This window comes from Pseudomonas sp. GW821-FHT07G10 (assembly GCF_059418545.1).
Genome location: NZ_JBWKQB010000017.1, coordinates 1 through 57671 on the forward strand (window position 1 = coordinate 1; position 57671 = coordinate 57671).

46 protein-coding genes and 2 pseudogenes (1 of these 48 running past the window's edge) are annotated in these 57671 nt (G+C 59.8%); 13 read left to right on the forward strand and 35 right to left on the reverse strand.

Annotation, left to right across the window (positions count from 1 at the left end; genetic code table 11):
• Positions 1–241 precede the first annotated feature (241 nt).
• Positions 242–727 (forward strand): adenosine-specific kinase, encoded by a 486-nt coding sequence (locus AC07O1_RS18495; RefSeq protein WP_495089666.1) that lies wholly within the window; start codon positions 242–244, stop codon positions 725–727.
• Between the two features lie 73 nt (positions 728–800).
• Here the strand turns inward: AC07O1_RS18495 and AC07O1_RS18500 are convergent, their stop codons facing one another.
• The 6 genes and pseudogenes from AC07O1_RS18500 to glcD all read right to left on the reverse strand — a co-directional run bounded on the left by AC07O1_RS18500 (position 801) and on the right by glcD (position 6204).
• Complete coding sequence (locus AC07O1_RS18500; RefSeq protein ID WP_495012622.1) at positions 801–1565, reverse strand: alpha/beta hydrolase; 765 nt, start codon at positions 1563–1565, stop codon at positions 801–803.
• A 119-nt stretch (positions 1566–1684) separates the two neighbouring features.
• Positions 1685–1948 (reverse strand): annotated as a pseudogene (locus AC07O1_RS18505) (malate synthase G); the annotation flags it as partial.
• A 39-nt stretch (positions 1949–1987) separates the two neighbouring features.
• Positions 1988–2389 carry a heme-binding protein gene (locus AC07O1_RS18510; protein ID WP_494991187.1) on the reverse strand — a complete coding sequence of 134 codons (402 nt, stop codon included), beginning with the start codon at positions 2387–2389 and terminating at the stop codon, positions 1988–1990.
• A gap of 30 nt (positions 2390–2419) precedes the next feature.
• A complete protein-coding gene (glcF, locus tag AC07O1_RS18515) occupies positions 2420–3637 on the reverse strand; it encodes a glycolate oxidase subunit GlcF (protein ID WP_495024651.1) in 1218 nt (405 codons plus the stop codon).
• Positions 3638–3640: 3 nt separating this feature from the next.
• On the reverse strand, positions 3641–4705 hold the full coding sequence (gene glcE / locus AC07O1_RS18520; RefSeq protein WP_495089667.1) for a glycolate oxidase subunit GlcE: 1065 nt from the start codon (positions 4703–4705) through the stop codon (positions 3641–3643).
• A complete protein-coding gene (gene glcD / locus AC07O1_RS18525; RefSeq protein WP_494991190.1) occupies positions 4705–6204 on the reverse strand; it encodes a glycolate oxidase subunit GlcD in 1500 nt (499 codons plus the stop codon). Before glcD ends, glcE begins: the two co-directional genes overlap by 1 nt.
• Before the next feature lie 234 nt (positions 6205–6438).
• On the opposite strand from glcD, the gene glcC reads away from it, so the two are divergent.
• Both glcC and AC07O1_RS18535 read left to right on the forward strand, forming a co-directional pair.
• A complete protein-coding gene (gene glcC, locus AC07O1_RS18530; RefSeq protein WP_495012625.1) occupies positions 6439–7203 on the forward strand; it encodes a transcriptional regulator GlcC in 765 nt (254 codons plus the stop codon).
• Between the two features lie 48 nt (positions 7204–7251).
• On the forward strand, positions 7252–7419 hold the full coding sequence (locus AC07O1_RS18535) for an OprD family outer membrane porin (RefSeq protein ID WP_495089775.1): 168 nt from the start codon (positions 7252–7254) through the stop codon (positions 7417–7419).
• 52 nt (positions 7420–7471) lie between these two features.
• Here AC07O1_RS18535 and AC07O1_RS18540 read toward each other — a convergent pair whose 3' ends face one another.
• The 14 genes and pseudogenes from AC07O1_RS18540 to AC07O1_RS18605 form a co-directional block, all read right to left on the reverse strand.
• Positions 7472–8119 (reverse strand): hypothetical protein, encoded by a 648-nt coding sequence (locus AC07O1_RS18540; protein WP_495089668.1) that lies wholly within the window; start codon positions 8117–8119, stop codon positions 7472–7474.
• Positions 8116–9312: a methyl-accepting chemotaxis protein gene (locus tag AC07O1_RS18545; RefSeq protein WP_495089669.1), complete on the reverse strand. Its 1197-nt coding sequence runs from the start codon at positions 9310–9312 to the stop codon at positions 8116–8118. The genes AC07O1_RS18540 and AC07O1_RS18545 overlap by 4 nt, the downstream gene beginning before the upstream one ends.
• A 655-nt stretch (positions 9313–9967) precedes the next feature.
• A pseudogene (locus tag AC07O1_RS18550) lies at positions 9968–10402 on the reverse strand (CBS domain-containing protein); the annotation flags it as partial.
• Positions 10403–10448: 46 nt separating this feature from the next.
• Positions 10449–10844, reverse strand: coding sequence for a nitrite reductase small subunit NirD (nirD, locus tag AC07O1_RS18555; protein WP_495012629.1), 396 nt, complete (start codon positions 10842–10844; stop codon positions 10449–10451).
• Positions 10844–13402: a nitrite reductase large subunit NirB gene (nirB, locus tag AC07O1_RS18560; protein WP_495089670.1), complete on the reverse strand. Its 2559-nt coding sequence runs from the start codon at positions 13400–13402 to the stop codon at positions 10844–10846. Before nirB ends, nirD begins: the two co-directional genes overlap by 1 nt.
• 553 nt (positions 13403–13955) lie before the next feature.
• The gene (locus AC07O1_RS18565; protein WP_495089671.1) at positions 13956–14309 is read right to left on the reverse strand and encodes a DUF2784 domain-containing protein; all 354 of its coding nucleotides are present in this window, start codon (positions 14307–14309) and stop codon (positions 13956–13958) included.
• Positions 14310–14417: 108 nt separating this feature from the next.
• Positions 14418–15107, reverse strand: coding sequence for a two-component system response regulator KdpE (kdpE, locus tag AC07O1_RS18570; RefSeq protein ID WP_494991197.1), 690 nt, complete (start codon positions 15105–15107; stop codon positions 14418–14420).
• Positions 15104–17803, reverse strand: a complete 2700-nt coding sequence (kdpD, locus tag AC07O1_RS18575; protein ID WP_495089672.1) for a two-component system sensor histidine kinase KdpD — start codon at positions 17801–17803, stop codon at positions 15104–15106. Before kdpD ends, kdpE begins: the two co-directional genes overlap by 4 nt.
• A 26-nt stretch (positions 17804–17829) precedes the next feature.
• Positions 17830–18402, reverse strand: a complete 573-nt coding sequence (kdpC, locus tag AC07O1_RS18580; RefSeq protein ID WP_495012633.1) for a potassium-transporting ATPase subunit KdpC — start codon at positions 18400–18402, stop codon at positions 17830–17832.
• Positions 18403–18414: 12 nt separating this feature from the next.
• Positions 18415–20493 carry a potassium-transporting ATPase subunit KdpB gene (gene kdpB / locus AC07O1_RS18585; RefSeq protein ID WP_494991200.1) on the reverse strand — a complete coding sequence of 693 codons (2079 nt, stop codon included), beginning with the start codon at positions 20491–20493 and terminating at the stop codon, positions 18415–18417.
• Between the two features lie 10 nt (positions 20494–20503).
• Complete coding sequence (gene kdpA, locus AC07O1_RS18590; protein WP_495089673.1) at positions 20504–22276, reverse strand: potassium-transporting ATPase subunit KdpA; 1773 nt, start codon at positions 22274–22276, stop codon at positions 20504–20506.
• A complete protein-coding gene (kdpF, locus tag AC07O1_RS18595; RefSeq protein ID WP_495089674.1) occupies positions 22273–22365 on the reverse strand; it encodes a K(+)-transporting ATPase subunit F in 93 nt (30 codons plus the stop codon). Before kdpF ends, kdpA begins: the two co-directional genes overlap by 4 nt.
• A 455-nt stretch (positions 22366–22820) precedes the next feature.
• Positions 22821–23198, reverse strand: a complete 378-nt coding sequence (locus AC07O1_RS18600) for a cupin domain-containing protein (protein ID WP_495089675.1) — start codon at positions 23196–23198, stop codon at positions 22821–22823.
• A 29-nt stretch (positions 23199–23227) separates the two neighbouring features.
• Positions 23228–25264, reverse strand: a complete 2037-nt coding sequence (locus AC07O1_RS18605) for an oxidoreductase (RefSeq protein ID WP_495089676.1) — start codon at positions 25262–25264, stop codon at positions 23228–23230.
• A gap of 136 nt (positions 25265–25400) precedes the next feature.
• Here AC07O1_RS18605 and AC07O1_RS18610 point away from each other — a divergent pair, with 136 nt between their 5' ends.
• From AC07O1_RS18610 to AC07O1_RS18630, 5 genes are all read left to right on the forward strand, one after another.
• Entirely contained in the window at positions 25401–26054 is a 654-nt protein-coding gene (locus AC07O1_RS18610) for a TetR/AcrR family transcriptional regulator (protein WP_495089677.1), read from the forward strand.
• Between the two features lie 36 nt (positions 26055–26090).
• Positions 26091–26930, forward strand: a complete 840-nt coding sequence (locus AC07O1_RS18615) for a pyrroline-5-carboxylate reductase family protein (protein WP_495089678.1) — start codon at positions 26091–26093, stop codon at positions 26928–26930.
• 128 nt (positions 26931–27058) lie between these two features.
• Positions 27059–27973, forward strand: a complete 915-nt coding sequence (locus tag AC07O1_RS18620; protein ID WP_494991207.1) for an ABC transporter substrate-binding protein — start codon at positions 27059–27061, stop codon at positions 27971–27973.
• A 174-nt stretch (positions 27974–28147) separates the two neighbouring features.
• Complete coding sequence (locus AC07O1_RS18625) at positions 28148–28987, forward strand: ABC transporter permease (protein WP_495089679.1); 840 nt, start codon at positions 28148–28150, stop codon at positions 28985–28987.
• Entirely contained in the window at positions 28977–30086 is a 1110-nt protein-coding gene (locus tag AC07O1_RS18630; RefSeq protein ID WP_495089680.1) for a quaternary amine ABC transporter ATP-binding protein, read from the forward strand. The genes AC07O1_RS18625 and AC07O1_RS18630 overlap by 11 nt, the downstream gene beginning before the upstream one ends.
• Positions 30087–30298: 212 nt before the next feature.
• Here the strand turns inward: AC07O1_RS18630 and AC07O1_RS18635 are convergent, their stop codons facing one another.
• From AC07O1_RS18635 to bcsQ, 12 genes are all read right to left on the reverse strand, one after another.
• The gene (locus AC07O1_RS18635; protein ID WP_495089681.1) at positions 30299–31417 is read right to left on the reverse strand and encodes an ABC transporter ATP-binding protein; all 1119 of its coding nucleotides are present in this window, start codon (positions 31415–31417) and stop codon (positions 30299–30301) included.
• Positions 31414–33021 carry an ABC transporter permease gene (locus tag AC07O1_RS18640; protein WP_495089682.1) on the reverse strand — a complete coding sequence of 536 codons (1608 nt, stop codon included), beginning with the start codon at positions 33019–33021 and terminating at the stop codon, positions 31414–31416. Before AC07O1_RS18640 ends, AC07O1_RS18635 begins: the two co-directional genes overlap by 4 nt.
• A 4-nt stretch (positions 33022–33025) precedes the next feature.
• Positions 33026–34042 carry an iron ABC transporter substrate-binding protein gene (locus AC07O1_RS18645; RefSeq protein ID WP_495089683.1) on the reverse strand — a complete coding sequence of 339 codons (1017 nt, stop codon included), beginning with the start codon at positions 34040–34042 and terminating at the stop codon, positions 33026–33028.
• Positions 34043–34333: 291 nt separating this feature from the next.
• Positions 34334–35485 carry an alginate O-acetyltransferase AlgX-related protein gene (locus AC07O1_RS18650; protein WP_495089684.1) on the reverse strand — a complete coding sequence of 384 codons (1152 nt, stop codon included), beginning with the start codon at positions 35483–35485 and terminating at the stop codon, positions 34334–34336.
• Positions 35485–36894, reverse strand: coding sequence for an MBOAT family O-acyltransferase (locus AC07O1_RS18655; RefSeq protein WP_495089685.1), 1410 nt, complete (start codon positions 36892–36894; stop codon positions 35485–35487). Before AC07O1_RS18655 ends, AC07O1_RS18650 begins: the two co-directional genes overlap by 1 nt.
• 18 nt (positions 36895–36912) lie before the next feature.
• Positions 36913–37587, reverse strand: coding sequence for an alginate O-acetyltransferase AlgF (locus AC07O1_RS18660; RefSeq protein WP_495089686.1), 675 nt, complete (start codon positions 37585–37587; stop codon positions 36913–36915).
• Positions 37584–38252 carry an SGNH/GDSL hydrolase family protein gene (locus tag AC07O1_RS18665; protein WP_495024666.1) on the reverse strand — a complete coding sequence of 223 codons (669 nt, stop codon included), beginning with the start codon at positions 38250–38252 and terminating at the stop codon, positions 37584–37586. The genes AC07O1_RS18660 and AC07O1_RS18665 overlap by 4 nt, the downstream gene beginning before the upstream one ends.
• 17 nt (positions 38253–38269) lie before the next feature.
• Positions 38270–42133, reverse strand: coding sequence for a cellulose synthase subunit BcsC-related outer membrane protein (locus tag AC07O1_RS18670; RefSeq protein ID WP_495089687.1), 3864 nt, complete (start codon positions 42131–42133; stop codon positions 38270–38272).
• Positions 42109–43338 (reverse strand): cellulose synthase complex periplasmic endoglucanase BcsZ, encoded by a 1230-nt coding sequence (gene bcsZ / locus AC07O1_RS18675; RefSeq protein WP_495089688.1) that lies wholly within the window; start codon positions 43336–43338, stop codon positions 42109–42111. The genes AC07O1_RS18670 and bcsZ overlap by 25 nt, the downstream gene beginning before the upstream one ends.
• Before the next feature lie 7 nt (positions 43339–43345).
• Positions 43346–45643, reverse strand: coding sequence for a cellulose biosynthesis cyclic di-GMP-binding regulatory protein BcsB (bcsB, locus tag AC07O1_RS18680; protein ID WP_495089689.1), 2298 nt, complete (start codon positions 45641–45643; stop codon positions 43346–43348).
• 8 nt (positions 45644–45651) lie between these two features.
• Positions 45652–47871, reverse strand: coding sequence for a UDP-forming cellulose synthase catalytic subunit (gene bcsA / locus AC07O1_RS18685; protein ID WP_495089690.1), 2220 nt, complete (start codon positions 47869–47871; stop codon positions 45652–45654).
• On the reverse strand, positions 47868–49043 hold the full coding sequence (gene bcsQ, locus AC07O1_RS18690; RefSeq protein WP_495089691.1) for a cellulose biosynthesis protein BcsQ: 1176 nt from the start codon (positions 49041–49043) through the stop codon (positions 47868–47870). The genes bcsA and bcsQ overlap by 4 nt, the downstream gene beginning before the upstream one ends.
• Before the next feature lie 1546 nt (positions 49044–50589).
• Between bcsQ and AC07O1_RS18695 the strand changes: the two genes are divergently transcribed.
• The 5 genes from AC07O1_RS18695 to AC07O1_RS18715 all read left to right on the forward strand — a co-directional run bounded on the left by AC07O1_RS18695 (position 50590) and on the right by AC07O1_RS18715 (position 54813).
• Entirely contained in the window at positions 50590–51372 is a 783-nt protein-coding gene (locus tag AC07O1_RS18695) for a transporter substrate-binding domain-containing protein (RefSeq protein WP_495012651.1), read from the forward strand.
• A gap of 57 nt (positions 51373–51429) precedes the next feature.
• Entirely contained in the window at positions 51430–52158 is a 729-nt protein-coding gene (locus AC07O1_RS18700) for an ABC transporter permease (protein ID WP_495089692.1), read from the forward strand.
• Positions 52155–52865, forward strand: a complete 711-nt coding sequence (locus AC07O1_RS18705) for an ABC transporter permease (protein WP_494991224.1) — start codon at positions 52155–52157, stop codon at positions 52863–52865. The genes AC07O1_RS18700 and AC07O1_RS18705 overlap by 4 nt, the downstream gene beginning before the upstream one ends.
• Before the next feature lie 34 nt (positions 52866–52899).
• Positions 52900–53664, forward strand: a complete 765-nt coding sequence (locus AC07O1_RS18710) for an ABC transporter ATP-binding protein (protein ID WP_495089693.1) — start codon at positions 52900–52902, stop codon at positions 53662–53664.
• 249 nt (positions 53665–53913) lie between these two features.
• Positions 53914–54813 (forward strand): polysaccharide deacetylase family protein, encoded by a 900-nt coding sequence (locus AC07O1_RS18715; RefSeq protein ID WP_495089694.1) that lies wholly within the window; start codon positions 53914–53916, stop codon positions 54811–54813.
• Between the two features lie 45 nt (positions 54814–54858).
• On the opposite strand, the gene dsdC is transcribed toward AC07O1_RS18715, so the two are convergent.
• From dsdC to AC07O1_RS18730, 3 genes are all read right to left on the reverse strand, one after another.
• Entirely contained in the window at positions 54859–55788 is a 930-nt protein-coding gene (dsdC, locus tag AC07O1_RS18720) for a DNA-binding transcriptional regulator DsdC (protein WP_495089695.1), read from the reverse strand.
• A gap of 77 nt (positions 55789–55865) precedes the next feature.
• Complete coding sequence (gene dsdA / locus AC07O1_RS18725; protein ID WP_495089696.1) at positions 55866–57218, reverse strand: D-serine ammonia-lyase; 1353 nt, start codon at positions 57216–57218, stop codon at positions 55866–55868.
• 37 nt (positions 57219–57255) lie between these two features.
• Positions 57256–57671 carry the final stretch of a GntT/GntP/DsdX family permease gene (locus AC07O1_RS18730; protein WP_495012654.1) on the reverse strand. Its footprint extends 928 nt past the window's final position, so 416 of the gene's 1344 nt are visible here — the last part of the coding sequence; its start codon lies beyond the right edge, outside the window — the gene reads right to left on this strand; it ends in the stop codon at positions 57256–57258.

The window sequence follows — 57671 nt, forward strand, 5'->3', positions numbered from 1 at the left end:
TCAAGATTAACTTCCGAAACCCCTATCTGCATCTGCAGGTAGGGGTTTTGTTTTGCGCGCGATTTGTCGGCGCGGGCTGGCTCGCGATGGCGATTACGAAGACGCCATGGCGCGCACTCCGGCGTCGGCCGGCTGCTCCTGCAGAGACTCCAGCCTGGCTTGGGCCAGAGACAGCCGATGGACACAGACATGGCAAATGAATAGCTATGCTTAGTCAACATCGGAAAAGGAGTAGATTGAAATGCAACTCATCACTGTGAAAATCGATAAGTCGGAAGCTACGAACTTCATTTTTGGTCAGACGCATTTCATCAAGTCCGTCGAGGATATCCACGAAGCGTTGGTAGGTGCCGTGCCAGGTATCAAGTTTGGCGTGGCCTTTTGTGAAGCCTCTGGCAAATGCCTGGTGCGATGGTCTGGCACCGATACCGCCATGATCGAACTTGCCCAGAAGAATGCGAAAGCCATTGCCGCAGGCCATAGCTTCATCATTTTCCTCGGGGACGGTTTTTATCCGCTGAACGTGTTGAACACAGTCAAAATGGTGCCAGAGGTATGTCGCATTTTTTGCGCGACAGCCAATCCAACTGAGGTGATTCTTGCTGAAACGGAGCAGGGTCGAGCGGTCCTGGGCGTAGTGGATGGTTTCTGTGCCAGTGACATAGAAGGCAACGAAGACATCCTTTGGCGCAAGAGCTTGTTGCGACAGATCGGCTACAAGCTATGAGTGAAGACCAGGCACTGCGTAGCGGCCCAATGAAGCCTGGACAACGTAGCTCCCTGCTCATCAAGCAGGTCGATTACAGCCCGCTGCCGAGCACTTTCAAGTATTGAGGGCTTTGCGATATTGAGTTGTGGCCAGTGCCCGGAATGACCTTGAACGAGGCCACGCCAGTGGGGAAATGTGCGTAGAGTTTCTCGGTATTTGAACGCGGTACGATCTCGTCGTGTTCAGCCGCGATCAACAGCGTAGGGACAGTGATTCCAGCGGCATATTTCCACGATTGAAACTTGTCCTTTAGCAGCCACCTCACTGGAAAAAAGGGCATTTTTATCGCGGCGAGATCTTCCAGGCTGCTGTACGGCGTGATCAGGATCAGGCGCGATGCCGGCCGCTGGCTCGCAAGGTGAATGGCGACACCCGTACCTAAACTACGCCCCACAACCACCGTATTGGGGTGGTCGGCGTGGACCATATCAAACAAGGCCAGGGCATCGCGCTGGAGGGCCTCCTCGGAGGGGGATCCGGAGCTTCCACCGAATCCTCTGTAGTTAAGCAGGTAGATCGCCTGATTCGGGAAGGCTTGCGAAAAGTCGGGCAGGTTCAGCGAGACATCCTCGGCATTGCCTCCGAAGTAGATCAGCGCATCCGGACCGTCGTGGGGTCTGGTTGAGACCAACACTTGGGCGTCGGCTACAGGCAGCTTGAGAATCGTTGCGGGGATACCCATGGTGCGAGGCTGCGGAAAGTAGATGAGGGCACGCTGAAACACGAACAATGCGGCACACAACCCAAGGTACGAGGCTGCAACCAATGCGAGGAGCAATACGACGGTTCGCGGCATGTGGCTGACTTCTTTCAGGGGGCACCCATCCGAGGTGTAACGCAACATGGAAAGCTGGCGCAGGCCGCGAAAGTGTAGTGCAGTCGTTGAGCTGGCAGGTTTTTAGAGTTCACTCGGCGTCAACCTTGTTTGAAGGCGATACGGAACTTATGCAGCAGCGGCTCGGTATAGCCGCTCGGTTGTTCGCATCCGTTGAAAACCAGCGCGCAGGCTGCCTGAAAGGCCTGCGATCGCTCGAAGTCGATTGCCATGGCTTGGTAGTGCGGGTCTGTGGCGTTCTGCTGGTCGACGACCTGAACCATGCGTTGCAGGATCTTCAGGGTCTGCGTTCGGTCGATCACACCATGCCTCAGCCAGTTGGCGATGTGCTGGCTGGAAAGTCGATTCAGCGCAAAGCGCTGTTGGTTTAGTGGAGGGCCGGTTCAATTCAGGCATTGGGCGCCGGCTCTGGCGACTTGGGCATCCTGTTCGGCTTTCACTCCCGACACCCCGACCGCACCGATCACTTGCCCATCGACGATGATCGGCACGCCGCCTTCCAGCGAGGTCAGCAGCGGCGCCGAAAGAAAGGCGCTGCGACCTCCGTTGACCATGTCCTCATAGCCCTTGGATTCACGGCGGCCCAGGGCCGAGGTGCGGGCTTTTTCCGTGGCGATATAGGCGCTGATCGCTGCGCAGCCATCGAGACGCTCAAGGGCCAGTGGGTGACCGCCGTCATCGACGATGGCGATGGTCACCGCCCATTGATTGTTCTGTGCTTCAGTGCGCGCGGCGGCCAGGATCTGACTCACTTCGCTCTGGCTCAATACGGCTTTGGTTCTCATGGGGTTCTCCAATGGACGCTGTTCGTTGGGTTAAGGCAGGGCTTCTTCGACCAGTTCGATCCAGTGCCTGACAGGGGTTCGGCCGGCACCGTCGAGGTGGGTCTGACAGCCGATGTTGGCGGTGGCAATCACCTCGGGTTTTCCGCTTTCCAGTGCATTGAGCTTGTTGTCGCGCAGTTGTCGGGACAGTTCGGGTTGGGTCAGCGAATAGGTGCCCGCCGAGCCGCAGCACAAATGGCTGTCCGGGACTGGCGTGAGGTTGAAGCCCAGGCGAGTCAGCAACTCTTCTACCGCGCCGCCGAGCTTTTGTGCGTGCTGCAAGGTGCAGGGGCAGTGGAAGGCCAGACGCATGGTGGCGCTGATCTTGAGTTGCTCCAGCGGCTCCTCACGCAGCACTTCGACCAGATCCCTGGCCAGGGCGCTGACCCGTTTGGCCTTGGCTGCATAGGCCGGATCGTTTGTGAGCAGATGGCCGTAATCCTTGATGAAGGCTCCGCAACCGCTGGCCGTTTGCACAATGGCTTCGGCACCGTTTTCGATGCTCGGCCACCAGGCGTCGATATTGCGCCGAGCGCGATTGAGGCCGGCCTCCTGGGCGTTCAAGTGATAGTCCACGGCACCGCAGCATCCGGCCTGGCTGATCGGCGTGACGCTGATTCCCAGACGGTCCAGGACTCGCGCAGTGGCGGCATTGGTATTGGGTGACAGGCTCGGTTGCACGCAGCCCTCGAGCATCAGCACATGCCGCGTGTGCTGCGTCGTCGGTCGTGGCTTGGCGGGGTGCACAGTGCGCGGCAACTTGACCTTGAGTACCTCAGGCAACAGCGGGCGAAAGGTTTCGCCAGTATTGATCAGCGTCTTGAACAGCCCCGGGTTAGGTACCACCGCTCGCAGACTCTCGCGTAGCAAGCGCTGGCCGAGAGGACGTGGCACGGCCTCGTCGACCACCGCGCGGCCGATGTCCAGCAGGTTGTGGTAGTCCACACCGGAGGGGCAGGTGGTTTCACAGTTGCGGCACGACAGGCAACGGTCCAGGTGCAGTTGGGTCTTCTCGGTGACCTCGTGGCCTTCCAGCACTTGCTTGATCAGGTAGATACGCCCGCGAGGGCCATCCAGTTCATCGCCGAGCAGTTGATAGGTCGGGCAGGTGGCGTTGCAGAAGCCGCAATGTACGCAGGTGCGCAGAATGCTATCTGCTTCTTCGGCGCGCGGCAGGCGTTTGGCCTGTTCACTTAAGGTGGTCTGCATGGTTCAGAGCTCCGCGTACATTCGACTCGGGTTGAAGATCCCTTGCGGGTCCAGTTGCGCTTTGAGTTGGCGGTGATAGCGCAGCAGCACGGGGGACAGCGGCTGGAAAGGGCTATCGATCAGTCCGTGGCTGTAGCAGGTCGCATGACCGCCGGCCTCATGGGCAATCGAGCGAATAACGGCAGCATCGGCGTCGGATTTCAGCCAGCGTTGGGCGCCGCCCCAATCGATCAACTGCTCGCCGGGCAGATCAAGAATGCCGGTATTATTGGGCACTGACAGGCGCCACAGTGGCTGACCTTCGTCGAAAAAGGCCAGACGCTGTTCATTCAGTTCGCCCCAATAACCGGGGTCGAGCCATTCGCCGCCGAGACGATCATGGGCGGCCGTCACCGACCCTTCGCCCCCTTCCAGGCGCAGATGCAAATGCTGGCCGTCATGGCAGGCGGCGCTGATGGGAAGGGGTTGCTGGCCCCATTCGGCGAGCCTTGCCAAGGCGTGCGCACGGTCCATTTCCAGCGAGATACTGATGCACCGGCGGGGCTTGGGCAGGACCTTTAACGACACTTCTGTGAGCAGGCCAAGACATCCGTAACTGCCCACCAGCAAGCGCGACAGATCGTAACCGGCGACGTTTTTCATGACCTCGCCACCGAAGCGCAGGTGTTTGCCCAAGCCTGTGATCACGCGGGTGCCGAGAACGAAATCACGCACCGAACCGGACCAGGGCCGGCGCGGGCCGGACAAACCGGCGGCGACCATGCCGCCCAGCGTTGCCCCCTCACCAAACGACGGCGGTTCGCAGGGCAGCATCTGGCCGGCCGCTTCCAGGGCTGCGGACAGATCGGCCAAAGGTGTGCCCGCCCGCGCGGTGATTACCAGTTCGGTCGGGTCGTAGCTGACGATGCCGTAATGACCGCGAGTGTCGAGCACTTCGCCTGCGACCGGGCGGCCGAGAAACGCCTTGCTGTTGGAACCCTGGATCAGCAACGGCGTGGCATTGTTCAGCGCCTGGATGACCTGTTCCAGCAGCGCAGCGCTGCCGTCGACATTCTGTTCGACATACATCAAAAACGCTCCAGTTCAGGGAAGGGCAACTGGCCCAGATGCACATGCATGGCGCCGAATTCGGCGCAGCGGTGCAGGGTCGGAATGTTCTTGCCGGGATTGAGCAGACCGCTGGGGTCGAAGGCGGCTTTCACTGCGTGGAACAGGGTCAACTCATCGCTGTTGAACTGGGCGCACATCTGGTTGATTTTCTCGCGGCCGACACCGTGCTCGCCGGTGATGCTGCCGCCGACCTTGACGCACAGTTCGAGGATCTTGCCGCCGAGGGTCTCGGCACGCTCCAGCTCACCGGGCTGATTGGCATCGAACAGAATCAGCGGGTGCATATTGCCGTCACCGGCGTGAAACACGTTGGCGACCCTCAGGTCGTATTCGGCGGCCAGAGTGGAGATGCCTTTGAGCACGCCGGGGAGTTCACGCCGCGGGATTGTCCCGTCCATGCAGTAGTAATCCGGCGAGAGCCGTCCTACCGCCGGAAAGGCATTCTTGCGTCCGGCCCAGAACCGCACCCGCTCGGCTTCGTCGCGGGCCTGACGCACTTCGGTGGCACCCGCGCGCTCAAGTACGGCACGAACCCGGTCACACTCATCGTGGACGTCCGCTTCAACCCCATCGAGTTCGCACAGCAGAATGGCCTCGGCGTCTACCGGGTAGCCGGCATGAATGAAATCTTCGGCCGCGCGAATCGCCAGGTTGTCCATCATCTCCAGGCCGCCGGGAATGATGCCTTTGGCAATGATGTCGCCGACCGCGCGTCCGGCTTTTTCCACGGAGTCGAACGCGGCCAGCAGCACTTTGGCGATTTGCGGTTTGGGCAGCAGTTTGACTGTGACTTCGGTGATGATACCGAGCATGCCTTCGGAGCCGGTGAACAGCGCCAGCAGGTCAAAACCCGGCGAGTCGAGGGCCTCGGAGCCCAGAGTCAGTCGTTCGCCTTCGACCGTGAGGATTTCAACCTTGAGCAGGTTATGCACGGTCAGTCCGTACTTGAGGCAATGCACGCCACCGGCGTTTTCGGCCACATTGCCGCCGATGGAGCAGGCGATCTGCGAGGAAGGATCCGGCGCGTAATACAAGCCGAAGGGGGCGGCGGCCTGGGAGATCGCCAGATTGCGTACGCCAGGTTGAACACGGGCGCTGCGCGCTGCGGGGTCGATGTGCAGGATCGTGTTGAAACGCGCCATCACCAGTAGCACGCCTTTTTCCAACGGCAATGCACCTGCGGAAAGCCCGGTCCCGGCACCGCGTGCGACTACCGGCACCTGGCGCTCATGGCAGAGTTTGAGCACGCCTTGTACCTGCTCGATGTGCCGGGGCAGCACCACCAGCATCGGCGTGGTGCGGTAGGCAGACAGGCCGTCGCACTCGTAAGGCTTGAGATCTTCCTCGCGGTGCAGGATATCCAGATCGGGCAATCGCTCTTGCAGGGCCTGGAGTAGCGAGCCTTTATCGACGGCAGGCAGCGCACCGTCAACGCGTTCGTCGTAGAGAATGTTCATGGGTGGCTAACGACCCTGAGTTGCTTTTATTGGAGGCTTGTTCACGGGAACAGCTGACTTTCATCATTGGCCTAAGGGGCCTTACTGTCCATGTGTTGTGAGGCTGGTCGAACCAGTTTTTTAGCGGATGGACTTCGTTATTTGTGATTAATATCAATATATTCAGTAAGTTAGTTGTGTTGTTTGATTTTATTGGCGTTTTCGCCATAACTGGTCATACCAGTTGGAGGTTGTATGAGCAGCAGTGATTCGGGCCGTGCCCAGGTGGCGGATGTGGTGTGCGAACGCATCGAGCGTCTGATTGTCGATGGCGTACTGAAGACCGGTCAGCTCTTGCCTTCCGAACGACGGCTGACGGAAAAGCTCGGCGTTTCCCGCACCGCGCTGCGAGAAGGGCTTAAATTGCTGCGTGCCAGAGGGATCATCGAGACCGAACAGGGCAAGGGCTCGTTTGTCGCGCAGTTGTCGGGACATACCCCCACGTCGCCGTTGATGCATTTGTTCAGTTCACAGCCCCGCACCCTCTACGATCTGTTCGAGGTGCGTAGCCTCCTGGAAGGCGAGTCCGCCCGACTGGCCGCGTTGCGTGGCACCGATGCGGACTTCGTGCTGATCACCCGCAGCTATCAGGCATTGGTCGAGGCTCACACACAGTCACTCGATGCCTCGGCCCATGCACGGCTCGATCACGCGTTCCATCTGGCGATTTGCGAAGCCTCGCATAATCCGGTTTTGGTGCAGACCTTGCGCTCATTGACCGATTTGCTGCTCAATTCAGTCTTCGCCTCGGTCAACAACCTCTATCACCGCGAACCTCAAAAACGTCAGATCGACCGGCAGCACGCGCGGCTCTATAACGCCGTCACCGGCCGTTTGCCCGAGCAGGCGCGCAAGGCGGCCATCGCGCATATCCAGAGCATCTGCGAGAACCTCAAGGAAATCGAAAATGAAGAACAGCGCCTGGTGCGTTCCACGCTTCGGCTTGAGGGGTGGACGTGAACATGTGGCATATCGATCCGGTGTCTCTGCGGCTGTTCATTGCGGTCTGTGACGTATGACTTCGCTGCACTCGGCATTCCGGGGCTGACGTTCGGTCTGCGTTACGTCAAGGGTGACGATGTCGACGCCAGCCATATCAGTACCTCCCTGGCCGCCGGCCTGCGCGCCAGCGCCGATGAACATCGCATGATTCTGAGCTACGTGTTCAATTTTTAAGCGCCAGGCTCTGCCGTTCACTTTCTCTTCCAGGGAGCCAGCCAATTTAACCTCAGTTCAGATCCCGGCGGATGGCATCGAGGCGTTCGTCGAGCAAGGGGGTGAGCAGGGCGTAGCACTGCGCCGGGTCGATGGACACTGTCGGGGCGTCGATCAGGCAACGCTGCAACCGTTCAAGAGCATTGCGCAGCGAGCCTTGAGCCTGCCTGAGTAAGCGTTCATGCAGGTACTGCAACTGGATCAGCATTTCCAAAGGGCAACTGCGAAAGGCGGCCGCGCGCACGGACAAACCGCGCAGCCGCCCCAGGTCTTCCAGTTCCCAGCAGCGTTCGGCGATGCTGGGTGGGGTCAGATTGAACGCACAACGATGCAGTTCAAGATGCTGGATGGCGCCGAGCAACTCTTGTAACAGCCGGCAGTGACCTTCGAAATCCGCGGGGTCGCGGCGCAACACCTGCCAGGCTTGTCGTTGTGTCGCATACGGCCACGCTCTCCAGCCCTGGTCGAGCGAGTCGCCCAGAACCTGGCAGCGCAGGCGTGCCTCGCGGGTGGTCTGTCCACCGAGGCCGCGATGCTGCTGCAGGCCTTGCAGCAGGTCGAGGCCCAGCAAGAGTGCCTGTCGCAGGCCCGGGTCATCCTGTGGCAAGCGGGTTTGTCGGGATGGCTCGCCGTCGAGTATTCCGATGAGTGTTGAGTTCATGGGCGGCTTCCGACGGTGAGCTGATTGAGATAGCGGGTCAGGTCGTGCAGCGCATGAGTCTGCGAGCTCTGTTCCTGCACCGCGCCATTGACCTGTTGCAACTGTTCGCTGAGGGCATGATTGGCTTGCCGGTGCTCACTGAGCGCCTGTTGCATGGCGCCAAGGTGCTGCAGATTGGTCTGACTGCGTCGTGCCAGATTGTCGAGGTTGGCGGCGAGCTGCTCGCTCTGCTGGCTGCCCGCTTGCAGCAAGTCGCGGTGTTCTTTGACCTCGCCATCCACCAGGTGCACCGCCGTGGCAATCGCTGTTGCGGCCGTGGTGATCTCCTGGGTGGCCCGGTCGGTGGCCTGGGCCAGGCTGCGGACCTCTTCGGCGACCACGGCAAAACCACGACCGTGCTCGCCAGCGCGGGCAGCTTCGATGGAGGCGTTGAGTGCCAGCAACTGGGTCTGCTTGGCCAGTGCCTGGATGCTCTGCACCGTGCTCTCGACTGCGGCAGTGCGCTGCAGCAAGGCTTCCACGGCCTGTGCGGTATTGCCCAGGCTGTGCTGGATGGCGAGCATGCTGCCGCCCACGGCGCGCGCCTCCAGACAACCGGCGTCGCTCTGGGCATGGGCGTCGGCGAAGGCTGCCAGCGCACCTTGGGCCAAGGCGTCGATGCTGTGCAGAGTCTGATCGATCTGCTCGCTGGCGGCAGCGATCATAGCGATCCGTTGGCTCTGTTGCTCACCCTGGTCGCGGGCTTTTTGGGCCATCTGTTCCAGGGCGCGGCTGGCGAATTGCACTTCGCTACGCAAGCGTTCGCTGTTGCGCAATTGCATACTGCCGGCCATCAGTAGCGTCGCCGAATCGGCATCCGGGGGGCTGCGCAGTAGCCGTGCCAGTTCGGTGTTCCAGAACGTCTGCAGTCGGCGTTGGTGGCGCTCGCGCAGGTGCCAGGCGCAGCCCAGGTAGAGTACGCCAGGTATCAGGGTCAGTGCGCTGGCGGGTTGGTCGGCGAGCGCGAAACCGCAGGCGCCGAGGGCCAATCCAAGCGGTAACCAGGCGCCGATTCGACTGCGTTCGAGAAGGGCTCTACCGGGTTCGAACAGTGCCTTGCCGAATGCCGTGTCTGTCGGGCGACGGGGTTTGCCGACCCCCTCGCTCCGGTTCGCTGCGGCGTGAGTCGAATGGAGCATTCCTTGAGCGGACATGGATAATCCTTACATTGCCAGGATGAAAGCAAAAACGGCGCACGCTCACCTTCCGCAATGCGGAGGAGGAGCGGACGCCGTTGCCCATGGTGTTTGCGAAGCCATCGCCGTTGATGGCTCATGCCTGGTTATCCCTTAGCAAATTGTCTGCCAGGCTTTGCTATCGACAGATCGCAGGAGTGTGCCCGGACAGTGAAAAGGGCGAATTCGCCGACAATCCGACGTTCGTCATTGGCAGATTTGCCTTATCAGCAGCTATTCAATGGGGACGGTGCATGCCCAAGCCACACCGAGAGTTCTGCAGCGCACAGCGCACGGGTGACTCCGTCGCGCTGATAAGGGGCAGCAAGTCCGGGTCACCGACCGCGATGCACCTTGGCCGGGCAGTCGCCTTCAGGCTTTCATCAGGGTTTTTCTTCAGCCGATAGGCCAGGGCAGGGCGGGTCATGCTGAGTAAAGGCGATGCGTACTGGATGAAATTGACCGTGCCGTTTGAGCCTGGTCACCGCAGGCTCTGTCTGGTGGTTTCAGAACATGCCCGTATCGCAAGATAGGGGCATTTTTGTATGCGCTGTTCAACTCACGGCAAGTGGCCGACTTCTGCCGCATGCATCTCAGGCGCTCGTGCGATGCCCACGGCCGGGAGGCTCCATAGATCTCCGCGAATGTACTGTTCCAGTTGGCGGATCAGATCGGCCTGCTCGATGATGGCTTCTTTAACCAGGTCGCCAATGGACAGCAGGCCCAGCAGTTGTCCGTTCTCCACCACCGGCAAGTGGCGCAGATGGCTGTCGGTCATGATGCCCATGCAGGTCTCGACGCTTTGACGGGAGTCCACTGTCACCACTGGCGCGCTCATGATGTCTCTGACGGGCGTGCCGACCGAGGAGCGCCCCTGGAGAACAATCTTGCGCGCGTAGTCGCGCTCGCTGATGACACCTACCACCTGGCCCCCCTCCATGACCGGTAGAGCCCCCACATTTTTTTCAGCCATCACTCTCAGCGCTTCCAGCACCATCTGATCCGGGGCGATGGTGTGGACCTGATTTTGCGTGGCTTTCAACTTCAATAGTTGTGCAACGGTCTTCATGGGGAACGCTCCTGTGAATGTCTACCTGCGGGCCGAGTTCTGTCACTCAAGCGCCCGCGCTTACTCCAATCTCCACCACATCACCGTTCAGCCGCACCGGCCAGACGCGCAGGCTTTGTTCCGGATACTCCAGGCAGCTGCCGTCTTCGAGACGGAAGTGCTGTTTGTACAGCGGCGAGGCAATCACCAGGTCGCCCTTGAGGTTGCCGACGATACCTCGGCCAATGACATTGGCGCCTGACTTCGGGTCGCGGTTGTCGATGGCGTAGAGGGTTTTGTCCTGGGCATCGGGCAAGTGAAACAGCGCCACCTGGGCGCCATCGATCCAGGCGACGACACCTGAATTGGCGACCAGGTCGTGACGGCTGCACAGCGCCCGCCAGTGCGCAGGGCTTTCGCTGGCGCGGTGGGGTTCGATTCGGACGACGTTTGACTGGCTCATCAGAGCACCTCCTCGGTAACGGGAATCAGATGGAGTTCGGTGGCGTGCACCGGGCGACGCTGGCCGCGTTCCTTGACGAAATGGATATCCGGATCGCCGCGTTCGTCATTGACGAAGGTGCGGAAACGCTTGAGCTTTTCCGGGTCATTGATGGCGTTGGCCCATTCGCATTCGTAACGGTCGATCACCAGCTGCATCTGCGACTCCAACTCAGCGCCAAGCCCCAGGCTGTCCTCGATGATCACCTCCTTGAGGTAATTCAGACCGCCTTCCAGGCTCTCGCGCCAGACCGAGGTGCGCTGCAGTTTGTCGGCAGTACGGATGTAGAACATCAGGAACCGGTCGATGTAGCGCAGCAGGGTGTTGTCATCCAGGTCGGTGGCCAGCAGCTCGGCGTGACGCGGACGCATGCCGCCATTGCCGCAGACGTAGAGATTCCAGCCTTTCTCGGTGGCGATCACACCGATGTCCTTGCTCTGCGCTTCGGCGCATTCGCGGGTGCAGCCGGACACTGCAAGCTTGAATTTATGCGGCGCGCGCAGGCCCTTGTAGCGGTTCTCCAGGATCAGTGCCATGCCGACGCTGTCCTGCACGCCGTAGCGGCACCAGGTGCTGCCGACACAGGATTTCACCGTGCGCAACGACTTGCCGTAGCCGTGGCCGGTCTCGAAACCGGCCTCGATCAGCTCGCCCCAGATGTCCGGCAGTTGATGCAGTTGGGCGCCGAACAGGTCGATGCGCTGGCCGCCGGTGATCTTGGTGTAGAGGTCATATTTTTTCGCCACGGCGCCGAGGGCGATCAGTTTGTCCGGGGTGATCTCGCCGGCGGCGATGCGCGGGATGATCGAATAGGTGCCGTTCTTCTGCATGTTCGCCATGAAGGTGTCGTTGGTGTCCTGCAAGGGCACCAAGGACGGATCCATGATCGGCTGGTTCCAGCACGAGGCGAGAATCGAGCCCACCGCGGGTTTGCAGATATCGCAACCGGTGTGGCCACGGCCGTGCTTGGCCAGCATCTCGTCGAAGCTGATGATCCCTTCCACCCGCACCAGGGCGTACAGCTCCTGGCGGGTGTGGGCGAAGTGTTCGCACAGGCTTTTGTCGACGGCGACGCCACGGGCGCTGAGTTCATGCTCGAAGACCTGTTTGAGCAGTGCGCTGCAACCGCCGCAACCGGTGCCGGCCTTGGTCTTGCCCTTGAGTTCGCCCAGATCGCTGCAGCCGGCGTCGATCGCACAGCACACCGCGCCCTTGGTGACGTTATGGCAGGAGCAGAGGGTGGCGGTGTCCGGCAGCGCATCTGCGCCGAGTGTCGGAGCGCCGTCCGACAGTGGCAGGATCAGGCTGGACGGGTCCTTGGGCAGCGCGATGCCGTTCTGCGCGTACTGGAGGAGGGTGTCGTAGTAACTGTTGTCGCCGATCAGCACTGCGCCGAGCACGTGCTTGCCGTCGGCGGAGACCACCAGGCGCCGATAGCTGGCGCTGGCTTCGTCGATGAAGCGGTAGCTTTTGGCTCCGGGTGTGGTCGCGTGAGCATCGCCGATCGAACCGACATCGACGCCCAGCAGCTTGAGCTTGGTCGACATGTCTGCGCCGGTAAAAGGCTCGTAGTGCTGACCGGCCAAATTCGCGGCAACGTTACGCGCCATGCTGTAGCCCGGCGCCACCAGGCCAAAGATGCTGCCGTTCCAGGACGCACACTCGCCGATGGCGAAGATGTCGGGGTCGCTGGTGCGGCAATGATTGTCGACCACCAGACCGCCGCGGGTTGCCACCTCCAGTCCGGCGCTGCGACCGACAGCGTCCTGGGGGCGTATGCCGGCGGAGAATACGATCAGGTCGGTTTCAAGGAACTCGCCATCGTTGAAGTTCATGCGGTAGGCATATTCTTCACCAATGACGATCTCCTGGGTCGCTCGCGAAAGGTGCACGCCGACACCCAAGGCCTCGATCCGTGCCCGCAGCGCCTCGCCGCCGCTGGCGTCCAGTTGCACCGGCATCAGTTGTGGGGCGAACTCGACGACATGGGCTTCCAGCCCCAGGGACTTCAAGGCGTTGGCGGCTTCAAGACCAAGCAGACCGCCACCTACCACCACACCACGCCGGGCATGGGTGGCGGCTTCGCGGATCGCGTCGAGGTCGTCCAGGGTGCGGTAGACCAGCCGCGAACGTCCCTCGGCGCCGGGGATCGGCGGCACAAAGGGATAGGAACCGGTGGCCAGCACCAGGCGGTCATAAGCCTGGCGTCCGGCGCTGGTGACCACTTCCTTATGCTCACGGTCGATTTCAAGTACCTGAACCCCGAGGTGCAACTGCACGCCATGGCGGGCATACAGATCGGCATCGCCAAGGGCGAGGGACTCGGCATCACGGCCGCCGAAATACTCTGAGAGGTGTACGCGGTCGTAGGCACGCTGACGCTCCTCACCGAACACATGCACGTGATAGTGGGCGAGTGCACCGCGCTCGATCAGTTGCTCGACACAATGGTGGCCGACCATGCCGTTGCCGATAACGACCAGTGTTTCGCTTTTGATCGGGGTGACGATAGCGTTCATAGCCTTTCCTCTGTCGAAGCCGCTGCCTTGGCATGGCCAGAAAAAAACCAAAAAAAAACGCCTGGAGCCGTCTAGCAGCTCCAGGCGTCTTTGCCTGGTATTCGTTGATGTCTGGTGGGGTGATTAACCGAGGCCGCGCTGCCTGGTTCACCCGTCCCATGCCTGTTGAGGCGGGTGGTCGGCGGTGACCACTTGGGACGCCCGCCGGAGAGTTCGGCGGGTTTGTCAGTAGAAGAGCAGATTTCATGCCAGTTCCGGCGCGAGGTATTTCGATCCCGGGAAACGATTAGCGGCGCAGGGGTTGAAACGCTACAACGCGGGCTTTTCAGGAACTCTTGAAGACACCCATTGGCTTCGCCCGGCCAGTTATCATCCAGGCGCATTGAACCAGAAGGGTGCGAATTACTATTGCGGTTCCTTTTTTGGGGCAAATCTGGTTCGGGATGTGTTTGCGGCTCATCTGTAGCCGTTAGCGAAGGCCCTGTGCAGCGGTATTTTTGTGGCTTGCGACAGCTCCACTGGATCAGAACGCGTATTGCACGCGTGTTTCCTTTCACTGCCTCAGCAGCAACAGGTAGACGAGCGCATTGATCACAAGCACCAGAGCGCCCAGCCATACCTGTATGCCAGGTGTCAGCCCGGCCGGATAAATCAGCGGCCACAGATAATGCTCAACGAAACTGGCACCATGGCCGGCTTCTCCGGCGGCCAGACGCAGGTGGTTTTCCCATCCGGTCAGCGGGCAGGGCCACTGGAAGCCCTCGACCGCCGCCCCCCAAGCCACAGCGGGCAAGTGCCACCAGCACAGGTGGCGCCATTTGAGCACCAGTAGCCCGCCGCACAGCACGAAGAGAATGAACAGCAAATGGAGCAGCACCAGCCCGTCGGCGGCTATGCGATAGAACATGTCGACTCCCTCGTTTCCGGATGCAGAGGCAGGCCATGCCGTTGCACACCCTTGAGGTGTCGAGACAGGTGTCTGGAGCGTAAGGGGCCCACCATATCAAGGCTCCGCTCAAGGAAGAAAACGGTAGCCGACACCGGTCTCGGTGATCAGGTGGCGCGGCTGCGAGGGGTCCACTTCGATCTTCTTGCGCAGACCGCCCATGAATACTCGCAGATATTGCGTATCTGTTTGATGGTTAGGCCCCCAGACCGCCTTGAGCAATTGCAGATGCGTCAGTACACGGTCTGGATGGGCGCACAAATGAGTCAGCAGGCGGTATTCCAGTGGCGTCAGATGCACGGGCACGCCGGAGCGCTCCACGACACGCCGTTCCATATCGATCCGCACGTCACCAAAGGTCACGATCGAGGTGCTTTCAACACCCTTCACGCTCCGGCGCAACTGGGCCCGGACTCGCGCGAGCAGTTCACCGGTGCCAAAGGGTTTGACCAGATAGTCATCGGCACCGGTATCCAGCGCAACGATTTTCGCGGACTCGGCACTACGCGCCGACAAGACAATAATCGGGACCTGCGACCACGTCCGTAGATCCCGGATGAGATCGACCCCATCGCCATCTGGCAGTCCGAGGTCAAGCACAATGAGGTCGGGACGTCGTGTCCCGGCTTCAATGAGACCACGCTCCAGCGACTCTGCCTCATACACCAGCAGACCTTCGGCCTGCAGCGCCATGCGCACGAAGCGCCGGATTTCAATTTCGTCCTCAACGATCAGGACACGTAGCGCCGTTTCGCTCATGGTTGGTCCTCGTCAGTCGGCTCCGCAGGCTGTTCGATAATGGGGGGCTCGCCGCGTGGCAGACTCAGCGTGAAACGCGCACCGCCATCCGGACGCGTGACGCCGTGAACCGTTGCGCCATGGACCTGGGCGATGGCACGGCTGATGGCAAGTCCTAGCCCGACGCCCGGGATTGCGCTTTCCTTTTTACCACGCTCGAACTTGCTGAATATCGCTTCCTCGTGTCCTCGCGGCAATCCAGGACCAAAGTCGTCGACCCATAATTGAATGGTGTCACTGGTCGCTTCAGCGCCAATTCTGATGGGCGTGTCGGGCGGGGTGTACTTGCCGGCGTTCTCAAGCAAGTTGACGAGAATTCGCTCGATCAAAACAGTATCAATCTGGACCAGCGGCAGGTCCTCAGGTAGGGACACCTGCACCGGGCGCGCGCCTAAAGCAGGGCGAACGGCCCTCAGCGAACTGCCCACTACTTCCTCCAGGGGCTGCCACTGGAGATTCAGTGCAACCGCGCCTGATTCAAGTCGTGCCATGTCGAGCAGATTGTTAACCAGAGTGTTCATGCGCAGCGCTGATTCACGTATCGCATGGGCAATCTCAACGGGCTCGCCGGTCAACGGGGGCTTGGTCAGCGTCAGCGTCTCCGCCAATCCGACCATCGCCGCAAGGGGCGTTCGCAGATCGTGCGAGATCGCAGCCAGCAGCGAGTTACGCAGGCGCTCCGATTCCATCTGAACCGTGGTGTCCTGAGCGACATTGACGTAATGGATTCTTTCCAGCGAGATGGCTAACAGCGATGCGCACGTGTCGAGCAGGCGTCGCTGTTCCGGAACGGCCAGCCGAGTTGAGTCGCGCGGTTGTATCGCCAATACACCGCGTACGCGCATTGGCGCTGACAGCGGCAGATAGAGTGTCGGGCTCGCCGGCAGGGTATCGGTTCCGTATCCGGCTGCCTCGGCTTTATCGAAGGACCACTGGGCAATGGCAGAGTCGACCTCAGGAGCATCGCCGGTGGTCATCGGCGCTTGCAGCTTGTCGTTGTCATCGGCAACGAGCAACGCCGATCGTGCGTTGAATTCGTCTGCGAGGAAACGCGTGCCGATCTCGGCCACTTGCTCGGTCATGAGTGCTGCGGACAAATACCGGGACATCTCATACAGCGCTCGTATGCGATCTTCGCGCTTTTGCGCTACCCGTGCCTGGTAGGTCAGGCCGGCAGTCATTTGACCGATCACCAGTGCCACAACGAGCATTACGCCGAAGGTCACCAGGTACTGGGCGTCGTTGATGGTGAATGAAAAACGCGGTGGCACGAAGAAGAAGTCGAACGCACCAACCGAGAGGAATGCTGCGAGAACCGCCGGACCGCGGCCATAGCGAACCGCGATGCCGACGACCGCGAGCAGGAACAGCATCACGATATTGGTCAGTTCGAACACCTGCAACAGGGGCGTGGCGAGCAAGGTGGCCGCCGCACAGATCGCAGCACTCATGGCGTAGGCGGGCCACACCACGCGATTCTCGCTGCCGACGGTGGCCTTCTCCGGTCGAGTACGTTGTTGTGCCGGGAGTGCGATCTGAACCACGTCCAGGTCGCTTCCAAGCTCACCGATCCGATCCGCCAGCATGCGAGTCCAGGGCCATCGGCGCGGCGTGTCGTCACGCCCAAGCACTACCTTGGAGAGGTTGTGCTGTCGTGCATACTTGACCAGGGTCTGGGCAACGTCCTGGCCGGCCAGGGTCGAAATCTGCGCCCCCATCTCTTGGGCGAGTTTCAAGGTGCGCAGGACACGCTGGCGTGCGACATCGGGCAGGCGTTGCAATGCGGGTGTCTCGACGTAGACGGCATGCCAGGGCACATTGAGTTGGGCCGCCAGACGCGCGGTCGAGCGCACGGTTTTCTCTGTGCGTTCACTTGGGCCGACGCAGGCAAGCAAAGAGTCTCGTGTGCCCCAGACGGGTTGTACCGCACCGCTTTGGCGGTATTGCAGCATCTCGTTGTCGACCCGGTCGGCCGTTCGGCGCAGAGCCAATTCTCGCAGCGCTATGAGGTTGCCCTTGCGGAAGAAATTGTGCACCGCGTGTTCGGCTTGATGCGCCAGGTACACTTTGCCTTCCTTCAAACGCTGCAACAGGTCGTCGGGTGGCAAATCGACGATGACCACTTCATCTGCGCTGTCAAACACGTGGTCGGGCACCGTTTCCCACACCCGGATCCCGGTGATGCCGCCGACAATGTCATTCAGGCTCTCAAGATGCTGGACGTTCATCGTCGACCAGACATCAATGCCGGTGCTGAGCAGTTCCTCGACATCCTGCCAGCGTTTCGGGTGCCTGGAGCCGGCGAGATTGGAATGCGCCAGCTCATCGATCAGGATCAGTTCCGGTTTGCGCTCAAGCGCACCGTCGAGATCGAATTCAGTCAGCGTGCGATCCTTGTAGAGGACTTGTTTGAGCGGCAGCTGCTGGAGCCCGCAAACCAGCGCTTGTGTCTCGGCGCGACCGTGGGTTTCGACCACGCCAATCAGCACATCGACATTCAGCTCTTGCGCTGCTCGGGCGGCGACGAGCATCGCGTATGTCTTGCCGACACCGGCGCTGGCACCGAAAAAAATTTTCAGTCGGCCGCGCTTCGCCTGCGACTCCTCCTCGCGAATCTGCGCCAGCAATTGATCCGGGTCAGGGCGTTGTCCGTCCATCAGGACCACCGTGTATGAGTCGGCTCTCAGCGTGCGGCGTCGAGTGCCAGGTTCAGTGCCAGGACGTTGACCCGCGGCTCGCCCAGGAACCCCAGCAGCGGGCCTTCGGAGTGTTCGACAATCAGTGCGCGCACGCGCTCGAGTGGCAGGTTGCGGATCCGCGCGACCCGGGCGGCCTGGTAGTCGGCGGCAACGACACTGATATGTGGGTCAAGTCCACTGGCAGAACTGTAGACCAGGTCAGCCGGTGCCGGCGCACTGTTGCTCGGGTCGGCTGCGCGCAGTGCTGCGATGCGGCTCTTGACGGCGTCGGCCAGGGCCGGGTTCAGCGGGCCCAGATTCGATCCGCTCGAGGCGCTGGCGTTATAAGGCATGGGGCTCGTGGCGGATGGACGGCTCCAGAAGTACCTGGGATCACTGAATGCCTGGCCGATCAACATGGAGCCCACCGGTTTGCCGTCCTTCTCGATCAGGCTGCCCGCAGCCTGCTGCGGGAATATCAGTCTGGCGATGCCGGTCATGGCCAGCGGATAGGCCACGCCGGTCATCAGAGAAAGTACGATGAGCAGTGTCAATGCCGGACGGAGCAAGGATGACATGTGAGCGCTCCTTCAAGTCAGACCGACAACCGACAAGGTCATGTCGATCAGTTTTATACCAATGAACGGCACGATCACGCCGCCCAGACCGTAGATCAACAGGTTCCGGCGCAGCAGCAACGCTGCTCCGACCGGGCGGTACTTGACGCCTTTCAACGCCAGCGGGATCAGGAAGACAATGATCAGTGCATTGAAGATCACCGCGGACAAGACCGCCGAGTTCGGGCTTGCGAGCCCCATGATGTTGAGTGCGGAGAGCTGCGGATAGGTGCTGACGAAAGCGGCCGGGACGATCGCGAAGTATTTCGCGATGTCGTTGGCGATCGAGAAGGTGGTCAATGAGCCTCGGGTCATCAGCATCTGCTTGCCTGTTTCCACCACCTCGATCAACTTGGTCGGGTTGCTATCGAGGTCGACCATGTTGCCGGCCTCTTTGGCAGCCTGGGTACCCGAGTTCATGGCCACCGCAACGTCGGCCTGAGCCAGGGCCGGTGCATCGTTGGTGCCGTCGCCCGTCATCGCGACCAGTCGACCTTCGCTTTGGTGACTGCGGATCAACCGCAGTTTGTCCTCGGGCGTCGCTTCGGCCAGGAAGTCATCGACCCCCGCTTCGGCAGCGATTGCCGCTGCGGTGAGCCGATTGTCACCGGTTACCATCACGGTCTTGATACCCATGCGGCGCAGTTCGGCAAAGCGTTCCTTGATTCCGCCCTTGATGATGTCTTTGAGTTCTATGACACCGAGAACCTTGAGCCCGTCTGTCACCACCAGCGGCGTGCTGCCACGGCGGGCAACGTCGTCGACGATGGCTTGCACTTTCTCCGGAAAGTTGCCGCCCAGGGCGTCAACATGTTTATGGATCGCTTCGGCCGCGCCCTTTCGTATCTGCCGGTTGCCCATGTCGACGCCGCTCATACGTGTCTGCGCCGAGAAGTGAACAAAATGCGCGCCGAGCGTGTGGATGTCGCGCTCACGCAGGTTGAACCGCTGTTTTGCCAGTACCACGATGCTGCGGCCTTCGGGGGTTTCATCGGCAAGCGAGGCGAGTTGCGCCACGTCGGCCAGTTCCGATTCCTTGACTCCCGGTGCCGGCAGAAAGGCTGATGCCTGGCGATTGCCGAGGGTGATGGTGCCGGTCTTGTCGAGCAGCAACACGTCGACGTCACCAGCGGCCTCCACCGCCCGCCCCGAGGTGGCAATCACGTTGGCTTCCATCATGCGGCTCATGCCGGCTACACCCACCGCCGACAACAGGCCGGCAATGGTCGTGGGAATCAGGCAGACGAGCAGGGCGACCAGTACGGTGATCGAGATGGGCGACCCGGACTTCGCCACTTCGACGCCATACAGCGAATACGGCAGCAGGGTGACGGTGACGCCGAGAAACACGATGGTCAGGGCCACCAGCAAGATCGATAACGCGATTTCGTTTGGAGTCTTCTGCCGCTTGGCGTTCTCGACCATCGCGATCATGCGGTCGACGAAGGTTTCACCGGGGTTCGTCGTGACGCGAATGACGATCCAGTCGGAGAGCACCCGTGTCCCGCCGGTCACCGCGGAAAAATCGCCGCCAGCCTCCCGGATCACCGGCGCTGACTCGCCGGTGATGGCTGACTCGTCCACCGACGCTGCGCCCTCGATCACATCGCCATCGGCGGGAATCAGAGAACCTCCGAGATCGCCTGCTTCGACCACCACCACATCACCCTTGCAGAGATCGCTGGACTGAGCCAGTTGCCACTCTGAGCCATAGTGGGGTTCGCGCAGCTTCTTGGCCCAGATCTCCTTTTTGAGGTCGCGCAGAGAAGCCGCCTGAGCCTTGCTGCGACCTTCCGCGAGGGCCTCGGCAAAATTGGCGAACAGCACGGTGAACCACAGCCACAAGGTCACGGCGACGATAAAGCCGCTGCTTGCCTCGCCCTTGCCGCCCAGAGCCTGGATCCACAAACCGGTGGTGAGGATCGCGCCGACATAGACGACGAACATCACCGGGTTGCGCCACTGCACCCTGGGGCTGAGTTTGCGAAACGACTCGACAATGGCGGGTCTGGCCAGGGTTGGATCGAATAAGGTGAATGATTTTCGTGTCATTTTCCTGGACTCACTTGAACAGCACCAGATGTTCGACGACCGGTCCCAGCGCCAGCGCCGGCACGTAGTTCAGCAGGCCGACCAGCAGCACGGTGCCGATTAACAGAACGATGAACAGCATCCCGTGCGTGGGCATCGTGCCTGCCGTCACGGCCAGTCGCTTCTTGGCCGCAAGACTGCCGGCAATTGCCAGTACCGGTACGATGACGCCGAAGCGACCAAACCAGCTCGCGATAGCGAGCATCGTGTTGTAGAACGGTGTATTGGCTGACAGACCGGCGAAAGCGCTGCCGTTATTGTTGGCGGCCGAGGTAAAGGCATAAAGGATTTCGGAGAATCCATGGGCTGCGGGGTTGGCGACGCCGATCCGTCCCGCATCGGCCATTACCGCAATCGCCGTCCCGAAGAGCACCAGCAGTGGTGTCACGAGGATCGCGATGGACACCATCTTCATCTCGTAAGCCTCAATCTTCTTGCCGAGATACTCGGGTGTACGGCCGATCATCAGGCCGGCGATGAAAACCGCGAGAATGGCAAACACCAACATGCCATACAGGCCTGAGCCGACACCGCCGAATACCACTTCGCCCAGCTGCATCAACACCAGCGGAACGGCACCGCCTAGCGGCGTGAACGAGTCGTGCATGCCATTCACCGCCCCGCATGACGCCGAGGTGGTGACGGCGGCGAACAGGCTCGACGCCGGGATGCCAAACCGCACCTCCTTGCCTTCCATGTTGCCCGCGGCAGCGTCGACGCCCAGCGCCGAGAGCTGCGGATTGCCGAGCTGTTCGTAATGGGTGACCGCCACGACAGCGACGACAAAAATGATCGTCATCGCCGCCAATACCGCCCAACCCTGGCGTTGATCACCCACAACGCGGCCGAACACGAAACACAGCGCAGTGGGGATCAGGAAGATGGCGATCAACTGGAAGAAGTTCGCCAGCGCGGTCGGGTTCTCGTAGGGATGCGCCGAGTTGGCGTTGAAGAAACCGCCACCGTTGGTACCGAGCATTTTGATCGCTTCCTGTGACGCCACAGGTCCCATCGCCAGCGTTTGCGTGTTGCTCGTATGGTCCTGCAGGACCGGGTTGCCTTGTGCATCCTTGATTGGCTGACCGGCCGCATCGAGCTGGGGTGATTGGTACTGCGTCACCTCCAGCGTCGTCACGTCCTTGTAGGGATCGAAATTCTGGATCACGCCCTGGCTGACGAAGAACAACCCGAATACCAGCGACAGCGGCAGCAACACCCACAACGTGACGCGAGTGAGGTCGGTCCAGATATTGCCGATGCTGGTTGCGCTGTGGCGCGCGAAGCCGCGGATCAGCGCCATCACCACCACCAGACCGGTGGCCGCCGATAGAAAATTCTGCACCGTCAGCGCGAGCATCTGGGTCAGGTAACTCATCGTCGACTCGCCGCTATAGCCCTGCCAGTCAGTATTGGTGACGAAGCTGGCTGCGGTGTTGAACGACGAGTCGGGGCTGATGGTGCCAAAACCCTGCGGATTGAGTGGAAGAAAACCCTGCAACCGTTGCAGTGCATAGACTGCCAGCAACCCTGAAATGTTGAATATCAGCAGCGCGAGCATGTACTGAAGCCAACCCATCTCGACGTCAGCCTTGACACCCGCGAGGCGATACAACGGTGCCTCGATACGTGAGCCGAGGGTAAATCGGCCCTCCATCACCGTGGCGATCCATCTCGCGAGCGGCCATGCCAATGCAACCAGCACCAAGAGATAGACGCCAAGCAGAGTCCAGGCCTGGATCGTCATAAGAAGTCCTCCGGAAACAGCAGTGCGGCGATGAGGTAGACGAGCAGCCCGAGCGCCAGCAAGCCGCCGAGAAGGTAGAAGCCGTTCATGAACGCCTCCTGTTCAGCGCGGCACAACCGTAGGCCATGCCGACTATGGTGACGAAGCACAACGCACCGAGCCCTAGAAAGACGAAGTCCATCGCGATCCCTCCTGTGATGCTGTCTGGTGGCCTGTGTGGTTAGTTCTGTTAGTCAACTTCGGCGCGACAAGCCCCTATCCTGCGTTGCTGTTCCTCGCCATAGCGGGCTATGACTCGTCACAGCGCCTTGGCCAGGGACTTCCGGCATCCGAATTTGAACTAACGAACTAACCGTACTGGCCTCTAGGCTAGTTTTTCAGGTATCAAGATGCTGAAAATATTCAGGGGGGCGAGATAAAGATTTCGAAAAGATGGAGCAGGCAACGCTGCGTTTTCGTGGCAGGGGGAAAGTGACGTCGCGACGAGAGTCCGAGATGGATGACATCACCAGGTGATATCCGCAAACGATCCTTTGCGCATCGGTCAGCGGCGGGTATAGATCACCAGCAGGATGGCTCCTTGTACGGAGCCCGCGCTGTGAGCCGCATCGGGTGCCCGGCAACAGTAGTCCCCGACGTTCAGCGTTCGGTCCTGATCAAAGAATGAGCCTTGCAGTACGAACAGTTGCTCCAGCTCGCCTGTATGGGTATGGCTGGCGACATGGGCGCCTGGGTCGACTTTCATCAAGAGGGTTTTTTCACCGCGCCCGGTGTCTTCGAACAGCGGTTTGATCCAGAAACCTTCAGCCCGGGTCGGCAGCCAGTCATCTGCCGAAGACGAGTGATAGCGAGAGCCTTCGACCGGTCCCTGAATGCCGTTTTTCCCGGCAATTCTCCAGGATGGAGTTTCATCTTTTTGCATGGCGTTCTCCACCCTGGCAATGGGATCGTTTACAAGTCCTTGACCAGTCTCAAGGCATCGTAGATAGCGGCGTGGGTGTTACGCGCAGCCACCGCATCGCCAATGCGAAACAGCTGAAATACACCGTCCGGGTTGGTCACGACATTTTGCGGGTTGCCGACGATCAGGTCCTGATGCTCAACCACGCCGCCATTGCTGGAGGCGGCTTTCAATTCGAAATACAGCTCGTCCAGCGGTCGGGTGCCGTGGTTGACCACCACCTGATCGACGCGTCGGGTCTTGCGCGCGTTGCCATAGTCACTGTCGATGGTCGCCAGTAGATCCTGCCCCTCGCGTTCAACGGCGAGCAGGCGGAAGGTGACGGTGAAGGTTGTATCCAGTGCTTGCAGCGAGCGCATATAGGGCACCAGGTTCATCGCCATGACTTCCGGTGCAAAGGTGCGGTCCGGCGTCATGATTTCGACTTTTGCGCCGCTTTTGGCGATGAACTCAGCAGCTTGCAGGCCCGCGTGATCGCCCGCGTCGTCGAACAGCAGGACATTGCGCCCGGGTTTCACATCCCCGGAAATGATGTCCCAGGCCGAGACCACCAGTTCATTTCCAACAGAGAGGATCTCGGTATGGGGCAGGCCGCCGGTGGCGATGATCACCACGTCCGGTTTTTCGTCGAGGACGGTACTGGCCTGCGCCCAGGTATTGAAATGAAAGGTGACGCCCCGAGCCATGCACTGGGCCATGCGCCAGTCGACGATGCTGATCATTTCCCGCCGTCGTTGTGATTGCGCGGTGAGACGAACCTGCCCGCCCGCCTGATTGGCGGCTTCGAACACCACCACCTCATGCCCGCGTTCGGCAGCCACTCGCGCAGCTTCCAGCCCGGCAACACCGGCACCGACAATCACGATCTTGCGTTTGTTGCCGGCCTTGGGAATGTCATGGGGCATGCTGGTTTCACGGCCTGTGGCCGGGTTGTGGATGCAGTAGGCGGCACCGCCCTGGTAGATCCGGTCCAGGCAATAGTTGGCGCCGACGCAGGGGCGAATATCCTCTTCGCGGCCCTCGATGATCTTGCGCACGAGATGCGGGTCGGTCATGTGCGCACGGGTCATGCCGACCATGTCAATCTTGCCTGAGGCGATGGCATGGCGGGCGGTGGCCACGTCCGGGATCTTCGCCGCGTGAAAGGTGGGGAAGTCGGTGGCGGCGCGAATCTCCCCTGCAAAATCCAGGTGCGGTGAGTTGCGCATGCCCTGGATAGGAATCACGTCGGTCAGGCCGGCGTCGGTGTCGATATGTCCGCGAATGACGTTGAGAAAATCCACCATGCCGCTGTCTTTCAGACGTCGGGAGATGTCCAGGCCATCGGTCTGGGTCAGCCCGCCGGGCATTTGCTCGTCACCGGTATAGCGCACGCCGACGATAAACTCATTGCCGACGCGCTTGCGGATGGCGCTGAGGATATCGAAGGTAAAACGCAGCCGGTTATCGATAGAGCCACCATAGGGTGCATCGAGGTCGTTGGTCAGCGGCGACCAGAATTGATCCATCAGGTGCCCGTAGGCCTGCAACTCGATACCGTCCAGGCCCGCTGCCTTCATTCGTTCCGCGGCGTCGGCGTAGTCCTTGATGATGCGCTCCACATCCCAGTCTTCCATCTTCTTCGGGAAGGAGCGATGGGACGCCTCGCGCTCGAACGACGGCGACACCACGGGCAGCCAATCACCCTTGTCCCAGCGCGTGCGGCGGCCCAGATGGGTCAACTGGATCATGACCGCTGCGCCATGTTCGTGGCAGGCGTCGGTCAGGTCTCTCATCCAGCCGACAACCTCATCCTTGTAGGCCAGGATGTTGTTGAACACCGGCGGGCTGTCACGGGAAACCGCGGCAGAGCCGGCGGTCATGGTCAAGGCCACACCGGCCTTTGCCCGTTCCACGTGGTAGGCGCGGTAGAGGTCCTTGGGCATGCCGTCTACGGGATAGGCCGGTTCGTGGGCGGTGGTCATGATTCGGTTTCTGAGAGTCAGGTGCTTCAACTGATAGGGCTGGAGGAGCGGATCATTCAGCATCGTCAAGACTCTCCGGAAGAGGGCATCGGGTCAGGGTTGAAATTACGTTAGGGTGAAATGTACACCTGTGTCAACATGCTGGACATAGGTGTACATTTTGCTTGCGTGGCTTTTGGCAAGCGGCTAGGATCGAGTCATGAATGAACATACCAAAGCAGTAGAAACAGGCTGGCGAGGGTCGCTGGAAGGCTGGCTCGACGCAGCCTATGAAAGCCTGACCGAGTGCGGTGTCGACACGGTGCGGGTGATGCCGCTGGCCAAGAAACTGGGGCTGTCGAGAACCAGTTTCTACTGGTTTTTCAAGGATCGCGAAGAGCTGCTCGCGGCATTGATCGAGCGTTGGCGGGTGAAGAACACCGGCAATCTGATCGCCCAGACCGAGTGTTATGCCGAGAGCATTGCCGAGGCGATGCTTAACGTTTTCGACTGCTGGCTGAACCCGGAACTGTTCGATTCACAGTTCGAATTTGCCATGCGCAGCTGGGCCTTGCAGTCCGCCGAAGTGGCCGAACATATCCGGGTGGCCGACATTGCCAGGCGCGAAGCACTGATCCGGATGTTCGTGCGCTTCGGCTACGCATTCGACGCCGCCGATGTGCGGGCTCGAACGATTTACCTGACGCAGATTGGCTATATCAGCACCAACACCCGAGAGGATATCGGGGAAAGAATGCGGCGGATTCCCGAGTACGTGAAGATATTCACCGGCCAGGAGCCTCTGGCTCGCGAGTTGAAACGTTTCTATTTCCGTCATGGCTATGAGGCGGATGACGTTCCATCGGCTACCTGACTGACCGCGACTTCTGATTAACGAAGGCAGGTTCAAATGTTCAACGAACCCACGATAGGCATTATCGGTGGATCGGGATGGCTTGGCCGCTCGATAGCCCTGGCGATGCTCGACAAGGCCTTTATCCGGCCCGGCTCGCTGGTGCTTTCGAACCGCTCTGCAAGCAACCCGTTAGCGAGTGAAAAGTGGCCGCAAGTGACCGTGACGCGCAACAACCAGGAGCTGGTGGAGCGTTGTGATGTGGTCATTGTGGCGGTACGCCCGGAACAATTTGCCGACGTGGAGATTTTCGCTGAAAACAGGCTGGTGATTTCTTTGATGGCCGGCGTGAGCCTTCGCAACGTGGCGGCCTATACGGCAAGTCGACAGGTCATTCGTGCGATGCCCAATGCCGCAGCAGAAATCGGCAAGTCCTATACGCCCTGGTTGGCAGCGATGGGTGTCACTGACGAGCAGAAAGCCTTTACCCAGAGGCTGTTCGAAACCTTCGGTAGTGCCGATGAAGTCTTCACCGAAAACCATTTGAACTACCTGACGGCGCTGGTGGGAACGGGGCCTGCTTACCCGGCGCTGTTGGCGCGCAGCCTGCTCGAGCATGCCTTGAACAGTGGCTTGCCCCCGGCGATTGCCCAGCGTGCGGTGCACGCTGTGGTGGTGGATGCCAGCCAGTTGATCGGGAATGGACACTCCCCCGACGAGCTCTTGCAGACGCTCATCAACTACCGGGGTGTTACGGCGGCAGGCCTCGAAGCCATGATCGCCGGCGGCTTCGATAAAACAATAAAAGCAGGTCTGGATTCGGCGACCTCAGTCGCCTGTTCCATGAGTCCATTTGCCCATTCTGCTGACATGAAAGAAGGTTCAATGATGCGGTAGTTGACCCTTCTTAACTTTGGCCGCAATCGAGGGTAGCGTTTATGAATATAAAGTCTTTCTCGAAGACGGGAGTTGCATTGGGGATCGTTGCATTCAGTGGTTGGGCCTCAGCGTCTGAATGTGGCGATGTGACTATCGCCAACATGAACTGGCAATCGGCTGAAGTGATGGCCAACGTCGACAAGCTGATCCTCAACGCAGGCTACGGTTGTAATGCCGATCTGGTGACCGGGGATACCGTTCCAACCATCACCTCCATGGTCGAAAAGGGCCGGCCCGATATTGCCCCGGAAGGCTGGATCGACCTGGTTCCGGAGGTCGCCAGGACGGGTGTTCAAAGCGGTAACCTCATTCAGGCGGCGCGTTCATTGTCCGATGGTGGCTCGCAAGGCTGGTGGATTCCGAAATACGTTGCCGACGCCCATCCGGACATCAAGAGCTTCGATGATGTGAAGAAGCACCCCGAGCTGTTCCCTGCGCCTGACGATGCGAAAAAAGGTGCGATCTACAACGGTCCTCAAGGCTGGGGCGGCACGGTGGTGACCAGCCAGTTCTACAAGGCTTACGGGTTCGAGAAAGCCGGCTTTGTTCTGGTGGATACCGGCTCGGCCGCGGCGCTTGATGGTTCCATCGCCAAAGCCTATGAGCGCAAGGCGCCCTGGCTGGGTTTCTACTGGGCACCCACCGCCTTGTTGGGCAAGTATCCGATGGTGAAGCTGGAAAATGGCATCCCCACCGACCCGGTGGAATGGAAGCGTTGCAATACGGTCGCCGACTGTCCTGATCCCAAGCCTAACGGCTGGCCGATCGACCGGGTCTTTACCTTGACCACCAAGTCCTTTGCCGCTCGCTCGCCAACCGTCATGGCGTACCTGAACAAGCGCGCCTGGTCCAATGAGACGGTGAACCGCCTGATCGCCTGGATGACCGATAACCAGGCCACCGGAGAGGAAGGGGCCAAGTACTTCCTCAAAAACAACGAAGCACTCTGGAGCCAGTGGGTCACCCCTGAAGCGACTGGCAAGATCAAGGCTGCGCTTTAATCTCTCGGATCAATGCAGCCGTTGCGATGCGCTGCATTGATCCTGGCGCAGATAAAAATAAAAACACCCATGTATTGAAATGACTGCCAGTGTTCTTACGGTCTTCTACAAAAGGGGAATGTTATGGAGTGGCTATCAAGCTTTCCACATATGGAGGACGAAAGACTTAGGGCTTTGAAAAAGGCTATTGACGGTGCCTTTCGACACTTCACCAGCACCTATGGCAATGGCTTCGAAGCGTTCTTCGAGCCGTTGCAATATTTCCTCAATCAGTCCGAGCGGTTCATGACCACGACGCCATGGCCGATCATCATTCTGCTCGTCACCTTGATTGCCTGGTTTGCCAGCCGCAGCTGGAAGATTGTTTTGGGTTGTGTGTTGACGCTGATGGCGATCGGTTATCTGGACATGTGGACCGACACGATGAAGACCCTGTCGATGATCTTCGTCTGTACCGTGATATCCATCGTCATCGGCTTGCCGACCGGAATTGCCATGGCCCGCTCCAATCGCCTGCAGAACCTGATCAGCCCGGTGCTGGATGTGATGCAGACCCTGCCGAGTTTTGTCTACCTGATCCCGGTGGTGATGCTATTGGGGATCGGCAAGGTCGCGGGGCTGATTGCGGTGGTGGTCTACGCCTTGCCGCCGATGATCCGGCTGACCAATCTCGGTATCCGCCACGTCGATGCCGAAATGCTCGAAGCCGCCGATGCCTTTGGTTCCTCCGGCTGGCAGAAACTGAAAAACGTCCAGTTGCCGCTGGCGCTGCCGTCAATCATGGCCGGGATTAACCAGACCATCATGATGGCGCTGGCCATGGTGGTGATCGCCTCGATGATTGGTGTTCAAGGGCTGGGGCAGCCAGTGCTCAAGGCCATTTCCAACCAGTACTTCACCTTGGGCATGTTCAACGGCCTGGCCATCGTCGGTATCGCGGTGATCTTCGATCGGGTCAGCCAGGCCTATGGCAGAAGACTGCAAAAGCATCTGGAGATGGTTCATGGTCACTAATCTGTCCAACGATTTCGGCATCGAAATCAAGCATCTCTACAAGATCTTCGGTTACCAGGCTCAAGCCAGTATCGAGCGGGTCAAAAACGGCATCAGCAAGGCCGAGCTGCTGTGCAATCACAGTCATGTACTGGGTTTGAAGGACATCAACATCAGCATGCCGTCCGGGGGCATCCAGGTCATCATGGGCCTTTCCGGTTCGGGAAAATCGACCTTGATACGCCATATCAACCGATTGATCGAACCCACCGCCGGCGAAGTCATCGTCGGTGGCGTGGACGTGCTGAAGATGAGCCAGCACGATCTGCGAGAATTCCGCCGACATAAAATCTCCATGGTGTTTCAGAAGTTCGCGCTGCTGCCCAACCGGACCGTGCTCGACAATGCGGTGTATGGGCTGGAGATCCGGGGACTGCCGCGTGGCAGGCAAGTGGACGTGGCCATGGGCTGGCTTGCGCGGGTAGGGCTCAAGGGCTTCGAGAATCATTATCCGAACCAGCTCTCCGGCGGTATGCAGCAGCGGGTCGGTTTGGCCCGGGCACTGGCCAGCGACGCGCCGATATTGTTGATGGACGAGGCGTTCTCGGCACTCGATCCGCTGATCCGTATGGATATGCAGTCGGTGCTCCTGGATCTGCAAAAAGAGATCAAGAAAACCATCGTTTTCATCACCCACGATCTCGATGAAGCACTGCGTATCGGTGATCGAATAGCCATCCTGCGTGACGGTGAAGTCGTGCAACAAGGCACCCGACAGGACATCGTCATGAACCCCGCCGACGATTACATTGCCAACTTCGTCAAGGAAGTGAACCGGGGGCGGGTGATCAGTGTCGAGGCGATCATGCGGCCGTTTGTTCGGGTGAAGGCCGGAGCGACGTTGGCGCTGCCAATGGGGACGTCACTCGAGTCGGCGGTCAAACGACTGGTCGAAGCGGGGCTCGATGAGTTGGTGGTCACCAACAGTCAGGGCCAGCCGGTGGGGCAGCTGGCGCTGAAGTCCATTATTGCGACGATGGTCACCTCGACGGTGAGCGAGGCGTCGCAAGCGGATCAGGTTAAAACACCAGAGCGGCAGGTGCTTCCGGATTGCAACTGAGACCGGTACCTGTGTAAGCGTCCGGCAAAGTCATCCAGTTGTTGGCGCAGAGCCAAGACATGGCGTCTACCTGAATTCAGTGGACGCCATTTCTAGAGCCTCCAAGCGGATCTCTTATGCAGCGACAACGTCGTCCAAGGGTTTCCAGGAGCGGCGGGTTATACGGCCACTACCGTTGCTCCAGGAATGAAATGACTCGGCGTTCAACTCACTCAACAAGGCTGAGGCGTCGTCTGCGCGTTGCTGGGGATGGTCGGGGTGGTCATGACGTGAGCATGCCCCTCTGCGTAGATGTGAACCGTGCTTCCCAGCGCAGGAGCATGGATGCCAGAGCTGCGCACCGTTAACGTCCGGCTCGATGGCTGCCCACCGGCGGATGGAGATGGCACCTTCAGTTCCACCGTCAATGTGCAGGTATTGCCGCCAAAATCGAGCTCGGTAACGACCCCCCAACACCCCTCTGACTGCTCCTGGCCAGAGACCTGGCTGGATATCTGGAGCTGTTCGGGCCGCAACATGATCTGCGCCGCGCCATATTGCGAGCTATCGCTGACGTGGATACGTCCCAGATCGCATTTGGCCCAACCCTCTTGGATCCAGGCAGGCATCACCACCGCGTCGCCCAGGAAAAGTGCGGTTTCCTCGTCACGGGGGCGCAGGTAAAGGTCCATGGGCGGACCGGCCTGAACCAGTCTGCCTTGGCGCATGACAGCCAACTGGTCAGCAAAGGACAACGCTTCGGCCTGGTCGTGAGTCACCAGAATAGTGGTGACACCGGCATCCGCCAGGAGTCGCGCCACCGTCTTGCGCATGGAGGCACGCAGACCGGTGTCCAGTGCGGAAAATGGTTCGTCCAGCAGCATCAGTCGAGGCCGTTGCGCCAGGGCGCGAGCCAGGGCTACCCGTTGTTGCTGACCACCCGACAGCTCGTGAGGCCAGCGCTGGCCCATGCGCGGGTCCAGGGCAACCATGTCCAGCAATTCCGCGACCCGCTCTTGTTTCGAGGCCGTATTGCCTGGGAGCCCGAATCCGATATTGGCGGCAACCGTCATGTGCGGAAAAAGCGCTCCGTCTTGCGGAACATAGCCAATAAGCCGCTGGTGGGCCGGCACCTCGGTGGTACTGTTGACCAACGTCTGGCCATTGAGCGAGATGCTGCCTGAGTCAGGAAACTCAAACCCGGCGATCATCCGCAGCAAGGTGGTTTTCCCCGAGCCGGACGGGCCGACAATGGCCGTGCGGCTGCCTGTCGGTACCGACAGGTTGACGTTCTCCAAGGCCGGCAGGGAACCAAAGGATTTGTAGATCGAAGTCAATTCAAGAGCGTTCATCGGCCTGCCGTGCGTTTGGATTGATGGTAAAGAAGCCCGGTCAACGGAAGCGAAAGAAGGATCATGATCAACGCGTAGGGTGCAGCGGCGGCATAGTCGATCTCACTGGTCATGGCCCAGAAACCGGTGGCCAGCGTGCGGGTACCGTTGGGGGCGAGAAGCAGGGTGGCGGTCAGTTCATTGGTGATCGCCAGGAAGACCAGTGCAGCGCCAGCGGCGGCTCCCGGCGCCGCCAGCCGCATGGTGATAAGCCATAGCGCCTGGCTGGGCGAACGACCGAGACTACGGGCCATGTTTTCCAGTTCCACCGGCGCCTGGGCAATGCCGGCGCGCAAACTGACCAGCGCTCTGGGCAGGAACATCAGCAGATAAGCCAGTAGCACGGTGATCGTTGTCTGGTAAATCGGTCGGGCGAAATTGATCGTGATGGTCACCAGTGCCAACGCCACGACAATGCCCGGCAATGAACTGGTGATGTAGTTGCAGCTTTCCAGCACACGGTGCAGTCGCCCCGGTGAGCGGATGGAGAGCCAGGCGACAGGGATCGCCGCACAGGTAGCAATGATCGCGCCCGCGCCGGCCAGAATCATGGTCTGCTCCAAAGCCGGCAGGATATCGCTCATGCGCCAGACCTCTGCGCCGCCGGCCACCAGCCATCTGGCCAGGGTGATCAACGGTACGCCGAGTGCCAGCGCACTGGTCACTATCGGCAGCAGCAATGCCATGGTTTTTTCCGTGCGATCGAGCCGCATGATCCGCTGCAGGCGCGCACTCCCGGACCCCACCCGTGCATAACGGGCCTTGCCGCGCGTTGCCGACTCAAAGGTCAACATGGCCAGGCAGCACAACGCGAGCACACCGGCCAGCATGTTGGCCGCAGGTCCGTTGAACGTGGACTTGAACTGGTCAAAGATCGCCGTGGTGAAGGTGTCGAAGCGGATCATTGCGTACAGACCGTATTCGGCCAAAAGATGCAGCCCGACCAACAAGGCGCCACCGCCGATGGCCAGACGCAACTGCGGCAGTACGACCCGGAAGAATACCGCCCAGGGCTTGAGGCCCAGTGATTCGGCGACATCTTCGATGGCCGGATCAAGGCGGCGCAGCGTCGCCGCAACGGGTAGGTAGAGAAAGGGGAAATAGGCAATAACCGAGACTAATACCCCGGCGAACAACCCATGAATCGGCGGGACCAGGCTGACCCATGCATAGCTGTGTACAAACGCCGGCACCGCAATGGGCGCGGTCGCCAACACAGACCACAGGCGCCGGCCTGGCAGGTCGGTGCGCTCGGTCAACCAGGCCAGGGCCACCCCAAGTGCGACGCACAACGGAATCGTAAACACCACCAGCAAAACGGTGTTGATCAGCAGCTCGGCGACCCGGGGCCGGAACACCAGCTCCACGATGGTCGCCCAACCGATCTGAAAGGAAACACCGATCACGAAAGCGAGCGGCAGCAGCGCCAGCAACGAGACCAGTATTGAAATGCCAACGACCCACGCGCCGCCGCTCCGGGAGCGGCGGCGTCGCAGGTGCAGGTGCGCTGGAATCGCCGAATCGGCGACTCCAGCAGGTTCTGAGACGATGACTGGCTCTGACATCAAATTACAGCAGCCCGGCCTGAGTCATCAGCTCGACAGCCCTTTTGCTGTTGAGTTTCGAGGCATCGACGAGTGGGGCGTCGAGTTCTTGCAGCGGCACCAGTTTCGGGTTGGATTGCGCATTCTGGCCAACAGCGTACTCGAACGATTTGCCTGTTTTCAGGATGCCCTGACCGTCTTTGCCGGTAATCCACTTCAGGAAAGCCTGGGCCTCTTCCTTGTGTTTACTGGACGCCAGAACGCCGCCACCGGAGATGCTGACAAAGGCACCCGGATCTTTATGTTTGAAGTAGTGCAGGGAGGTGTTCTTGCTGTTTTCGCCGGTCTTGGACTGGTCGACGAAACTGTAATAGTGGTAGATCACGCCGCTGTCGATCTGACCGGCGTTGACGGCCTTCAGCACTGCGCTGTTACCGCGGTAAACGGTGGCATTGGCTTTCATCGCCTTCAGCCATTCCAGCGTTGCGGCTTCGCCTTTGAGCTCCAGCACAGCGCTGACGATGGCCTGGAAGTCTGCGCCGGCAGGCGATACGGCCCAGCGGCCTTTCCAGCTCGGGGACGCCAGGTCAAGCAAGGACTTTGGCAGATCGGCTTCGGCGAGCTTGCTTTTGTTGTACACAAATACGGTGGAGCGAGCCGCGATGCCGACCCACTTGCCATGGGCCGGACGATAGGCCGAACCCACTTGCTCAAGGGTGGTTGGCGCCACTGGCGCAAACAGCCCGGCATTGTCCACCAACACCATCGCTGGCGAGTTCTCGGTCAGGAACACATCGGCAGGGGAGGCGCTGCCTTCCTGCACAATCTGGTTGCCCATCTCGGTGTCATCGCCGTTGCGCACGGTGACCTTGATCCCGGTCTCACGGGTGAAGCCCTCTACCCAGGACTTGGTCAGGCTTTCGTGCTGAGCGTTGTAGACCACGATGCCGTCGGCGCTTGGAGCTGCATACACATGACCAGCGCTCAGGAGAGCGGTCGCCAGCAGTGCTTTTTTGAGGAAGGAAGGGATACGGACAGTCATTCTGTTAACAGCTCCAGCGGTTTTTCGAAATGTTATGGTCGGAGGTTTTGCATGGGTCGCTGCGATGAAGCTCGCAACCTACGTGGAACAATGCGAATCATTTGCATGTTTAATTCGCGTGGAATGTAGTGTGGCAAATGAGAAAAAAACGTCAAAATAACATTTAATAGATGTTATTTGCATTTAGATTAACGCCGCACGGGTCAGGGCGTGTCAAGGGGTTGCTGACGTTTGGAGTGTTGCTGCTCACGAGGTTGAGGTTTGGGGTCCAATTGTCTGCGCTATGGTCTGTCACAGTGGGCGATACGTAATGCGGTCGGTGTAAGCCGATTGCAGGTCCCGCTCCGGGATCTCCCAGATGATCAACCTGGGTGGCGTTTCTTTGAATGCGGGGTTGTTGAGGTAGCTATTTGCGGCGCCGGAGAACGCTCCGCCATCTTTGGCGAAGTTACCCACGGGGGCGCCCAGTGCCAGCTGCAGGAACCCCGCGAAGTTGGAGTTGCGTGAAAAAGAGGTCCCGATGAGCGCGGTGTCAGGCAGGTTGGCATCGCCAAAGAGGTCCAGCGCATTGTCAGGACTGTCGACTGGCGCAGCGGGAAGTTCGCTGATGCTGGTTTGGGCGACAATTTCGGGTTCGGGTTGCCATTTCAACGGCAGCCAGTCGATGCCTGCCAGATGGACCAGATCGCCGGGTCGCACCATGCCCTTGGTGTGACTGACGTTGAACGACCGGTGGGGCATTGCGGTGATGCCCAGGGTCTTGAGGTGCTGCGCGATGGCATCGGCCGCAGCCTTCGCGCCGGATTCGCTCCAGTGCGTGTCGGTGCGCAAATAGGCATTGGCCCCCAGTGGCGTCAGCGAGCCGGTCAGGTCCAGATTCGACACGCCACCCCCATTCAGCTTCGAGGTCCAGGCCTGGATACGTCCTTCCAGCGCGGCCGGGCGCTGCAGTGAGCAACGTTGCGCGGCGGCGATGCGGCTTTTGTCTGGAACGATGACCACCAGCAGGCTGATCCCGCGTCGGGCGAACTGCTGTTTCAGATCAATCACCGCCTGGGCTTTTCCATCGGCATTGCGCTGCGCTTGATGATTGACCTTGAGTTCATCGGCCAGAAACAGCCAGTCACGGCAGCCCGGACGAACCCTGGGCCCAGTGTCGCCGAGGAATACCCAACTGGCACCGCGCTCCAGCTCGGCGAACGTTGTGGGGACGGAAGCCTTCGACAGCTCCTTGGCGAACCGCTGGGTGATATCGCCGTCAAGAATCTGTTCGCTCAATAATTTCGCAGGTATCAGCTCGATTTTTCCTGAACCGATCAACCGGCCTGCGGACAGCAATCCTGCAAACAGGAATACCAGCAGGGCCAGGCCTGCCAGCGGGCTGGTGCGTGAAGCCAGATCATCTGGCTGAGTGGGGGCGGGGGTGTGCTCTGGGGGCGTCATCAGAATTGAAAGTACAGGAAGGGCACGGTATCGCGACTGGCGATCAGTGCGAACGACAGTACGAAACCGGCGATGGGCCAAAGGGCGCTGACGCAGAGCGCAATACCGCCCAGTCGTTTCTCACAATAAGGGCCCAGCAGCGGTGCGAGGACACCGAACACACCCAGCAAGGCCGCAAGGCCGTGTACCGGGCGCAGTGTCGCGCGCAGTTCGTCTGCCAGAGCAATGCCCTGCAGGCCGAACTGCCCGGCATACAGGCGCAGCGCGCTGTGGAAATCGGGGGCGCGGAACAGTGTCCAGGCCAGGCATACGAACAACAGTGTCAGCCCATGGGAAAGCACCGGCGGTACAGGGGGCAGGGTAGAACTGTTCCAGGCACGATCAATACACAACGCAATGCCATGCGCGCAGCCCCAGAGCAGATAGTTCCAGCTATCGCCACCGTGCCAGAGGCCGGCGATGGCCATGATCAGGAACAGGTTGCGGTAGGTTTTCCAGGGACCGTTGCGATTGCCGCCCAGCGGAATATACAGATAGTCACGTAGCCAGCTGGACAGCGACAGGTGCCAGCGCCGCCAGAAGTCCTGGATGCTGTTGGCCAGGTAGGGTCGGTTGAAATTCTCGGGAAAGTGAAAGCCCAGCATCAGTCCCAGGCCAATGGCCATGGCGCTGTAGCCGGCGAAGTCGAAGAACAGTTGCAAGGAGTAGGCAAGGCAGCCAACCCAGGCGTCGGAGAGGCTGGGGTTCTGCAAACCGAACGCCACATCGACCACTGGCGACAGGGTGTCGGCCACCAGCACCTTCATGCACATCCCGACCATGAACCGGCGTGCACCCAGCGAGAAATTCTGCACGTTGAAGTAACGGCGTTGCAGCTCGCGTTGAACCCAGTCGTAGCGAATGATGGGGCCGGCGACCGAATGGCCGAACATCGAGATATAGGTGGCGTAGTTGAGGAAGCTGCGTTCGACCGGCACGGTATGGCGATGCACATCCACCAGGTAGGAAATCGCCTGCAATACGATAAACGACAGCCCCGCCGGCATGATGACCCGTTGCCAGTCCACAGGCATGGCGCCGTACCAGGTGAGGGTCTCGTTCAATGTACCGGCGACGATGTTGGCGTACTTGTACCAGCAGAGCACCGCGGTGTTGAGCACGATCAGTGTCACGAGTATCCGCACGCGGCCCTTGCCATCCTCCCGGGTCGCGTCGATCAGCAACCCACCGGCCCACGCCGTGATCGTCAGCATTACATGCAGTGCGAGGAACACTGGGCTCAACCAGCCATAGAACAGCCAACTGCCAAGCAGTAGCGTGACGTTGCGCCAGGCTGGCGGACTCAGCGCATAGGCGCACAGGAACAGCGGCAGGAACAGCGTCAGAAACTCGAGGGAGGCAAAAACCATGGTGGTGGCGCGATCCGGTTAGTGAGCCAGCGCGTCAGTCGCGGACAGCAGGTACGGGCCATTTGCGCCCGGCAGCAGCACAATGCTGTAGCGCTCGCCGGCCTTGAGTTGGCCCAGGCTCAGCGGAGCACCGACGTTGGCCTGGGCACAGACCAATTGAACCGACAGGCTGACAGGGTTGATGGCGCGGCGTTGCACGCTGCCATTAGCCACCTCCTTGAACAGTTCGGCTTTCGAACCTGCGGGGTGCAAACCGGCTTGGGTGCAACCTGGATCCGCGTTGATAAACGCCAGTGAAGCTCTCAGGCTATTGAAATCGTCGGGCTGCTCACGGATGACCACCTGGCTGATACCTTGAGTGCTGTCTGGCAAGGCGATCACGGTGGCGAATTCACCCGCCGCGATCCGGATGTCCAGCGGCTGGTTTTTTCCGTCGCGTTCGAGGGTGCCCTTGATTGGATGGTCGGCAGGCACCGGCATGTAGTCGGATACGGCGTGCGGGCCCTCGAGCCTGAGACGTGCCTCAGAGTTCTCGGCCAGCAGCTGCAGCGGTCGGTCGGCGGCATTGATAAAGCGCAGGAAGGCCGAGTCCTGGGCCGGGCCCGTCGGGTATAAGGCAATGTCTGCGGCCTGGGCATGCAGGCTCAGCAACAGGGGCGCGAACAGGGCCCAGCCAAATGTCGGGCGGGTCATTTTACTGCTCCCTTGTTGCTGACACTGGCGGCAGGCAGTTTGGCCAAAGCACCGCCGATCGCAGCGCCCCATGATTGATAACCGGCGACGGTGAAGTGCTGGCCATCGGTGGTAACCCACTGCCCGGGTTTGGAGAGCGTCAGCGAGTCGATGTAGGTGCAAGGCGCCACGTTCGCGGCCAGAAACTGGGACATCAGCTGAGTGCGGGCATCGTTTTTCTGGTACATGCCACCGGCCTTGCCCCAGGCCGGGCCAACCCAGGCGCAACGCGTTCCGGTGGCGCTGATGGCCTTGGCCAGGCTGGTGACGCTTTGCCACGCCCAGGCCTTGGGAAATACCGGTTTGTCATAGGACGCCATAGTGTCGCCGATGACCAGTACCACCAGGTCGGGCTTGTCGGCGGCGATCAGGTCCTGGATCGGCGTGGTGGTTGCCTCGCGTCCCTTGATCACTATCTTGTCGTTGCCTTTGCGCTCGGCACCGCAGTCGACCTTTTTGCTGATCAGCCAGTCGCCGGCGCTGGCACCGCAGGCACCGATGGAATGAACCTGGGCCCCTTGACGGGTCAGGTTGTCGTGCAGCGGCTCGAGCAAATGGTCCGCGAGGCTCATGTGACTCTCCCCCAGAACAAGTAGAGTCAGGCCGGCAAGTGCAGAAGTGGGCATCGAAAGCTCCAGAATGATCAGTTGGAATAAGGTGAGGTGTACGGGCTGACCGGCAGGTTCATGGGGCCGCTGATGTCCTCGAACTGGTAGCGCACAGACAGGGCGCCGCTGATTTGTTGATAGTCGTGGGCGTTGTCCAGACCCAGATTGGCGCCCAGCAGGAAGTTCGAAGCGACCTTGTATTGCGCCGCCGCGGCGAGGCTGTAACCGATCCCGGTTTTGTTTTGCGCTGCGTAGCGCAAGCCCGAGGCCGCCTGCAGGGCTTTGTCGGTAGGGAAATAGTCGGCACTGTCCTGCTCGAAATGCTGCACGCCGACTGACGTCTTGACTTGATACGTCAAGCGTCCGCTGCGTTGCGCCCAGGTCACCGGCACGCCCAGGGCGAAAAAAGTCTGCGGGCTGAAATAGCCGCCGTGACCAAAGGTGAAATAGTCCTGGTTGTTGGCGTAGCTCATACCGGTCATGCTCAGGCCGGCAGTCAGCTTGCTGTCCGTTGCATTTTGCAGGTACCAGTAGACACCGCTGCCCAGTTCACTGCGGCTGTTGGATTCGACATGGTTGCCCATTAGCTGGTGCCAGGAGGCGTAGCCGTAGGCGCCGACTTCGTTGTCGTCATAGCTCAACTGGCCACGTCCACCGTTGGCACTCACACCGCCCCAGGACTGGCCACTGCGTTTGTCGGTGGTACCGGCAAACGAGGTGACGCTGTCGGTCACCGGACGCCGGGAAACGCTCACGCCGTAACGGACATTGGAGGTGTCGCTCAGGGGGCGGTCGACGCTGATGCCGCCTGTAGCGGTGCTGTATTTGAAGCCCAGAGGGGTGGTGCCAATATCGGCTTTGAGCCCTTCAGCGGGCCTTTGGATGGCGACGGCGAGGCCGACACCCTGGGCTTTTTGCGAGCCGGCGCCGTCACTCTGCGCACCGTTGCCGAAACGCTGCAGCGACTCGCTGCTGGCGCTGCCCGCGTTCAGCGATACCGGCGTCACGCGCAGGGCGAGGCGGCTCTCATCCAGCGGAATATTGATTTCGAGCGGTGTTTCAACATCCGTCAGTTTGCTCAGTCCCGACTCACTGTTGTTGCTGCGAATGCTCAGGCCTTGAGTGACATAGGCGCTGCGCTCCTGGAGGATCTGATTGAGCGCCCGTTGCGCGGGGCTGATGTCCTCGCTCGCCAGGGCTTCGCGTGGCAGCCGTGACTCGAATGGATTGCTCGCCTGCTGCGCGCCTGGGGCGGCCCCGATGCCGGTGTTGTCGCGGGACGCAATGAGGACTGGCATCTCCTGAGCCGGCGGCGGAATCGCTGCCTGTGAGGTCGTGCGGCTGACCTCCCTGAGTTGGCCCGGCCCCCCTGCGAAAGGGTTGGACGCAACCGTCGAAGCGGCCAGTTGGGTGCCTCGATCCCGGCGTTTCTCGCTCTGTTCGATGGCCACCGCTTTGCGCAGCAGATCAGCGGCCATGCCGGTCTTGCCCATGTTCTGGTAGAGGCGTGCGGCCTCAGTCAGCGTTTGAGGGTTACCGGATTCGGTCTTGAGCAGCTGTTGCAGCGCCTGTTCGGCAAATGCAGTGTCATGTGCGAGCAGGGCCGCGTTGGCAGCCCCCAGCAGCAGTTGTGGGTCGTTTGGCTGGCGCTGCAACAGCGGCTTGTAGAGCTCGAAGGCTTTTGCCGTGTCGCCGTTGGCCGAGTACATCCGCGCCAGGGCAGAGACCGCAGCGCTGTCACCGGGGCGTTGCGCCAGCGCCGGCGCCAGCGTGTCATAGGCGCTGGCCAGATCGCCTCGTTCACGCAACTGGTCAGCCTGACGGATGCGATAGAGATAAAGCAGGTCGTCGAAACGCTTGCGAGTCGACGCGTTCAGGGGCCGGTTCTGCAGGTCGCGCAGAATCGTGTTGACCTGTGAGTCTTCTCCAGCTCTCAACAGGACCGTGGCGTATTGCAGGATAAAGTCTGCCGTGGGGGCCGTGGCTGTTTGCATCTGGCTGCGCATGAGGGTCAGTGCGCTGCTCGGGTCACCGACCTCGACATAGGCTGAAGCCAGGCTCGTCGTGCGCTCCGGGCTGTTGCTGGCCATCGGCTGAATGCGGTCGAGCAATGTCAGGGCCTCCTGGCGCTGCCCGCGCTTGCCCATCTCGATTGCCTGGCTTAGTTGCAGGTTGAGACTGACATCAGCGGCCAGCGCTTCCATGTCCGGGGTGCGCTGGTCGGGACGCAAGCGTCCCAGGGTCGTCTGAGCGGCTTTCCATTCACCCATCTGGACCGACAGCAAGGCGCTGACGTAAAGCGCATCGGCATTGTCGGGGTGGGCCTGGAGCATGGAGTTGATCAGCTCCCGAGCCTTTTGCGGCTCTCCCATCGCCAGGTTCAAGCGTGCCAGGGCGAAGCGTGTCCAGATGTTGTCCGGCTCGTACCGCAGCGCATCCTGCAAGGCGTTGCGCGCGGCCGGCAGGTCGTTGCGTTGTTCGGCGAGAGCGGCCAGTTGCGTCGAGCGCAAGGCTTGCAGGCGTCCCGACTGGCCGAGCTTCGCCTGTTGGGCTGCTGGCAAGGTCTGGATCAGTTGCAGGGCTTCATCGCCCTTGCCGCTCTTGAGCAGAACATTGACCAACCCTTCCAGCGCCTGAGGATCGTCACGGCGCTGGCTCAGTACCTGACGATAGTTGCGTTGTGCGTCATCGAGCTGACCCTCCCGGGCCTGGATATCGGCCAGGGCAAGGCGGGCATCCGCCCCGTTCGGGGTCAGGCGCAGGGCCTGGCTGACCAAGGCCTGTGCCTGGGCTGTCTGGCCTTTGGCCTGGGCGTCCCGAGCCTGTTGCAATGCAAACCAGTAGCGGACTTCTTGCAGAGCTGCCTGCCACTGGCTGCCGTCACGTTGTCGTGCGGCCTGACTCAAGAGTTTTTCCGCTTCGTCCAGTCGGTGTTGCTGCTGGCGGATAACCCCAAGGCCACCCAACGCGTCAGCATCATCGGGCCGGGTGTTCAAGCGCGCCTGAAAAGCCTGTTCGGCCGTGGCCTGGTCACCTTCTTTGAGTGCCTTGAGGCCGCGCGCCACTTCAGCGGGCGGTTGCCAGCTCTTGTTGTCTGTCGCGCTCAGCCGTTGCTTGCCCTTGTTCATCTGCGAGCGGATTTCCAGGTCATCCGGATGAGTCTTGAGGTAGGCCTCGAACAAAGGCAGTTGCGTGGCATTGGGCGGGCCGATCCAGGTCAGCGCCAGGCGCCAGCTTTCGTCTGCATCACCGGCGATGTCGGTACGCTGGGTCAGCCCGGCCAGGGCGCGGATGCCCTCGGCACGGCTGTCTTCATGGCGTACCAGATGCTTTGCGTAAAACAGCGCGACGATCGAGTCGTTGGGCATTTCGCGTTGCAGGCGCTGAAATCCGCTTCGCGCTTCAGACCAGTCGGCCTGATTGAAGGCAAGGTTGTTGTAATACTCGCGGCCGATCTTGCCTTGAGGTGGACGGCCATCGAACAGTTGGCGAAACACGGCGGTCGCTTTGTCGCGTTCGCCGGCATCGACGAGGCGGCGAGCCTCTTCCAGACGCTGCTGGTTCTGCGGTTGTGCCAGGGCGATATCCTGTGCCAATTGCAGTGCCAGGCGAGGTGACGGCTGGATCGCCTCCAGGCGGGCGAGGTATTGCTGCGCCTGCTGTGGCTTGTTCAGTTGCACACCGATCAGGCCCAGGCCATACAGTGCGTCCACCTGGACAGGGTCCAGAAGCAGGACTTTCAACCAGACTTCCGCCGCGCGTTGAGGGTTGTCATGCAACTGCCAGTAATGCCCTTGCTCGACGAGCAATGTCTGTGGCGTCGGGCTTTGAGCGTGGGCAACAGCGGCCGTCCACGCGCTCATGGCGACGATGGCTAGCGTGCGGTGGTGCGCGTACATGCGGTCTCCCAGGAGAGTTTCAGCGTTCCGTCTTCCCGGAATCGATAGTGTTTGTCTGCCCAGCCGAGCGCGAACAGGCTGAGCATGAAGTTGTAGTAAAGCGGGGGGCCGTCAGTGGCATCAGGTTTGGCCAACGCTTCTCCCAAGGTCTGTTCCACACGGCGCCGTTGCTGATTGGCCAGCCGGGGTTGGCCCTTGGCCTGAAAGTACGGAATCAGTGCCGCGGAGAATCCGAAAGGGCCCTGACCCTGAACGTTGCCCTGGAGAGCCTGGACTGTTTCCGGCGGGACACCCGTCGCGACAGTACTGCGGGCCATACCGTCCAGCCGATTGAGCAGGGGCCCTGCCAGTGGTTCGGTCGCGTCGCTCATGCCCAGCCAGAGGTACACGCGAATAGCGTCGTAGCTGCCCGTTTCGCCCTTGAACGGGTCGCTCACGAATACGCCCGATTGCGCTGAGTCCCCTTGATAGCCGACCCAGTCCGCAACGTAACCGCGCGGGCTTGATTGACGAATCATCGTGGCAGTGTTGTCGGCTATGGCTTGCCAGGGACCGGAGGGTGCTTCCTTGGCCAGTCGCCGCAACAAGGGCAGTGGCAGGTAGCTGGGGTTCAGACGCCAGAGCTGGTCCGGCTGGACGAAGCCCACCGGCCCAGGCAATACCATCGGGCCCAACCCGGGCAACCTGACGACCAATTGAGCCTCGATCGTCGCCATCAGCTGCAGGGCGTCTTCGCGATAGTCCGGCCGGTGCCACAGACGTGCTGCTTCAAGCAGGGCGTAGGCGAACCACAGATCAGCGTCGGCGGCCGAGTTGGCGTCCTGCAGGAGCCATTGACCGTCCGTGCCTTGCCCCCATAACCAGCCCGGCAGTCGCGTGGCGATGGTTGCACCGGCGAGGTTGGCGGTGGTCCAGCGCCATAGTTTGTCGAAACGTTGCTGATCGTTGCCGATCAGTGCGAAGAGCATGCCGTAGGACTGACCTTCAGAGGTGCTGTGATTCTTCTCCAGGCTGGACTCCAGAACCCGGCCGTCGGCCTGGACGAAGCGCGTTGCATAGGTTTGCCACAGTGGCCAGGCCGGTTGCTCGCAGGGTTTTCCCGCCGCCATCGCCGGAGCCAGCAGAGCGAGCGCAAGCACGGCGCTCAACCTGCGCACAGTGCTGCGCAGACAAGCATTCCGGGGGCTCATGGTCGATGGCGGCATGCGCGGCTCAATGACCAAGGCGACGTTTGGCCCTTTGGCGCAGGGTCAGGTAAACGATCGAGGCAAGCAGCAAGACCCCCGTGAGGGTGATCAGCACCAACGCCAGTACGTTTTGCGAGAGGTACCATTGCAGGTAGCGCCATGGTCCCAGTTTTCCGACGTAGTAATCCTGTTCGGCGACCAGCGATTCGACGTGTTTGCCCCTGACCACCACCAGGCTGCCTTGCAGCTCGCGGGCGTTTTCTTCGGTGCTTTGCAGGGCGGCGGTCACATCGGCCAGGCCGTTGGGCCTTGCACTGGCGATGAACACCACACTGCGCCCGCTCTTGAGCGGCGATTCAAATCCGGTCAGATAAGCACTGCCATCCTCAGCGGAAAACCTGAGGCCGTTGCGTGCTTCGCGCAGATTGGTTTTCGCATCCGGGCTGATCCAGTTACGCACTCGCAGGGGCAGGTCGGACAGTTCAAAGTATTGCGTAGCCCCTTCGTCCCTGGCCGGCAGAAAGCTTTGCCACTGGTCCAGCAATGGCTGATTGTTGCCCGAGGCAAGTACCAGCAAATCCCGGTCGCGTTGATCGGCGAGCTGGTCGGCGTGAACCACTCTCACGCCGGTCGCCGGATAGCCGGTGGAGTCGCCGAAACGGCCCAGCAGGGTCAGGTAGGCGCTCAGATCGGCGGGGCCCGGGTTATCGGACAGGATCACCGAGGTTTCAGAAAGGTCGGCCATGCGGGTGAACGGGAAGCCACTGTCCTTGAACACTCCAAGGTTGGGCATGGCCATAAAATGGTCATAGTCGCTCAGGTCCAGGGTCGAGTCCGGATCGATCACACCGCGCATGTTGTCGATAATGATGTCGCGGCATTCGCCCTGTTTGGTGTACTCGTACATAAAACGAAATTGCAGGCGTGATTGCAGTGCCACTGAATTAAGCGGCAACAGCATTCGCGACGTACGGGCCAGGCTGTCGTCGGTTTTGAGCATCGCCAGCAGGCTGTCGCTGCTGCCGAGTTTCTCGATCGAAGGCAATTCGATTGACTTGATCAGGCTGTCGTTGAAGCTGATCAGCAACGAGGAATTGGTGGCGATCGGTTGGGGCGTATAGCGGTATTTCAGGTCAAGTTTCGCGCCTGGTTCGCGCCAGTTGAACAGGTCCGGCGGCAAGCGCAGCGTAACCGCCATTTGTCCCGGGTTATAACCCGACACATTGAGCTCCGCGGGCTTCGCCAGTTCACCCAGACGAACCGGGCGATCGGAGGGCACCCAGTTTGGCGCGTCATACGGCTGGCGTGGCTTGAGTGAGTCGATCCGCTCGATCACCACGCTCTGCCCCGAAAAGACTGAGCTGCCGAGGGCCAGGGCTGTCGCGGCGATTTTGAGGTCGGCGCCATCGCGCCCGGAAACGATCAACAGCTTGCCCTGAGCATCGTTCGGGTTGCTCATCATCGTCAATGTCGGCCCTGTGGCCTCCTTGATTTTCAAGCCATCCAGGCGTGCGGCTTCGCTACCGCTGACAAAAACCACGGCGTTGCCTTTGGCTGGCAGGTTCGTGAGGCTGGCGGGAAAGGTCGCGCCGCGGTAGCTGGCCAAGGCGCCAAACCAGGAAGACAGGATGCCCGCGGCTTCCAGCTCCGGGCCGTCAGGGCGCGAGACAAACACGAAGGGCAGCCTCAAGGGCAAGGCATCCCGACGATCGAACAAAGGCTGCGGCAGAGCGGACAGATCGTTGGGCTGTTGAATCGAAGACACCTGCAGGCTCAACTGGCTCTCGTTGCCGATTCTGGCCCAAAGGCTTGAGTGCAAAGGGTCTTCACATTGCATTGTGTAGTGTCCAATGAACTGCAGGCTGAGCCGGTTGAATTCGGTGATCATCTGTGGCGGGATCTGAACGGTCCGGGTCTGCAACTGACCGGCCTCTTCCTTGGGTAAGGGCAGGCTGGCGGCCACCTGGTCGTTGACCAGCACGTTGATTTGCGAAAGGTCGGCCAGCAACGCCGGTGAATAGCTGTACTGCAGCGTGACTTGCGCCGATGTCACGACTTCATCGGCGCGCACATTGAAGTTCACACTGTCCGTTGCCTCGGCTCCCTTGAGGTTCATCGAATAGCTTTTGCCCAGCTCCTTGAGGGTGCGGGTATAGCGGTTGCCCGCAGCATCGCTCAACGGTGCGACCGGCATCACCGCCGGGACTGCGGCACTGGTTTGTGCGGTAGCACTCAAGGCCAGGTCGCTCCAGCCCAGTAGCGAGCAGGCGATCAGCATGAGAGAGCGGCGAGGGAGAAAGGTCCGGCGAAAGGAATGCTTCAAGATCGTTGCTAATCCGCGGTGGAGTCGATAGGTGATGGAGCGTTCGAACGTTTACGCAGCAGGGCATGGCCATCTTTTACGGTTGCGACGAACAGGTTGAGGATCGCGCGCAAGCCAATGCTGCTGACCTCGCGCAATGCCGCCAAGGGGGCGTCGAGACGGCCGTTACCCCAGGTGTTGGCCCACGTGTCGGCCCGTGAAAACGTCAGACGCACCAGTTCGCTTTGCTGGCGCAGGGTCAAGGCACCGAATTGCATGCCCGCGACGCTGTCGTTGCTGAATACCGCCGTTGCAGGAAAGATGCTTGAGGGGGGGCTGCGCAAAATACAGAACCGCAGCTTTTCATCGGCAGTGAGCTGAACCTCGGGTGGCAGTGTCAGACCTACGCCGTTCTGCGAGAAATTCTGGGTTTTGCAATCGAACGACGTGCCGTCTTCGCGATAGATGCGCACGGGTAGATCGGCTGGCACCCTCGGCTCTGCGCGCGCTTGAGAGGCCTCACTGGCCACTGCTACGGCGGTGCTGACAATGATGATGTTGTACAGGGTCCAGGTCAGGTTGATCGCCAGGGTGGTGACCTGGGCCGAATCACCCCCGATCAGTTTCACCACACCGCATGCCAGACCGATCATGTTCAAGGTCAGCAGGACGATATAAGGCCGCGCGAGCTTCCAGTCGAAATACTCCTTTTCGATGATGCCGCCCTTGTCGGTCACGTTGAACTTGCCCAGCGAAGGGCTGATCAGGGCCAACAGAACCGGCCGCATGATGTACCAGGCCAAAACCGACTCATACACTTCGTTCCAGAATGAATGGCGGAAGCGGCCCTGGATGCTGGAGTTGGTCAGGCTGGAATGGACAATATGCGGCAGTACATAGACCGTGACCATCAACGCCGAGGCGTGGAAAATCTCTGCACCGAAAACCAGGTAGGCCAATGGTGCGGTCAGGAACACCAGGCGAGGCAGGCTGTAGAAAAAGTGCATCATGGCGTTGAGGTAGCAGATACGCTGCCCCAGGTTCAGCCCTTTGCCGAACAGCGGATTGTCGGTGCGAAAAATCTGCGCCATGCCGCGCGCCCATCGTATGCGCTGGCTGATGTGCCGGGAAAGGCTTTCCGTGGCCAGTCCCGCTGCCTGTGGAATGGCCAGGTATGCGGTATTGAAACCACGGCGGTTGAGCTTGAGCGCGGTGTGCGCATCCTCCGTCACGGTTTCGGTCGCGATACCGCCGACTTCCAGCAAGTGTGTGCGCCGCATGACCGCGCAGGAGCCACAGAAGAACGTTGCGTTCCAGAGGTCGTTGCCGTCCTGCACCAGGCCGTAGAACAGTTCACCTTCATTGGGTACCGAGCGAAAGGTATCGAGGTTCTTTTCGAAGGGATCGGGTGAATAGAAAAAGTGCGGTGTTTGCAGCAACGCCAGGTTCGTGTCCTTGAGAAACCAGCCCATGGTGATCTGCAGGAAGGAGCGGGTAGGGACGTGGTCGGCATCGAAGATGGCGATGAACTCTGCGTCAGTGACTTTGAGCGCCTCGTTGAGGTTGCCGGCCTTGGCATGCCGATTGTTGTCGCGGGTAATGTAGTTGACACCAATGTCCTGGCAGAAAAGCCTGAACTCCTCCCGACGTCCGTCGTCGAGCACGTGCACACGCAGTTTTCCCTCGGGCCAGTCGATGGCCTGGGCGGCGAGCACCACCAGTTTCACGATGCTCAACGCTTCGTTATAGGTGGGGATGAAGACATCTACCGTTGGCCATTGAGCGGGCGCCTGCTGCAAAATCTGCGGTTTGCGGTGCAGCGGCCAAGCCGTTTGTACGTAGCCGAATATCAGCACGAGCAGGGCATAAAGCTCGGCCAGCACCAGCCCGTAGCCAAATACGGCATCCTGCCAGTTCTCAAAGCTCAGGGTGTCGGACAGGCGCCAGTACATGTAGCGCAATGAAGCGATCAGCGAGAGTGTTATCAGGGTCAGGATCGCCAGACGGCCGGCTTGCCTGCGGATGATCAGGCTCGCGGCAAAACAGACGGCGGCAAACGCTCCCTGGGAATACAGATCCAGAGGCGCAGTGAGGATGCCCAGTGCCAACACCGCAGCTATCAATCCGATCGAGATCTTCAGGCCCTGGCGACAGCGAAGGGGCCATCGGCTGACACGAGCCTGGAAACTATCCAGTAGTTCCTCTAGCCGCCACGTCTTCGCGGGTGCCTGATTCAGCTGGACGGTCATGGTGCAATCCGCTCGCCGGAGGAATCCTGGAGAAGCAGCGCATGGACCGAGCGCGATAGCGCAAAAATGTCTTTGCAGGCGATGCTGCCGGGTGAGTACTGCAGTGGGTCTCGACCATAGGCCAGCGATTCGTTGAGCTGGTGATCGTGATGAATCGTCCCGATCAGCTCAGTACCCAGTCGCCGCTGAAACAGCACACCCATGTCCCTGCTGAAGGTGCGAGAGTCATCCTGTTGGTTGAGCACATACCTGTGCCGTTGCCCACGTCGCCGGCTGGTTTCCAGCCAATGCGTCATCGTGTCCAGTGCCAGATAGGAAGCCGCATCGGCCACCGTCACCACCAGTACCAGATCGGCGGCATCGAGTGCCTGTTGCGAATAGACGGTCGCGCCCGAAAGGGTATCCAGGATCACGGTATCGTTTTCGCCGAGGTTCATCGCCGCAAGGCGCTGATTCAACCAGTCAGGATCTTCAAGCATCAGCTGCTTGAGCGATCGGCGATCGTTCACCTCGCCCGTGCCGAAGGGCAGGGACTCACTGTCGCCATAGCCCGGCAGGCAATGAGCGCTCCAGTCTGCGGCCTGCTGTCTGAGCTGGATCAGCCCGGGAACCTGTCTGGTGATGCCCAAGTGGCTGGACAGGGCATTCTGGGGGTCCAGATCGATCGCGATGGTTCGCCCGCCAGGGCGCCGGAGTGTTTTCGCAAGGCCTGCTGCGACGGTGCTTTTACCCACTCCGCCGTTCGCTGAAATGACAGCGATGACCTTTGCCTTGGTCCGCGTGCGAGCCGCTTCTGGCAGACCGTCCCTACGAACCTGGTGGAGTTCGCGCAACAGGTCGCTCAATAGCTGACGGTCACCCGTTGCAGAACCTGCAGGTGATGCAGTCAGTGAAGGTGCACGCGTCGGCGAAGGTGGCGAGATGACGACGTTCTTCAAAGGCTCGACCGGCGCGCCAATCAGCTGGGCGGGCTCTGGCTCGTCAGGCGCAAACACCGTGGCCGTTGGTTTGAGGGGGGGCAATGTTACGGTCAACTCTTCTTCAGTCGCCGACACCGTCGGTGTAACCGGGTCATCTTTGAAGTGTTGATAGTTTGGTTGTATTTCCTGGTAGCTTCCTGCACTGGCGCCAAAACTTGTAAACAGTTTTGCAATGTCGTCTACATATTTCATGCGTTGTACCAGGAATGAAGTAACTCGGAAACTCAGGGTTCCGTTAACTAGGCGGGTTTGTTGCGTTGTCTTTGTATCGACAGAGTCGGACTAGTTTGTGGTGATGGCGTCGTGCTGTCAACGATTGTTATAAATGGTCGGGTTGTGTTTTTTTATTCGCCTGAGCGCTATCAGGGCGTTGCGTGATTCGCAGAGCTGTGAATATCAGGGAGATTATATAATGTAGTTTGGGGGAAAGTGTAATGCGCTATTGGAAGGCGGGTGCCTTTATCAGGATAAGTAACTTTCAGAAGCGAAAGAGCAGTCAGTTTCGGGCGTCTTCGAGTAATTGTTTCTCGGCTATATTTTAAAGAAGTTGACCTGCGTGTTTGCAGAAAGAGTGACGGCATTCAAAATATGCCTTTTCAGATACGGTACGGGCGTCCCAAGGCTGCGCGTCAGGCGACGTAAAGCTGCAAGGACGCTCACCGTCAGGCCTGGGCGGCTCAATTTCAGTCCCCACGTAACTGCGTTGTATTGTGGCCTCAAGACTTTTTTGGTGATAATTTCCGAAGGTTACGGGAGACTGTTGGTCGTCATTGAAGCGCAACTTCTCTCGCGGTCGTTATTTTTGCAGTGGGTGTTTTTTAGTAGCAGATAAAATGAACGATTTGACGTTCTCTATTGTCCGTTATCAGACAGTGATTCTTATTAAGTTCCAGGCTCAGGCCTGAGATTGAAACAAGGGGGCTTTATAGGCTTGAGTAGATTCACACGTGTAAAATAATTAACGCGTTCATCATGAAAACCTTTCTGCGGGAGTCGTCTCGACGAGATTTAACCGCATGATGGGGGTGAATAGTTGACTAAAGTGTTTTTTTATGGAGGTGTTGCGGTCTTTTGGCGAGAAGTTAATCAGCGGGTCCGTATTAGTATTTCGCTGTCTATGCGCTCCATCCGAACGAAAACCCTGTGCCGAACCTTCGATGAGCTGCGCCCGTCTGGACTTCAATAGGGCACCCGGCGGTCTTTCACGCCGCCCGGGCTCAAAGCAGAGATTCATACACTTCGTGATAAGCGGCCCTGCACGAAACTAACGACGCTCCTCCAGTCATCAATCCGTGGCGTCAAACGCTTTGTGCCAGCAGACGAGAGCGACAGGGCGAGACTCGACCAAGGGGTGTTTTCGCGCGCACGATCCCATCTCAAATTGTTACCGGACGTACCTGCACGGCGCAAAACGTGGCTGCGGTAACAGTCACGAGCGCTTCTGAAAAATCTTCGATAATTTATTTGTCGTCTCGTAAGGCCCGTTCCAGAAGGTTCCTGGCTGCTTTTCAGATCTTTTTTAGCGTCCAGTCAGCGAGTTGGCCGCTTGATTGCATGAGCTTGTACATACAAGTATGTGTGTGTGCGTAAGAGTCAGCAGTAGTCTTGACGCACAGGCGGTTTTTAAAACACTTGTCCGAAATGTTGGTTCGGAAATTTCTACGTTCATAGCGTCGCACGCGTTCCAGTAACAGTACTTACGCGCCACAAGCGCTCATATTGGTTTTAGGAATTGAATATGAAAAAAGCATTGCTAACCCTTTCTGCACTGACTTTATGCATGGCTGCCGGCTCCGCGCTGGCCAAGGAGTATAAAGAGCTGCGTTTTGGTGTTGACCCTTCCTACGCGCCGTTCGAGTCCAAAGCGGCTGACGGTAGCCTGACAGGGTTCGATATCGACTTGGGTAACGCGATCTGCGCCGAACTGAAGGTCAAGTGCAAATGGGTCGAAAGTGATTTCGACGGCACGATCCCGGGCCTGAAAGCCAACAAATTCGACGGTGTGATCTCGTCGATGACCGTGACCCCGGCCCGCGAAAAAGTCATCGACTTCTCCAATGAGCTGTTCGCCGGCCCGACTTCGCTGGTATTCAAAAAAGGTTCCGGCCTGAGCACTGAGATTGCCTCGCTCAAGGGTAAAAAGGTTGGCTACGAGCAAGGCTCCATTCAGGAGGCCTATGCCAAAGCCGTACTGGACAAGGCCGGGGTGGAAACCCAAGCCTATGCCAATCAGGATCAGGTCTACGCCGACCTGGTCTCCGGCCGTCTCGACGCCTCGATCCAGGACATGCTGCAAGCCCGGCTGGGCTTTCTGAAGTCGCCACAAGGTGCCGATTTCGAGGTCAGCGCGCCAGTCGACAGTGAGCTGCTGCCGGCGAAAACGGCGGTGGGTATCGCCAAAGGCAACACAGAGCTCAAGGCCCTTCTGGATAAAGGTATCAAAGCGGTGCACGACAACGGCACCTATGACGCGCTCCAGAAGAAGCACTTCGGTGATCTGAATCTCTACAGCGGCAAGTAACGACCCGGCGCCCGTCCTGTGGATGGGCGTTTTTTTATCGCTATAGGTCCCTGAATTATGTTCGAAGCACTGTTACAGACCCTCGGGCTTTCCGCGTTCAGCCTCAAGGGGTTCGGCCCTTTGTTGCTGGAAGGCTCCTGGATGACCGTCAAGCTATCGATACTGTCGCTTTTGTTGAGCGTGCTGCTCGGCCTGATCGGCGCCAGTGCCAAGTTGTCCAGCATCAAGCTGCTGCGGGTTCCGGCCCAGCTCTATACCACACTGATCCGCGGGGTGCCGGACCTGGTGCTGATGCTGCTGATTTTCTACAGCCTGCAAACCTGGCTGACCAGTTTCACCGTAGCATTGGGCTGGGAATACATCGAGATCGATCCGTTTGGCGCGGGGATCATTACCCTGGGCTTCATCTACGGTGCGTATTTCACCGAGACCTTCCGCGGTGCGATCCTCGCCGTGCCGCGCGGGCAGATGGAGGCCGCAACCGCCTATGGTTTGAGCCGTATCCAGCGTTTTCGCTTCGTGGTGTTCCCACAGATGATGCGCTTCGCCCTGCCGGGTATCGGCAATAACTGGATGGTGATCCTCAAGGCCACCGCGCTGGTGTCGATCATCGGCCTCGCCGACCTGGTCAAGGCCGCTCAGGATGCCGGCAAAAGCACCTATCAACTGTTCTTTTTTCTGGTGTTGGCAGCGCTGATTTACCTGGTGATCACCAGCGCTTCGAACATCGTCCTGCGCCGCCTCGAACGGCATTACGCGTCAGGTTCCCGGGAGGCTGTACGATGATTGAGCTCTTGCAGGATTACTGGAAGCCCTTCCTTTATAGCGACGGCTACCACATCACCGGCCTGGCGATGACGTTGTGGCTGCTCAGCGCCTCGATCTTCATCGGTTTCCTGGTGTCGGTTCCGCTGTCCATTGCCCGGGTCTCCAACAAGTTCTACGTGCGCTGGCCGGTGCAGTTCTACACCTACCTGTTCCGTGGTACGCCGCTCTATATCCAGCTGCTGATCTGCTACACCGGGATCTACAGCCTGGCTGCCGTCCGCGCGCAACCGGTGCTCGATGCGTTCTTTCGCGATGCGATGAACTGCACCATCCTGGCCTTTGCCCTGAACACCTGTGCCTACACCACGGAGATTTTTGCCGGGGCGATTCGCAGCATGGCCCACGGTGAAGTCGAAGCGGCCAAGGCCTATGGCCTGAGCGGCTGGAAACTCTACGCCTACGTGATCATGCCCTCGGCCCTGCGCCGCTCGTTGCCCTACTACAGTAACGAAGTGATCCTGATGCTGCACTCGACTACCGTGGCCTTTACCGCGACCGTCCCGGATATTTTGAAAATTGCGCGGGACGCCAACTCGGCGACCTTTTTGACCTTTCAATCGTTCGGCATTACCGCGCTGATCTACCTGAGCGTCACCTTTGCGCTGGTCGGTTTGTTCCGCCTCGCCGAACGCCGATGGCTGGCCTTTCTGGGCCCGGCTCACTAGGACTTCTACTTCCCCTTTGAGGATGCTTGCGCACATGTACAAACTGACCATTGAAGACCTGCATAAAAGTTACGGCAGCCATGAAGTACTCAAGGGCGTCTCGCTGAAAGCCAAAACCGGTGATGTGATCAGCCTGATCGGCGCCAGCGGTTCGGGCAAGAGCACCTTTCTGCGCTGCATCAACTTTCTCGAAACACCCAATGGCGGCGCCATGAGTCTGGACGATCAGCCGATTCGCATGGTCAACGATCGACACGGCATGCGCGTGGCCGACGACGCTGAACTGCAACGAATTCGCACCCGTCTGGCGATGGTGTTCCAGCACTTCAACCTGTGGAGCCACATGACCGTGCTGGAAAACATCACCATGGCCCCGCGTCGGGTGCTGGGTGTCGGCAAGAAGGAGGCAGAGGATCGGGCCCGACGCTATCTCGACAAGGTCGGTCTGCCGTCTCGCGTCGCTGAACAATATCCGGCGTTCCTCTCCGGCGGTCAGCAACAGCGCGTGGCCATCGCTCGGGCCCTGGCCATGGAGCCGGAAGTCATGCTGTTCGACGAGCCAACCTCGGCCCTCGACCCGGAACTGGTGGGCGAAGTGCTCAAGGTGATCCAGGGCCTGGCCGAAGAAGGTCGGACCATGATCATGGTCACCCACGAAATGAGCTTCGCTCGCAAGGTGTCAAACCAGGTGCTGTTTCTGCATCAGGGAAGGGTCGAAGAGCAGGGTGCACCCGAGGACGTACTCGGCAACCCGCAGAGCGACCGGCTGCGGCAGTTCCTCAGTGGCAACCTGAAATAAGCGCCATCCTCCGTGCAACACCTTTGAGCGACTGGCCAGTTGCTCAAAGGTGTATTGTCTGCCTGGTTCAGTCGAGCCAGTGTTCCAGGCGCCAATTGAAGCGCCCGCCGTCTACTTTGCCGCACATTCTGTTAGCCTCATGAACGACTGAACTCAAAGGTCGCTCGCCTGTCGAAGCGCTCAGCCCCTGATCGCTGACTTCAGAGAGCGGCGTGGGAAGTTCGAACGATCTGGATTAAGGCAAAAAACATGAAGCGGATCGTCACCGTTTTATCAGCGTTCGCTATCGCAGCAGGCCTCTTCGGTTGTATCAGCCAGCCGATCGAAATGACGCCGCAGACTGCGCAGCGTTTGCAATCGCAACCCCCGATCCGTTTTCTGCTGACCTTCGACGACGGTCCAAGCGCGTCCGGGTTTTACAATCCAACGGTCTCCGTTCTCGACGATCTTGCCCATAATCCGGTGCAATCGGGTATCAAGGCGGTCTTTTTTGTGCAGACTCGTGCGACAGGGGCGGGTGGCAGCGAGCGGGGCCGGGAAATCATGCACCGTGAACATGACGAAGGTCATGTGCTGGGCTTCCACACTGCCACGCCGGGGCACACCAATCATCGCTCGCTGAACCCGGAAAAACTGGAGCAGTCGCTCACCGATGGCAGCGCGGACATTGCTGCAATCACCGGCGCGGCACCGATTTTCGTGCGCCCGCCATTCTGGAATTACGATAAACGTACCTTCGCCGCGTATCAGCGCCATGGCATGCATGTTTTGCTGACTGATCTGAGCGCCAATGACGGCAAGATCTGGGGCTACAATTTCAGTCTGCGTAGACGCTCCAACATGCTCAGGCAAATGTCCGAGGTGCGCGAGCGGATCGCCGCTGGAGAGTTGCCGACGGTCGATGGCGCCATTCCGGTGGTGGTGACCTTTCACGACCTCAATCGCTACACATCCCGGCATATGCAGGAATACCTGCAGATCCTGATCGACAGCGCGCGCGAGACGGGCGTGGCAACCGCGGCCAAGCCTTTTTACGATGACCGATCAGCGTTGCAGCGTGCCGTCATGGCCCGCACTGTCAGCGATAGTTCCGAACCTGTCCGTTTGCCCGGGTTCTGGAACTGGTTTTGGAAAAGCAATTCGGAATAGGACTGATAAGCAGGTATGGCGCCGGCGAAATTTTTTCGTCGGTGGTTACGTACATTCGTGCAGCCAGTCAATCAATACCTGGACGCGCTTTGGCATGGGGGTGCGCTGAGGGTGGACCAGGAAATAGTCGTAACGCCCGGGCTGGGTAAAACCGCCAAAGGGCAGGATCAATTCACCTTGATCTATTCGTCGTTGCACCAGGCGCTGGCGACCGATTGCTATACCGACATTATTGATCGCCGCGGTAACGCATAAGTCGGAACGATCAAAGGTCAGGCTTTTTTCCGGTAGCCACGCTTGCATGCCTTGATGCCCGGCCCACAGCTGCCACTCTGCATCGTAAACGGCGTTTTCCCAGGCCAGAGCATCGTGCAGAAGGGTGCAGGTGCGCAGGTTTTCGGGGTTCTCCAGCAAACCATGTCGATGAGCGTATTGAGGAGTGCAAACGGGGGCGATGGTTTCGCTCATCAGTTTATGGCTGACCAGGCCAGGGAATTCACCGTTGGCATACAGCAGGGCCAGGTCGATATTTTGGGTGCGGAAGTCGATGTTGTCGTTTCCGACGCGGATATCCAATGAGATTTGAGGGTAGCGTTCGTGAAAATCGGCCAGGCGTGGCACCAGCCAGCATTGAGCGGCCGAGGGGCGGGAGTAGAGCGCGACTGAGCCGGATATTTCCGAGTCAGGAGATGGTTGCAGCGCCTCCGTCAACTCGTCCATGACGCCTTGCAGAATCATGAACACGCGTTCGCCTTCGACCGTCAGCCGGACTTGCCGTGTCAGGCGCTCGAACAGGCGCAGTGACAGGGCGCGTTCGAGTTTGCCAATGCGATGGCTCACGGCACTTGGCGTCAGGCACAGCTCTTGTGCGGCCAGGGAGAAGCTCAGGTGTCGAGCCGCCACCAGAAAAGTATGCAGGTTGGCAAACTGCGTGCTATTGATTTGGGCCCCAGGTCGGGGGGGAAGGTTCAGCATCAATAGGTACTCCGCTGGCGAAAATCGATGGATCCGTGCCCCTGCATTGAGCACGGGCACGGACCGACGATCAAGGTTTATTGCAGTGCCAGAAGCACCCGTCCTTTAGTCAGGTAGGCGTCCATTTCTTCGTCGGGCACCATGCTGCCTCCAGTGCCCCACACCAGATGGGTGGCGTTGGCCAGGCGCGACTCGGTCAGGTTCAGGCGCTCTCGATAACCCTGTTGCTCCTGCACAACCCTGATCAGGCCAGGAACGCCTGCCAGCGCGGAGGGTTCCAGTTTAATGCCTTCGGTCGATTCCATCAGGGCCAGCAGGCGGTACATTTCCTCATCGCTGATCGTGTAGTAACCGTCGAGCAAGCGTTGCATCGAACGACCGACGAAACCGGACGGTCGACCCACCGCCAAGCCATCGGCCGCGGTGCTGTTGTCGATGCCGAAGTCATAGACCGAGACCGCATCATGCAGACCGGTATAGACCCCCAGCAGCATGCAAGGCGAGTGAGTCGGCTCGGCGAAGATGCAATGCACTGCGTCGCCATAAATGTGCTTGAGGCCAAAGGCAACGCCGCCAGGGCCACCGCCTACGCCGCACGGCAGGTAAACGAACAGGGGATGTTCTTGATCGACGGTAATGCCCGCCGCCGTCAGCTGTCGCTGCAAGCGCTCAGCGGCCACGGCATAGCCGAGGAACAGGTTGACCGAGTTTTCATCGTCGACAAAATGGCAGTGCGGATCGGACTCCGATTGTTTACGGCCTTGCTCGACGGCCACGCTGTAATCGGACTCGTACTCCATCACGGTGACCCCGCAAGAGCGCAACTTGTCTTTCTTCCATTGCCGCGCGTCGGCGGACATATGCACGGTGGCCTGAAAACCCAGACGGGCACTCATGATGCCGATGGACAGCCCAAGATTGCCGGTGGAGCCGACGGCAATACTATACTGAGCGAAAAATTTGCGGGCTTCTTCGCTGTCAAGTTTCGCGTAGCTGTCGCCGGGTTGAATCAGGCCCGAGGCGAGAGCCAGGTCTTCGGCATGCTTGAGTACTTCGTAAATCCCGCCGCGGGCCTTGATCGAGCCGGAAATCGGCAGCAGGTTGTCGGCCTTGAGCCACAAGGCGCCCTGCGATGCCTGCGGGTATTGGCTGGCCAAAGCCGCCTGCAATTTAGTCAGGGGCAAAATCTCGGACTCGATGATGCCGTGACTGGCGCTGGTCTGAGGAAAAGCCGACATGATAAATGGTGCAAAACGCTCAAGCCGGGCGCTGGCATCAGCGATATCGGCGGCGGTCAAGGCCACGTCGCTCAACGCCTGTGCGGCAGGGGCGAGGGCAGGGTTGAACCAGGTGGTTTCCTTCAGGTTCACCAGTTCGGTGATCAAGGGATGGCTTTCGCACCATGATTCGATGGTTCTATCCAGGGTCATCTTGTTACTCCAGACTTTTAATTGCAGACGGCCGGGCTCACACCCAATGCGACAACAGTAGTGTCATCCCCAAGGCGATGACTGAGGCGAGCACGGTACCGGCGGTAAATTTTTTCAGCGCATCACTCAGGGAGACGCCCAGGTATTCCTTGACCACCCAGAAAGCCGAGTCAGTCACGGTGGTCCAGCCGATAGCGCCGGCACCGATGGCGATCACCATGAGTTCGCGGTTTTGCCCTGGCATGGCGTCCAGGATTGGCAGAATCATGCCAGCAGCGCTGACCATTGCCACGGTTGCCGAGCCCACGGCCAGGTGCATCAGGCCGGCGACGAGCCAGGCCAGGAGGATCGGATTGATGTCCCAGTGCCCCAGGGTGCTGGCGAGGACTTTGCCGACGCCGCTGTCAATCAGCACGCCATTGAACGCGCCACCGGCGCCGATGATCAGCAAAA

Bases quoted from the DNA above. Each gene is read 5' to 3' on its own strand.
- AC07O1_RS18495 (WP_495089666.1), top strand. From the start codon at position 242: ATGCAACTCATCACTGTGAAAATCGATAAGTCGGAAGCTACGAACTTC.
- AC07O1_RS18500 (WP_495012622.1), bottom strand. From the start codon at position 1,565: ATGCCGCGAACCGTCGTATTGCTCCTCGCATTGGTTGCAGCCTCGTAC.
- AC07O1_RS18510 (WP_494991187.1), bottom strand. From the start codon at position 2,389: ATGAGAACCAAAGCCGTATTGAGCCAGAGCGAAGTGAGTCAGATCCTG.
- glcF (WP_495024651.1), bottom strand. From the start codon at position 3,637: ATGCAGACCACCTTAAGTGAACAGGCCAAACGCCTGCCGCGCGCCGAA.
- glcE (WP_495089667.1), bottom strand. From the start codon at position 4,705: ATGTATGTCGAACAGAATGTCGACGGCAGCGCTGCGCTGCTGGAACAG.
- glcD (WP_494991190.1), bottom strand. From the start codon at position 6,204: ATGAACATTCTCTACGACGAACGCGTTGACGGTGCGCTGCCTGCCGTC.
- glcC (WP_495012625.1), top strand. From the start codon at position 6,439: ATGAGCAGCAGTGATTCGGGCCGTGCCCAGGTGGCGGATGTGGTGTGC.
- AC07O1_RS18540 (WP_495089668.1), bottom strand. From the start codon at position 8,119: ATGAACTCAACACTCATCGGAATACTCGACGGCGAGCCATCCCGACAA.
- AC07O1_RS18545 (WP_495089669.1), bottom strand. From the start codon at position 9,312: ATGTCCGCTCAAGGAATGCTCCATTCGACTCACGCCGCAGCGAACCGG.
- nirD (WP_495012629.1), bottom strand. From the start codon at position 10,844: ATGAGCCAGTCAAACGTCGTCCGAATCGAACCCCACCGCGCCAGCGAA.
- nirB (WP_495089670.1), bottom strand. From the start codon at position 13,402: ATGAACGCTATCGTCACCCCGATCAAAAGCGAAACACTGGTCGTTATC.
- AC07O1_RS18565 (WP_495089671.1), bottom strand. From the start codon at position 14,309: ATGTTCTATCGCATAGCCGCCGACGGGCTGGTGCTGCTCCATTTGCTG.
- kdpE (WP_494991197.1), bottom strand. From the start codon at position 15,107: ATGAGCGAAACGGCGCTACGTGTCCTGATCGTTGAGGACGAAATTGAA.
- kdpD (WP_495089672.1), bottom strand. From the start codon at position 17,803: ATGGACGGACAACGCCCTGACCCGGATCAATTGCTGGCGCAGATTCGC.
- kdpC (WP_495012633.1), bottom strand. From the start codon at position 18,402: ATGTCATCCTTGCTCCGTCCGGCATTGACACTGCTCATCGTACTTTCT.
- kdpB (WP_494991200.1), bottom strand. From the start codon at position 20,493: ATGACACGAAAATCATTCACCTTATTCGATCCAACCCTGGCCAGACCC.
- kdpA (WP_495089673.1), bottom strand. From the start codon at position 22,276: ATGACGATCCAGGCCTGGACTCTGCTTGGCGTCTATCTCTTGGTGCTG.
- kdpF (WP_495089674.1), bottom strand. From the start codon at position 22,365: ATGAACGGCTTCTACCTTCTCGGCGGCTTGCTGGCGCTCGGGCTGCTC.
- AC07O1_RS18600 (WP_495089675.1), bottom strand. From the start codon at position 23,198: ATGCAAAAAGATGAAACTCCATCCTGGAGAATTGCCGGGAAAAACGGC.
- AC07O1_RS18605 (WP_495089676.1), bottom strand. From the start codon at position 25,264: ATGCTGAATGATCCGCTCCTCCAGCCCTATCAGTTGAAGCACCTGACT.
- AC07O1_RS18610 (WP_495089677.1), top strand. From the start codon at position 25,401: ATGAATGAACATACCAAAGCAGTAGAAACAGGCTGGCGAGGGTCGCTG.
- AC07O1_RS18615 (WP_495089678.1), top strand. From the start codon at position 26,091: ATGTTCAACGAACCCACGATAGGCATTATCGGTGGATCGGGATGGCTT.
- AC07O1_RS18630 (WP_495089680.1), top strand. From the start codon at position 28,977: ATGGTCACTAATCTGTCCAACGATTTCGGCATCGAAATCAAGCATCTC.
- AC07O1_RS18635 (WP_495089681.1), bottom strand. From the start codon at position 31,417: ATGAACGCTCTTGAATTGACTTCGATCTACAAATCCTTTGGTTCCCTG.
- AC07O1_RS18640 (WP_495089682.1), bottom strand. From the start codon at position 33,021: ATGTCAGAGCCAGTCATCGTCTCAGAACCTGCTGGAGTCGCCGATTCG.
- AC07O1_RS18645 (WP_495089683.1), bottom strand. From the start codon at position 34,042: ATGACTGTCCGTATCCCTTCCTTCCTCAAAAAAGCACTGCTGGCGACC.
- AC07O1_RS18650 (WP_495089684.1), bottom strand. From the start codon at position 35,485: ATGACGCCCCCAGAGCACACCCCCGCCCCCACTCAGCCAGATGATCTG.
- AC07O1_RS18655 (WP_495089685.1), bottom strand. From the start codon at position 36,894: ATGGTTTTTGCCTCCCTCGAGTTTCTGACGCTGTTCCTGCCGCTGTTC.
- AC07O1_RS18660 (WP_495089686.1), bottom strand. From the start codon at position 37,587: ATGACCCGCCCGACATTTGGCTGGGCCCTGTTCGCGCCCCTGTTGCTG.
- AC07O1_RS18665 (WP_495024666.1), bottom strand. From the start codon at position 38,252: ATGCCCACTTCTGCACTTGCCGGCCTGACTCTACTTGTTCTGGGGGAG.
- AC07O1_RS18670 (WP_495089687.1), bottom strand. From the start codon at position 42,133: ATGTACGCGCACCACCGCACGCTAGCCATCGTCGCCATGAGCGCGTGG.
- bcsZ (WP_495089688.1), bottom strand. From the start codon at position 43,338: ATGCCGCCATCGACCATGAGCCCCCGGAATGCTTGTCTGCGCAGCACT.
- bcsA (WP_495089690.1), bottom strand. From the start codon at position 47,871: ATGACCGTCCAGCTGAATCAGGCACCCGCGAAGACGTGGCGGCTAGAG.
- bcsQ (WP_495089691.1), bottom strand. From the start codon at position 49,043: ATGAAATATGTAGACGACATTGCAAAACTGTTTACAAGTTTTGGCGCC.
- AC07O1_RS18695 (WP_495012651.1), top strand. From the start codon at position 50,590: ATGAAAAAAGCATTGCTAACCCTTTCTGCACTGACTTTATGCATGGCT.
- AC07O1_RS18700 (WP_495089692.1), top strand. From the start codon at position 51,430: ATGTTCGAAGCACTGTTACAGACCCTCGGGCTTTCCGCGTTCAGCCTC.
- AC07O1_RS18705 (WP_494991224.1), top strand. From the start codon at position 52,155: ATGATTGAGCTCTTGCAGGATTACTGGAAGCCCTTCCTTTATAGCGAC.
- AC07O1_RS18710 (WP_495089693.1), top strand. From the start codon at position 52,900: ATGTACAAACTGACCATTGAAGACCTGCATAAAAGTTACGGCAGCCAT.
- AC07O1_RS18715 (WP_495089694.1), top strand. From the start codon at position 53,914: ATGAAGCGGATCGTCACCGTTTTATCAGCGTTCGCTATCGCAGCAGGC.
- dsdC (WP_495089695.1), bottom strand. From the start codon at position 55,788: ATGCTGAACCTTCCCCCCCGACCTGGGGCCCAAATCAATAGCACGCAG.
- dsdA (WP_495089696.1), bottom strand. From the start codon at position 57,218: ATGACCCTGGATAGAACCATCGAATCATGGTGCGAAAGCCATCCCTTG.